Below are 56622 nucleotides of genomic sequence, written 5' to 3' on the forward strand. Positions count from 1 at the left end.
TTTTAGCACCTTCTTTATTTGCTTTAACACCAATTTTTCTTCCATCTACTGCTGCTAAAGTTACTGCTTTAACATCATCGATAGCTTGGATATATAAAGTTCTGTTTGATTTAAAAACAGAAACTCTTGGAAGAGCTTGTGTTCCTGAAATTTTTGCTCTAATTCTTTTTTTTCTTTTAATTCTTAAAGATATTTTTCTTTTTAATACATTTGCTCTCATATTCTATCCTTACTTCTTAGATGTCTTACCAGCTTTGCGGATAATACGCTCATCTGAATATTTAACACCTTTTCCTTTGTAAGGCTCAGGTGGTCTAAATTCACGAATTTGAGCAGCAACTTGACCTACCACTTGTTTATCGCTACCTTTGATAATAACATTGTTTTTATCAACGGTAATTTCTATGCCTTCTGGAATAGCATAGTTGATAGGATGAGAAAAACCTAAAGCAAGTTCAAGAACTTTACCTTTTAACGCAGCTTTATAACCAACACCGTTGATTTCTAAAGTTTTGCTAAAACCATCAGTTAAACCGATGATGATGTTTTGAGCTAAAGCTCTATAAGTTCCCCAATAAGCTCTACTTTGTCTATCTTCACCTTTAGGAGAGAAAAGAATTTGCCCTTCTTTAATCTCAACATTAACATTTGCTTTTGTATCAAGCTCTTTTGCTAAATTTCCTTTTTTGAATTTTAGCAAGTTACCTTCTAATTTTACTTCTACTCCACTTGGAATAGCAACTGGTTGTTTACCTATACGAGACATTCATTTTTCCTTTTTACTTGTCTACGATATGACTACTTTATAAGAATGGATACCGAATACCATAAAAAGTAGAAACTCTTACCAAATAGTACATAAAACTTCGCCGCCAACGCCTGCTTTGTAAGCTTCGTCGTTAGCTAAAACACCTTTTGAAGTGCTTACTACGATAGTACCATAACCGTTTTTAAATCTTTTGATCTCATCTTTGCCTTTATAAACACGACGACCAGGTTTAGAAATACGCTTAACTTCGTTAATTACGCTTTTACCTTTTTCATCATATTTTAAAACTACATTGATGAATTTCTTTTTATCCTCTTCAATAACATTAAAGCTTTCAATATAGCCTTTAGCTTGGAAAATTCCAAGTAAAGCTTCGATAACTTTAGAATGCAAAAGTTGAGTAGTCTCTAATCTTCTCATCCCTGCATTTCTAATTCTTGTTAGTGAATCTGAAATTAAATCATTTATCATGGTTCTTTCCTCTTACCAACTTGCTTTTTTAAGACCAGGAATTAAACCTTCATTTGCCATTTTTCTTAAGCAAACTCTGCAAATTCCAAAATCTCTATAAACTGAATGTGGTCTTCCACAAATTTGGCATCTAGTATACCCTCTAACGCTAAATTTAGGTTTGCGGGCAGCTTTTGCAATCATTGATTTTTTAGCCATATTACTTTCCTTTTGCAAATGGCACGCCAAATAATTCTAATAATTTTTGTGCCTCTTTATCTGATTTTGCTGTTGTAACGATAGAAATGTTCATACCATGAGTTCTTAAGATTTTATCATATTCAACTTCTGGGAACATTAACTGCTCATCTAAACCAAAGTTATAGTTTCCTCTTCCATCAAAACCATCTCTTGGAAGACCTCTAAAGTCTTTAACACGAGGAAGAGCTATAGTAATAAGCTTATCTAAGAAAGCATACATATTGTCTTTTCTTAATGTTACCATTACACCTACTGGGAAGCCTTCTCTTACTTTAAAACCAGCAACTGATTTTTTAGCTTTTGTGATAACTGCTTTTTGCCCAGCGATCAATGAAATAGTATCTGCAACATTTTGTAATACTTTTTGATCTTTTGCTAATTCCCCAGCACCTACACTGATTACAACTTTTTCAATAAAAGGAACAAGCATAGGATTTTTAATATCAAATTCTTTAACTAAAGCAGGTTTGATATTTTGAGTATATTTTTCTTTCAATCTCATCATCTTATTCTCCTGCCTTTGCTACATTTGAAATATCCATTGGCATTTCTTTATTGACAAAACCGCCGTTTGGATTTTTATCACTTGGCTTAACAGCTTTTTTAGCGATTTTACAACCCTCAACAATTACTTTATTTGTTTTAGGAAATACTGCTAAAACTTTACCTGTTTTGCCTTTGTCATCGCCTGCGATAACTTTTACCATATCATTCTTTTTAATTTTTAATTTCATTACAACACCTCCGGTGCTAGTGAAACAATTTTCATAAAGCCACCATATCTTACTTCACGACCTACTGGTCCAAAAATACGCGTTCCGATAGGCTCTCTTTTAGCATCAAGAATAACTGCCGCATTTTCATCAAAACGAATTAAAGAACCATTGTCTCTATGAATTTCTTTTTTAGTTCTAACGATAACTGCTTTTACTACTTGACCTTTTTTAACTTTACCATTTGGTAGAGCTTTTTTTACAGATGCAACGATTACATCACCAACAGTAGCGTATCTTCTTTTGCTACCACCTAAAACCTTAATGCACATTAATTCTTTTGCACCGCTATTATCAGCAACTGCAAGCCTAGTAAAACTTTGAATCATTACTCAACTCCTGCTGATACTATAGTTTTTAAGCGAAATGATTTTCTCTTAGAAAGTGGTCTACATTCAATAGCAACTACAGTATTTCCCACTTTAAGTTCATTTCTTTCATCATGAATTAAATATTTTTTAAAGCGTTTTACGATTTTTCTGTATTTTGGGTGAACCACTTTTCTTTCAACCAAAATTGTTGCTGTTTTATCTCCAGCAATTTGAACAACAACGCCTTGAATTTCTCTTTTAAATGCCATTTTCTATCCTTATTTTAAAGCGCTAATTGCAGTATTGATTCTAGCGATGTCTTTTTTAACTTCGCTAATCTCTTTAGGATTAGTTAGCTGCATTGTTTTTAGCTTTTGTCTTAAAGTAAATAAAAGCACCTTTTTTTCTTTTAGCATTGTTGCAAGCTCACCTGCTGTTTTATCTTTAATCTCAGTATATTTCATTTTGGCTCTCTCTTGTAACAAACTTAGTTTTAAATGGCAATTTATGCATCGCTAAAGTTAAAGCTTGTCTTGCCATTTCTTCATTAACCCCTGCCATTTCATAAATAATACGACCTGGTTTAATGTTCATTACCCATTCCTCAACTGCACCTTTACCTTTACCCATACGAGTTTCTAAAGGTTTTTTAGTTAGAGGTTTATCTGGGAAAACTCTAATCCAAGTTTTACCTTGTCTTTTTACAAAACGAGTTAAAGCAATACGAGCTGCTTCAATTTGGCGTGAATTGATACGGCCAGCTTCAGTTGCTTTTAGGGCAAAATCACCAAAAGTAAATTCAGTCCCTCTGTTGGCATAACCTCTGTTACGCCCTTTCATCATTTTACGATATTTTGTTCTTTTTGGCATTAACATGATTATTTACCTCTTCTTGCTCTTCTAGTTTTTTTAGCTGGAGCGTTTTCTTCGGTTTTTTCAGGTTGAACACCCTTTTGTAAAACTTCACCTTTGAAGATCCATACTTTAATACCTATATTTCCATAAGTAGTATGTGCTTCTGCGAAACCGTAATCGATTTTTGCTCTTAAAGTGTGAAGTGGAACACGACCTTCTAGGTACCATTCAGTTCTTGCCATTTCAGCACCACCTAAACGGCCTGAAACTGAAACTTTAATCCCTTTAGCACCTGCTTTTTGCGCTCCTTGAATTACTTTTTTCATTGCTCTTCTAAAAGCAATTCTTTTTTCAAGTTGAGTAGCAACACTTTCAGCTGCAAGCTGAGCTGAAGCACCTGCTTTTCTTTCTTCTTTGATATTGATATTAACTTCTTTTTTGATTAAATCTTGAAGTTCTTTTCTTAAAATATCAACATCACTACCTTTTTTACCAATAATAATCCCTGGTCTTGCAGCTACAACAGTTACTCTTAATTTTTTCGCTGTTCTTTCTACAAGAATTTGGCTAATTCCTGCATAATAAAGTTTTCTTTTTAAAAATGTTCTGATTTTATAATCTTCACCAATATTTTCTGCTAAATTAGCTTTTGTAGGAAACCATCTTGATTCCCAATTTCTATTAATTCCTAGTCTTAAACCAATCGGATTTACTTTTTGTCCCATATTAGCTTTCCTTTTTCACTGATGCTTTTTTAGCTTTTGTAGTTTTTTCAGCACTTGCTTCTACTTTACTAACTTCTACCAAAATGTGTGAAGTTGGCTTTCTAATACGACTAGCACTTCCTCTAGCTCTTGGTCTAAATCTTTTTAAAACCGCACCAGCATCAACACGACAACTTGAAACAACAACTTCATTTGCTTCAAATCCGCCATTTGCTACAGCACTTGAAATAGCATTTGCTATAAATTTAGCACCTTTATTTGGCATAAATTTCAAACTAGCTAATGCAAGCTCTGCATTCATACCTTGAACTTCTCTAGCAATCAATCTCGCTTTAGTTGGAGATAATCTTATGAATTTAATTAACGCTCTACTCATAAATCTCCCTTACTTACCTATTTTTTTCTGAACAGAGCCTTTATGACCCTTAAATGTTCTAGTAGGTGCAAATTCACCTAATTTGTAACCGATATGATTTTCAGTAATATATACTGGGATAAAGCTTTTTCCATTATGAACATTAAAAGTTAAACCTATCATATCAGGTATAATAGTGCTGCGTCTTGACCAAGTTTTAATTGGCTTACCATCGTTAGCTTTTTTAGCAGCGATGACTTTTTTCATTACATGGTCATCAACAAAAGGACCTTTTTTTAGTGACCTAGCCATCTTACTTTCCTTTTCTTCTTGAAATTATTAGCTTATCGCTAGCTTTTTTACGGCGAGTTTTAGCACCTTTAGTTGGTTTACCCCATGGAGTAACTGGATGACGGCCTGAATTTTTCTTACCTTCACCCCCACCGTGCGGGTGATCAACTGGGTTCATCGCAGAACCTCTTGTTTGAGGACGAATACCTCTATGGCGGTTTCTTCCTGCTTTACCGATAGTCACATTTGACCATTCTTCATTACCAACTTCACCGATACTTGCCATACATTCAGCTAAAACTTGTCTCATTTCACCACTTGCAAGTCTTAAGATAACATATTTTTCTTCTTTACCCATTAATTGAGCATAAGCACCCGCTGAACGGATCATTTGTCCACCTTTGCCCGGTTTTAACTCGATATTGTGTACAATAGTACCCACTGGGATGTTTCTTAATTTCATAGCATTACCTGGTTTAATGTCAAGTCCGCTTTCAGCAGCGCAAATAACATCACCAACGCTTAAACCTTTTGGTTGTAAGATGTATCTTTTTTCACCATCTCTATAAGAGATTAATGCAATACGACAATTTCTGTATGGATCATACTCGATTGCTTCAACTTTACCTTCAATACCAAATTTTCTTCTTTTAAAATCTATAATTCTGTAAAGTTTTTTAGCACCTGCTTCTTTATGACGGCTTGTGATTCTACCATTATTGTTACGACCTGCATGAGCTGGAAGTTTTACAAGTAATGAACGCACACTAGCTTTTGCTGTGATATCATCAGAGCTTACACCTGTAATGTATCTTCTACTTGGAGTATATGGTTTATAAGTTTTAATTGCCATTTTATGCCTCCGAACTTTCTAAGCTCACACCTTCTGGTAGCTTAACATAGAATTTTTTAAAGCTATTTCTTTGACCTTCACGACCTCTAAAACGCTTTACTTTTCCATCCATTTTTAAAGAATTAATTCTTACTGGAGTTACACCAAAATATTCTCTTAAAACTTCTTTTAGACCATTTTTAGTCATTTTTGGAGAAGTTTGAATAACTACAACACCTTGCTCTTGAAGGTTTAAGCTTTTTTCAGTGTAAAGTATTGTTTTTATATCAGTAATATCTGCCATTTTAACCCTCTTTTACGATAGATTCAAGCGCTGCTTTTTCAATGATAACAGCATTAAATACAGATACTAAATAAGCATTTACTTCGCTAATATCAACTACATAGCAATTTGCTAAGTTTCTAAAAGCAAGAAGTGTTTTTTCATCTAGTAAATCTTTTACAATTAAAGCATCTTTTAAACCAAGCTTTTTAATAACTGCATTTGCATCTTTTGTTTTACCGCTTTCAATGCTTAAACTATCTACTGAGAATAATGCATTGTTTTGTGCTTTATCAGCCAATGCTCTTTCAAGCGCTAAGCGTTTTTGTTTTTTATTAACTTTTTGGAAATAATTACGATTGTTTGTAGGGCCAAATGCTACAGCACCACCAACCCAAACATTCGTTCTTGTTGAACCTGCTCTTGCACCACCACGACCTTTTTGTCTCCATGGTTTTTTACCACCACCGCTTACATCGCTTCTACCTTTAGTATGAGCTGTGTTTGCTCTAAGGCTAGCAAGATAAGATTTTACATATAAATAAAGGTTGTGAGGATTAACTTCTGCATATTTTGCTGGAAGATCGAGTTCACTAGCTTTTTCAAATTTATCATTTAAAACAGTTACTTTACTCATTTTGCAATCCTTATTTTACCCATAGCACCATTAAATCCTGGTACTGCACCTTTTACTACTAAGATGCCATTTTCTTCATCAAATGAAACTACTTCATTTTTAACAGTAACTTTTACATTACCATAATGACCTGCCATTTTCATACCTGGTTGAACACGACCTGGCCATTCGCGGTTACCGATTGATCCGTGGCGTCTGTGGAATCTTGAACCGTGACTTGCAGGACCTCCGGCAAATCCGTGTCTTTTAACAACCCCACTATAACCTCTACCTTTAGAATTAAAGCTTACTTTTAAGATAGAAGCTTCTTTTAAAGGATTAAGATCAATATCACCTGCTTCTGTGTTTGCTACTTCTAAAGAAGCAAATCTATTATATTCAGCTGAAAGATTGTATTTTTTTTGCTGACCCGCAATGCATTTATTATTTGCTTTGCCTTTTACATAAGCAACCAAAGCTTTTCCATTTTCTACTTCACATACTTTAGTTTGAACAAGTTTAAGTAAGGTTACAGGAATGCTTGGTGTGCTGATTGTTCTACTCATACCAATTTTTTCTACAATGTATTCCATATTCTATCCTTATTTACCCATAGCTCTTACTTCAACATTGACCTCTGGAGCCAAGTCAAGCTTAGTGAGTGAATCTACTGTATCTGGAGTAGCTGCTACAATATCAAGCATACGAGCATGAATTCTCATCTCAAATTGTTCGCGTGAATCTTTATTGATGTGTGGAGATTTCAAAACTGTGTATCTTTTGATTTTTGTAGGCATTGGCACTGGACCTCTAATGTCAGCACCTGTTCTTTTAACAGCTTCTACAATTGCTGCAACTGTGCGATCTAGAACTCTGTGGTCATAAGCTTTTAGCTTAAGCCTGATTCTTTCCATATTTTTTCCTTTGTAAAGAACTCGTTAGACCCATAAGAATCTAACCACCATATAAAATGATGTTGAGATTATATAAAAAGAGCCTTTGCTATGTCAAGAAATTTATACATTTTTTTTAATTATTTTCCTTTTAAAAAGGATAAAAATTAAATTTTATAAAATTTACAAGATTTTTTATACATTAAGAAAATCTAAGAAAAAATATAGTATGATTTCAAAATCTAAAGGGGCATTAGCTCAGCTGGGAGAGCACAACGCTGGCAGCGTTGGGGTCAGCGGTTCGAACCCGCTATGCTCCACCATTAATTACAAAGAAATTTATGAAATCACTACAATTTTTTTACGATAATTACCCAAAATTTCAAAAATTTGATGAAAGAAAAATTCAAATTCAAACCCATAAAAACATCATTATAAAAGGTGGTTTTGCAAGTGGTAAGAAAAATTTAATTTTAAATTTTTTATCTTTGTACAAAAGTGAAAATATACTTTTTATCGATTGTGATGATTTGAAATTTCAAGCAAGTGCTTTGGTAAATTTAAATTCGTTTTTAACCTATAATCCACAGATTAAATTTTTAGCACTTTGCAACTTTGCTCATAATTTTGACTTTGCCAGTTTAAAACACCTTAATTTGCAAATCATAATAAGCGTTTGTGATAGCAATTTTCATTTAGATTATTTTGAAGAACTTCATTTAGATTATTTAGACTTTGAAGAATTTTTAAGCTTAAACAAAAAATACGCTGACACTAAAACCATGGTAAGTTATTTTTTACATACAGGACGCAATGTGATTTTAAATCACAACTTTAACACAAACTCATCATACTTAAGAAGTTTTTACACTCCATTAGAGCTTACCATACTCAAACAAATTGCCTTAGAACTCGGGAATGAATTTAGCGTTAATGAGCTATTAAAAACACTAAAAAATACTATAAAAATTTCCAAAGATACCTTATATAAAAGCATAGAAAAACTAGAATCAAACTACACTTTGTATTTTGTAAAAAATCTTGAAAAGAATTTAAAAAAAATATATTTTTGGGACTTTTCACTAAAAAATTCTCTAAGCATACAAAAAGACTTTAGTGCTTTGTTTGAAAATTTGATTTTAAGCGAGTTGTTTAAATTTGAACAAGAAATTTTTTATACCAAATATTTTGATTTTTACTTACCAAGTCTTAAAAATGCATTTTTATGCTCGCCCTTTAAAGATAAAGATTTACTTAGTTTAAAAGTCAAAAAAATACTTAGTAAAAATCAACTCGCACTTTCGACTATTTATATCATCACGCTTTCACAAAGAGATGAGTTTTTCATAGAAGGGGTGCATGTGATGATTTTACCTTTTGATGAGTGGGCTTTAGGAAATTAATCTAACTCATCAAGCTTATGTTGATTTATGATAGAAATAATAAGCTTAGTATAATTACTTTTAATCTCTGAATATTTTTCCAAATGACTTGCCGCTTCTTTACCATCAAGTTTTTCATTTTGATTTATAGCATCCCACCGCCAAGCTCTAAATTCCTTATAAGCATCATGACGATTTAAATTTAGCAAGTATGAATCCACACTTTCTTGTAAGCTATCAAATATACGAATTTTATGAGTTTTACCTTCACTTCTTTCTTTTGGAATCAAACCTTTCTCACCCCAAGTCCATTCTCCAAATAAATTATTTGCTTCTTTAGCAAAACGACTTGTACCAGTTGCGCTTTCAATAATTGCTTGGGCTATGGCTAAAGATTTTGGAACTTTTTGGATACGCAGTTGGTATTCCTTGTGATCGTATAAATTTTTAACGCGATATTTTTCTTTTAAAAACCATAGTTTTTGCACAGCATTAAAATTTAGTTTTCTAAAATTACTCTTTAAAGCTTCCTCAAAAAAAATATCTACAAATTCTTTTTCATTTTCAATTTCTTTGAAAGAAACATCTAACAAAGCATTGATTTTTTTGATAAAAACTTCACGCTTTTCTTTTATACTTAAAGCATAATAATGTTTATCAAAACCTGCTATAAATTCAGCTTTTAAAAATAAAAAACTACTAAGTAAAATTATAATCAGCTTCAAAACAGCACTTTACCTTTCCTCTGAAAAATATTTGATCATCCTCTAATCTAAAATATAAATTTTCTTTGCTTTTTGGCTTTACTAAAATATCATCTTTAACTTTTTGATTTAAATAAGCAAGATAAAAACAAGCTCCCATACCTGTACCACAAGCTAAAGTCTCATCTTCTACCCCGCGTTCATAGGTTCTAACTCTTATAAATTCTTCATTTTCTATTTTAGCAAAATTAACATTTGCATTATATTTTTTACGCACTTCTTTACATAAATTTACATCAAATTCATTTAAATCATCAACAAAAGTCACCATATGTGGCACACCTGTATTACATCCTTGCCAAATTCTATCTTTATGTTTAAAAGCTTCTTTAATATCCTTCACTCCACTTAATTTAATCTCTACCATGTCATCATCAACAAATGATTTTATAAGTCCTGCTCCAGTTAAAAAATTTAAATATTGTGATTTTTTTAGATAATGATGAGCAAAATGAGCTGCTGCACGCGATCCATTACCACACATATTTGCTTTACTACCATCGCAATTATAAAATTCCCATTCAAAATCATATCTATCATGAGGCACAACTACTATAAGTCCATCAGCACCTATGCCCTCATAACGATTACAAAGAATTCTAGCTAACTCGCTACGATCTTTTTTTTCACCATCTGCAAATACTACAAAATCATTTCCGCTTGCACAATATTTATAAAATTTCATTTTTAACCTTTAAAGTATGTTTTAAAAAATTTAGCACATTTTCTTCAAATTTTTCATAACTTGAAATATTTTTTATCACAAAATCTGCTTTTTTTAGTTTTTCTTCTATATCAAGTTGCAAATTAATTCTTTTTAAGGCTTCATTTTCATCTAAATTATCTCTTTGTATTAATCTTTTTAATAAAATTTCTTTTGGAGCATAAATCAATATACTTTTTCCTAGATCTTGATAATGATTATTTTCAAAAAATAAAGGCAATTCTATAAAAAAAGCCTTGTTTTTTTTATCTAAAATTAGTGCTTTTTGTAAAATTTCTTCTTTGATTTTAGGATGTAAAAAACCTTCTAACTTTTTTTTGGCGTTTAAATCATTAAATACAATAGCACCAAGCTTTTTTCTATCTATTTTTCCTGCTATAAGTAAATCATCATTATCAAAAAGCTTAGCTATAGAATTAGCATTTTCATTTAAAAGCTCATGAGCTATCACATCTGCACTTAAAGTATCAAAACCCAAATTTTGAACTATTTTTATAAAGCTTGACTTTCCACCTGCTATACTTGAAGTCACAAAATAAGCATTTTGCATAATTTAACCTTAAAATATTTTTAGTTAAAATACCTTTTAAATTCTTAAAGGAAGATAAATGAATATAAGCTATGAAGATGCGGGCGTAAGTATAGACAATGGTAATACTTTTGTAGAAGCAATTAAGCCTTTAGTAAAAGAAACTTTTAATGAAAATGTTTTAGGTAGCATAGGTTCTTTTTCGGGTGCTTTTGCCATGCCAAGTGGTTTTAAAAATCCTGTTATGCTAGCAGCAACAGATGGGGTAGGCACAAAGTTGCGTCTTGCTATTGATAGTCAAAAATTTGACACCATAGGCGAAGATTTAGTAGCAATGTGCGTGAATGATTTAATTTGCAATTTTGCTACGCCTTTGTTTTTTCTAGACTATTATGCAAGTGCAAAGTTAGATGTAGAAGTAGCTAAAAAGGTTGTAGCAGGGATTGCTAATGGTTGTAAAAAAGCAAATTGTGCCTTAATAGGCGGAGAAACTGCTGAAATGCCTGGAATGTATCATAACAATGACTTTGACTTAGCAGGTTTTTCAGTGGGCATGGCTGAAAAAGATGAAATAGATAGAAGAAATTTTGTAAAAAATGGAGATATTTTACTAGCTTTGCCTAGTAGTGGGCTTCATTCTAATGGATATTCTTTAGCTAGAAAAGTATTATTTGAAGCACAAAAGCTTAAATTTGATGATAAAATAGATGGTAAAAATTTAATCGATATTTTACTTGAACCTACAAGAATTTATGTAAAAGACTTTTTAAAATTAAAACCTTTCATCAATGCACTAGCTCATATAACAGGTGGTGGTTTAGTGGAAAATTTACCTAGAGTTTTTCCAAGAGGAATAGGTGCTATTATTAGAAAACATCATCTAAAAACTCCTGAAATTTTTTATCAAATAGGCCAAAGCGTAGAAGAAGCTGAAATGTATAGAAGCTTTAACATGGGTGTGGGCTTAGTTATGGTGGTAGATCCATCTAATGTAGGAAAAGTTTTAGAGAACTCAGATGCTTATGTAATAGGCGAAGTTGTGCTAAATGAAGGGGTTGTTTTAGAGTAAAATCTCTTAGACTTTCTAAGAGATTTTATTTTTTAGTTTAGCGGATGAAGTTCATTTGCATAAAAGCTTACTGAATTCATACCTTCTTTGATAGCCCATTCATAAGCTTTTACTACAAATTCCCAGTTAATGTGTGCGTAGAATTTGTCTAAATACGCAGGGCGCGCATTACGGTGATCTACATAGTAAGCATGCTCCCACACATCAACTACTAAAAGTGGAACCTTACCTTCAGTGATAGGTGTAGCAGCATTGCTTGTAGCTACTAATTCTAATTTTTGATTTTGAGTGTTATAAACTAGCCAAAACCAACCAGAACCAAATACTCCTGTAGCGCCTTTGATGAATTCTTCTTTTAAATTTTCCATAGAACCAAAGTCTTTTTCAACCGCTGCTTTAAACTCATCACTTAAAGAACAGCCACAACCACAGCATGTTTTTGGCTTAATGCAGTCAAAATAAAAGTCATGATTATACACTTGAGCAGCGTTGTTAAAAATTCCGCCATTTGAGTTTTGTATGATATAAACTAAATCTTTTCCTACAAATTCAGTATCTTTGATAAGATTGTTTAGGTTATTTACATAAGTTTGATGGTGTTTGCCATGATGAAATGCAAAAGTTTCTGCACTCAAAAAGTCTCCAAAAGCGTCTGCTTCATAAGGTAGTTTTCTTAATTCAAACATATTGTTCTCCTTTTTTAAATTTTATAGCATTCTAACATAGTTAAGTTAAAAAAGACTAAATGAGTCTTTATTTTTCAAAAAGTATTACTTTGCCTTGCTCTAAGCTTTTTGCTACATCAATAATGCTTTGGTTTTTACTACCTTTAAATTTTAAAGATAAGTCTTTTTGCTCTAAAATAAACTTCCCATCTATCAAAACATCAGCTAAGATAAGCAATTCTTTCATAGCTTGTTCTTGCAATAGCTCTTCATAAGTAAAACCTGTATATATAGTAAGATCAAGTCCTAAAGCCTTAATGTGTTTTGCTAGAATACTTAAATTTTTTGCTTGCATAAAAGGCTCCCCGCCACTAAAAGTAACACCTTGGAGTAAAGGATTTTTACAAATATCATCATACAAACTTGCTAAATCTTGCAAATATCCTTTGTTAAAATCATGTGTTTGTGGATTATGACAACCTTTGCAATGATGAGGGCAGCCTTGAGTAAAAATCACATAACGCAAACCATAGCCATCGACTATGGATTCTTTTATGACACCGGCTAATCTAAGAAAAATCGTGTTTAATTCTTGCATGAACTTCAGCTTTTTTAGCGTCATTAAAACGATCAAGCGTTCCTACTAAATAACCTGTGATTCTTCTTATGCGTTCAAATTTAATATCATCTTCTTTTCTATGGCACTTTGGACAAAACTCATCTATCACACCACTATAACCACATACCGGATCTCTATCTAGTGGGAAATTAATCGAGCCATAGCCTATATTGCTTTCTTTCATACATTTTATAATGCGTTCAAAACTTTCTAAATTCTTACTCACATCGCCGTTTAATTCTACATAAGTAATATGCCCGCCATTATTTAACTCATGATATGGGGCTTCGATTTGAATTTTTTCATATATACTAATAGGAAAATCCACAGGAATATGAAAAGAATTAGTATAAAAATCTTTATCAGTTATGCCTTTTAAAATGCCGTATTTTTTTTGATCTAGCTTTAAAAACCTTCCACTTAAACCCTCAGCTGGGGTAGCTATGAGTGAAAAATTAAGCTTATCTTTGAGTGCTTTTTCATCGACAAATTCACGCATAAAACGCACGATTTGCAAACCTAAATCCCTTGCTTCTTGACTTTGTCCATGATGAGAACCTACTAAAGCTATTAAACTCTCACAAAGTCCTATATAACCTATAGCTAAAGTCCCGTGTGCTATGATTTTTTCTACGCTATCATTTTCTTTTAAAGAATCTGAATCTATCCAAATTCCCTCGCCCATTAAAAATGGGAAATTTTTAACCTTTTTTAGACTTTGAATTTTATATCTATGAAGTAATTGCTCATACACAAGCTCCAATTTTTCTTTTAAAAGTGAGTAAAAAAACTCTAAATTTCCTTTGGCTTCTATGGCTAAACGCACAAGATTTATACTTGTAAAGCTTAAATTTCCCCTGCCGCTTGTGATTTCTTTGCTCTCATCATAAACATTTGCCATAACCCTAGTTCTACAACCCATATAAGCTACTTCGCTATTATAATCACCCTTTTTATAGTATTTTGCGTTAAAACTTGCATCTAAAAAGCTAAAATTTGGAAAAAGTCTTTTAGAAGCACATTCTATAGCGAGTTTAAAAAGCTTGTAGTTTGGATCTTTTTCATTATAATTAATACCTTCTTTTACTTTAAAAATTTGCACAGGAAAAATTGGTGTTTCACCATTTCCTAAGCCTTTCATCGTGGCTTTGAGTAAATTTTCTATTACCATTTGCCCTTCAAAAGAAGTATCGGTGCCATAATTTAGCGTGCTAAAAGGCACTTGAGCTCCTGCTCTTGAGTTCATAGTATTAAGATTATGCACCAAAGCTTCCATAGCTTGAAAAGTCGCATCTTGGGTTTGCTTTAATGCTCTTTTGTAAGCATAAGCATTTGCTTGTTTTAAAAAATTCTCATCACTATTTAAATCAAGCTTTAAAAGCTCTTTAAAGCATTCTTTTTCGCTTGAAACTTGAAAATTAGCATTTTTAAAGCATTGCTCATCTAAGTTTTGCTCTAATTTTATTTCAAAAAAAGCATTTATAGCCTTTTTATACTCTTTTTGAAAAGTCTTTGCCACACCCTTTGCCATAGCAAAATCAAAATTTGGTATAGATTGACCTCCATGCATTTCATTTTGATTAGCCTGTAAAGCAATGCAAGCTAAAGAAGCATAAGATCTGATATCATTTGGCTCACGCAAACTTCCATGTCCAGTGCTAAAACCATTTTCAAAAAGCTTTAACAAGTCTATTTGACAACAAGTTTGTGTTAGCATATAAAAGTCTTTATCGTGTATATGTATATCGCCATTTTTATGTGCATTTGCGATATGTTTTGGTAAAATACACTCATCTACATAGTATTTTGCTCCTTCTGAACCATATTTTAACATCATACCCATAGCACTATCTGAGTTGATATTGGCATTTTCTCTTTTTAAATCAGCTTCTTTGGAATCTTTGAAGGTTAAATCATCATACAAATTTAGCAAATCATAGCTACCATTGCGGATTTGTGTTCTTTTTTGGCGGTATAATATATAAGATTTTGCAGTATTGATTAAAGCATTTTTTATTAAAACCTCTTCAACTTTATCTTGAATTTGTTCTACCTGTGCATGATTTTCATCAAGCAAAGCTACAACCTCATCACAAAGCCTACCTAATTCATCATTTTCTAATTTTTTATCAGTAGAGTTTATATTGGCTCTAAAAATAGCATTTTTAATTTTAAAAATATCAAATGCAACTTGACTTTTATCTCTTTTTGTAATAAATTTTATTTTCATGTAAATTTTCCTAAAAAATAATCTCTAGAAGCTAAAAAATAACGCTTTATGAAGATAAGTTTAGTACAAAAACTTGATGAAAAACTTAAAAAGACAAAAGAAAAATTCACACAAAAATTGTGTGAATTTTGTTTATTCTAACTCTATACCTTTTACTGCATAAAGTTTATCAATACCACGATTTCCAAACATTTTTTCAGTATTACAATCCTTTTGGATATTCCACTCATCTAGCTCATGATGGAAATTTTTGCAATTGTGAAAAAGATATGCCATAGTAATTACATTTTGCACATCCCAATTCACAACACTATGCTCATACGCATGACAGTTTTCAAAACAATGTGCCATTCTGGTAGTATTTGAAGTTTTCCAATGCAATAAAGAATGATTGAAATTAACACAATTAAAAAACATATAAGACATATCTTTTAAATTTTGAGTATCCCATTTTGATAAATCTTGATTAAAATTTTTGCAGTTAAAAAACATACTTGCCATATTTTCAACTTTAGAAACATTCCAGCGTGACAAATTTGCATTAAAACTTTCGCAACAATAAAACATATAAGACATATCTTTAGCATTTGATACATCCCAATGTTCAATACCTAAAAAATCCAATCTTTTAGAATAATAAAATACATAAGAAAAATCATCAATCAAAGATACTTCAATATCCCTTAGAGAAATTCTTTCATTATGCACCAAATTCATTAACTCATTTTTGCTTTTAGGTCTATACATTTTGTCCTCCTTTTTGTATATTTTAAAAAACAAGTGTGAAGTCAATGTAAAAAATTTACAAATTATTAACAATAACTTTCAATATATTAATAATAAGTATTTTAAAATAAACTTAATTTAAATAAGATAAAACAAATAAAAAATATTTAAATCGAACAATGTAACTTTTTGTAAAATATGACAATGATTATCAAAAAAAGCGGATATAAAATAGTAAGTGGTGACCCATACGAGACTCGAACTCGTGTTACCGCCGTGAAAGGGCGATGTCCTAACCGCTAGACGAATGGGCCATTTTGCAGTTTTAAGATGAAATTATAACAATTTTTACTTAATAATTATTTAAGGCATTAAAAAATACCTTAAATATCGATTTCTATCCCTACAGGAGCATGATCTGAGCCAAAAATATCATCTCTTATAAAAGCATTTTTAAGTTTATCTTTTAAGCCATTAGAAATGAAAAAATAATCAATCCTCCAGCCTACATTTCTTTCTCTTGCTTTCATTCTATAACTCCACCACGAATACTTTTCTTTAACATCGCCATTTATATGTCTAAAAGTATCTATAAAACCTAATTTTAATAAATCATCTATCCAAGCACGCTCAATCGGTAGAAAACCTGAAGTTTTTTCATTAGCTTTTGGGTGGGTTAAGTCTATCTCACGATGTGCGGTATTAACATCTCCACAGATGATAATTTCTTTACCTTCTTTTAAAAGTTTATCTAAATACATTAAAAAGTCATTATAAAATTTCATTTTAAAATTCAAACGCTCTTCATCTTTTTGACCATTTGGAAAGTAAATATTAAACAAAACTACATTTTTAAAGCTATGCTCTAAAACTCTACCCTCATCATCATCAAAAAACTCACATTTTTTTACCTCACAATCAAAATTACACAAGCTCATTACACCTGAATACCCTGCTCTTTTAGCACTATTTGAATACATATGTTTAAAAGGATACTCATAAATTCTTTTTGGAAATTTATCCTCGTGTGCTTTGATTTCTTGAAAACCTATAAAATCAATTTCTTCTTTTTCAATCCAATCAAGTGCATTTTTATCACAAATTGCCCTTAGGCCATTTACATTCCATGATAATAATTTCATAATTTAATCCTTAAACTTACAAAAAGCAAAATCATACCATAAAGATATTAAGTTAACCATTTTTATTTATAATTAAATCTTTAATTTTGAAAGGATTTCATGAAATTTTTTAATATATCGTGGCTTAAATTTATTATTTTGAGTGCTTTTTATATAACTAGTATCAATCTGAAATTGTTTTCTTATATTCACGAAAATTTACATCCTCATAATAATGATATTTCCATTATTTTATATATAATTATATATTTTGCACTATTAGTTGGAATTTTCGCTTTATTATTTTTGCCTTATCTTAGCAAGATTTTAATGATTTTTTTAATAGGTGTGAGTTCAATTAGTAGTTATTTTATGATCAATTATGGTGTTATTATAGATCATGATATGATTAGAAATGCTATGCAAACTGATCAAAAAGAAGTACGCGATCTGATTAATTTTAATATTTTTGTTTATATATTTTTTACTTTTGTGATTCCAGCATTTTTAGTTATAAAAATTAAAATAGAATATCACAATATCAAAAAACATTTAATCATCAAATTTGGCACTTTATTTGTTGCTTTATTTGTTGCTTTTGGATTGCTTGGAATTTTTTCAAAAAGTATTGTACCATTTTTAAGAACTTATAATGAAGTAAGAGTTTATAACACTCCTTTTTATCAAATTTATTCAGCAATTAAATATATAAAATTAGAAGTTATTCCAGAAAAAGAACTTCAAAAGATAGCTTTAGATGCGAAAATGGAAAAAGACTTAAACAAAACTATGATTTTAGTCATAGGGGAAACCGCTAGAGCAAATAACTATTCTTTGGGTGGTTATACCAAAAATGATACTAATTTTTATACCAAAAACGAACCTAATTTAATATATTTTGACAATGTAAGCTCTTGTGGGACAGCAACTGCTAGAAGTTTACCTTGTATATTTTCAAGACACAAAAGAGCTACTTTTGACAATAGTCTTTATGAAGAAAATGCTTTAGATATTTTACAAAGAGTTGGAGTTCAAAGTGTTTGGCTTGGAAATAATTCTGGAGGTTGCAAAGGAAACTGCGATCGTATAGCACATAAATTGATTTCAAAAGATTATGATGAGAGCTTACTTGAGCTTGTAAAAGAACAATTACAAAATCCATCTTCAAGTAAAATCATAGTCGTTCATTTGCAAGGTTCTCATGGACCAGCTTATTTTAAGCGCTATCCAAATGAGTTTAAAAAATTTACGCCAACTTGCGATACAAATGAATTACAACAATGCTCGCAAGAAGAATTAACTAATACCTATGACAATACTTTACTTTATACAGATTTTATCATCAAAAGTCTTATTGACTTACTAAAGCAAAGTCCTTCACAAAATACTTCATTGTTATATGTATCAGACCATGGAGAAAGTTTGGGAGAAAATGGAATTTACCTTCATGGAATGCCCTATTTTATAGCACCAAAAGAACAAACTCATGTTCCTATGATTCTTTGGAGCAAAGATAATAATTTAATCCAAGAATTACAAAAAAAGAAAGATTATAAATTATCTCAAGATAATATTTTTTCAAGTTTATTAGGATATTTTAATGTCCAAACTAAAGAATATGAAGAAAACTATGACTTATATAGTAAAAATTTAAAGGAAAATCCTTAATGAAGCCAAAGTATTCTTTATTTAAAAATGCAAGTTATGCCTTTAGTGGCATTAAATTCTTGCTTAAAGATGAAATGGCTTTTAGAATAGAATTTGCCATTATCTTACCTTTGATTTTTGTAAGCTTATTTTTACCTGTGAGTTTTTTAGAACATTTTGTGCTTATTTTAGTATTAGTTTTGATTTTAATTATAGAGGCATTAAATTCTGCCATAGAAGCTTGCGTGGATCTTTGTACGAGCGAATTTCACATCTTAGCTAAAAAAGCAAAAGATTGTGCGAGCGCTGGGGTGTTTTTTAGCGTTGTTTTGGCTATAATTACTTGGAGTTTTATTCTTTTTAATATGGCTAGAGAATGGATGATAAAGTAAAAACACTATGCATAAAAATCTTTGGTAAAAAACGCTTTGAAATTTTAGAATTTTTAGCCCTTCATGCTAATGAAGATGGCTTTGTCTTTGCAAATATCGAAGAACTTTCTAAAAAGTTAAACATCAGCAAACCAACCATCATTTCTACTTTTAAATTTTTAGAAGAAAAAGCTTTGCTTGAAAAGCTCAAAAACGGCTTATATAAACTCAAATAGGAGATAAAATGACGCTTAAAAACCCTTTGGATATGCATTTACATTTACGCGATGAAAGCATGCTTGAACTTGTAGCTCCATTTAGCGCAAAAGACTTTAAAGCGGGAGTTATCATGCCAAATTTAATCACTCCGCTTACTGAAATAAACGCATTAAAAGCTTATAAAGAACGCATTTTAAAAGCATGTAAAAATGAAGATTTTACGCCTTTGATGACTTTATTTTTTAAAGACTATGATGAGCAATTTTTAGAAAAAGCCAAAGATGAGCTTTTTGCTATCAAGCTTTATCCTGCAGGTATCACTACCAACTCAGATAATGGAATTTCAAGCTTTGATATAGAAAAGTTAAAACCTACACTAAATGCTATGAGTGAGCTTGGACTGCCTTTACTTGTACATGGAGAAACAAATGATTTTGTAATGGATAGAGAAGCAAATTTTGCTAAAATTTATGAAAAATTAGCTAAAAACTTTCCAAAATTAAAAATCGTAATGGAGCATATCACCACTAAAGTTTTGTGTGATTTATTAAAAGATTATGAAAATTTATACGCAACTATCACTTTACATCATTTAATGATAACGCTTGATGATGTAGTGGGTGGTAAGATGGATCCACATTTATTTTGCAAACCTATTGCAAAACGCTATGAAGACAAAGACGCTTTATGTGAGCTTGCTTTTAGCGGCTATGAAAAGGCTATGTTGGGAAGTGATAGCGCACCTCATCCATTACACACTAAAGAATGTTGTGGGTGTGCAGCTGGCGTATTTAGTGCGCCTGTGATTTTACCTGTGTTGGCTGAACTTTTTGAAAAATACTCAAATGAAACAAATTTACAAAAATTTATTTCAGATAATGCTTGTAAAATCCATAATCTTAAATTTGAAAAAGATAAAATCATCACTTTAGAAAAACAAGAATGGCAAGTAGCGCAAAAATACGGCGATGTAGTGCCATTTATGGTGGGAAAAACTTTAAATTTCAAGGTTATTTAGCCTTGAAATTTAATCAATAATCAAAAGTTTTATCTTAGCTTCTATAATCTCTTCTACCTCATCTTTTACAAAGCTTTCTAACTCTTGTTTGTTTGCATTAATGCCATTCATACTCAAATGCCATAAGGCATTTTCTATCGCACTATCCTTATCTCTTTTTACTACTCTAGTTTCATTAAAAATTTCATACTCATAAGGGATACTTTGTACATTTAAAAAACTTTGCAAATCCTCTTCATAAAAACCTTTAAAATGCGTGCTAAAATGCTCAAATATAGGATCTAAAAAGCTACTTTTGCGCCTACTCGCCCAGCCTAAATACACTTTTTTAGAAGCTAAGTTTAAAAAAGCTTTATAGTCTTTTTCATTTTGCAAAGCAGGAGACATACTCAAAAAGGCTAAACCAAAATTTGTGTTATTGTTTTTATAAAAATTTTCAAAGTCTAAATTTAAAGTTTTTATATTTGATATAGCATGAGTTTTTGCATCTTCTTGTAAAATTTCAAGCATAGCACTAGAGCTGTCTATACCTAAAACACTTTTTGCTTTTTGTGCTAAATGCAAAGTCCAAACACCGCTCCCACAGCCTATATCCACCACTATTTTGCCTTGTAAAGATCCAAGTTTTGCAAAAGTGGCTTTTTGAATTTCGTTTAAGTTAGAACTATATCTTGCATAGCTTTTTGCTTTTTTATTCCATAAATTCATCTTCACTCCTTATTTTTTCTAATATAGTATAATATTTTTTTGTTTTTAGAAAGGAAAATTATGCGAGTATTGTTTTTGTGTTTGATTTCATTTTTAAGTATATATGCCAAAGATTTGGTAAGTGTTAGTATAGCCCCACAAGCTTATTTTGTAAAGCAAATTGCTAAAGACACTTTGGACATCAATATAGTCATACCGCCTAATGCAAATGAGCATACTTTCGAATTTAAGCCAAGTGGTATTTTAAAGCTTGAAAAAAGTGATATTTACTTTACTGCAAATTTAGAATTTGAAAAAATTTGGATTTTAAAACTTAAAGATAATCTCAAAAATACCAAAATCATCTCTACTCAAAATAGCATTGATTTTATACCTTTGCAAGAGCATGCACACGAAGGACATCATCATCATGGAGATGACCCTCACACATGGCTTGACCCACTTTTAGCAAAAACCCATGCTAAAAATATCACCTTAGCACTTATAGAACAATACCCACAAAATAAAGCATTTTATGAACAAAATTTAGAAAATTTCTTAAAAGAAATGGATACATTAAATTTACAAATACAAGCTTTATTTAAAAACACAAACAATAAGCATTTTTTAGTTTATCATCCATCTTGGGGGTATTTTGCAAAAAGATATCATCTAAGCCAAATTCCTGTAGAAATAGAAGGGAAAGAACCTAAGCCAAAAGACTTAGCCAAACTTGCAAAACTCATACAAAAAGAGCAAATCAAAGCTATTTTCGTGCCAAAAGGAGCTGATAACAACACCATTAAAGCTATAGCGAGTAATTATAATCTTAAAATCATAGAACTTGATCATTTGCCAAATGATTATAAAAATGAGCTTTTAAAAGATGCAAAAAATATAGCAAGTGTTTTACAATGATAAAAATCAATATTAAAAATTTAAACTTTTCATATAACCAAGATGAGGTTTTAAAAAATATTAACCTAAACTATGAAAGTAAAGACTTTTTAGCCATAGTAGGACCAAATGGTGGAGGCAAATCTACACTTTTAAAACTCATACTAGGCTTGATAAATAGTCATAAAAATATAAACTTTGAAAACTTAAGTTTAAAGGATATAGGTTATGTCCCACAAAATACTTTAGCTAATCCAAACTTTCCAGTACGCGTGCTAGAAGTGGTGATGATGGGAAGGGTGGATAAAAAATTCTTTGGTTTTTATACCAAAAAAGATCAAGAACAAGCCTTACTAGCCTTAGAAAAAGTAGGTATGAGAAATTTTTGGGATAAAAAAATCAACGAATTAAGCGGAGGCCAAAGACAAAGAGTTTATATAGCAAGAGCCCTAGCAAGTGAATGCAAGCTTTTAATCCTTGATGAGCCTACTGCAAGCATAGATACTAAAGGCTCGGTACAGATTTTTGAGCTTTTGAAAAAATTACACGAAAGTGGGGTTGGTGTGATAGTAATATGCCATGATTTAAATGTAAGCTTAGCTTATGCAAATAAAATCGCGTATTTAAACAAAGAGTTATTCTTGCATGAAAATACGCCTGAAAAAAAGGCACATTTACTAGCACATTTAAGCCAAAATCACACGCATTTTTGTGATGTGGAGCTTAGCTTGGAGCGGTGTTGTTGCAAAGGAGAAAATCATGCTTGAGCTTTTATCTAGCTCTTTTATACAAAATGCTTTTTTAGCTGCATTTTTAACTAGCATTGCTTGTGGAATTATGGGGACTTTGATCATGATCAACCGCTTAAGCTCTATGGCAGGAGGCATTACGCATGGGGCTTTTGGGGGTATAGGCATAGCATTTTATTTTGGCTTGCCGGTATTAGTTAGTACGAGTTTATTTACTCTTTTTTTGGCTTTACTTGTAGCATTTTTAGTACAAAAATATCCTTTTAGAAGTGACAATATAGTCGGGGTTATATGGGCTTTTGGAATGGCTGTTGGTATCATACTCATAGACTTAACTCCTGGTTATAATAGTGATTTAATGGGGTATTTATTTGGTAGTATTTTGTCTGTACCTACACAAGATATAGTTTTATTTGCAGTGATTGATGTGATTTTTATCATTTTAGTGTTGCTTTTTTATCGTCAATTTGAAATTCTAAGCTTTGATAAAGAATTTGCAAGCTTAAGAGGGGTTAAAACTAATCTTTTTCACTATCTTTTAATCGCGATGATGGCTTTTTGTATTGTTATAAGTATCAAAGTAGTAGGACTTATACTTGTGATAGCTTTACTTAGCATACCTGCATTTATCGCTGAGAGCTTTTCTAAAAAGCTTGGTCAAATGATGATCATCTCTACGCTTTTGAGCATAAGTTTTTGCGTAATAGGGCTTTTTGTGAGTTTTTATTATAACCTTGCAAGTGGAGCTTGTATCATAGCTAGCGCTTGTATAGCTTTTGTGCTTTATCTTTGTTTTAGTGCTTTTTTAAAGAAAAGTTGAAATTTACTTTTACTTTAAAACACTATTTTCATGCACTCTTAAAAAACTAGCAAATTTTGGTTTGCCATTTTTGGTTAAACCATTGTATTTAAAAGTAATTATAGCACCAATTGGCGGAGGATTTAAGCGATCGCTTTCTTTAAAACCTGAACCTATTTTAAAACTCACTTTTTTACCCTCAATCACTGCTTCACAAAGTAAAGATCCCATTTTACCTTCAAATTTTCCCTTACCTTCAAAATGCTTTTTTACAACACATTCTGTATCATCAAAAGGTTTTAGTTTAAAAGCATTATTTGATCTTTTCTTTTCATAAGGTGCATTGTTTAATCTTATGATTATACCCTCGCCCTTATGCAAAATGATATCTTGATAAAATTGTTCTAAATGATTTTTATCTTTAATGGAAACTTGTGGAATAATTTTTATAAAATCATTTGGATTTTTAGCCAAACACTTTTTCAAAACTTCTAATCTTGCTTCTAAGGTACAAGGATCAAGCTTAAATTCCTCACAAGCATTTGGCACATCAAAGACATTATAACTTACTTTTTGCCAAAGTTTTTCATCAGGATTTTCTTGGCGTATTAAAGATGAAATTTCTTCAAAAGAAGCTCTTTTTATCCAAAGTTCTCCATCTAATTCAAATTTAGGAAAATTTTTTGTGAAAAATGAAGGAAGTTTTATAGTATTTCCTGCTCTTGTTTGCATAGACTTACCATTCCAAAGACCTCTTACGCCATCGAGTTTTTCGCTCATGAGATAATGACTTAAATCTACATCTTTAAATGCTTTTTCATCATAAACTTTAAAAAGCAAAATATCTTTAGCAAAAAGAGAATTTAAGAAGAAAGCAAAGAGAAAAACAAGGCTTATAAATAGCCTTGCAATAAGATTAAAGTGCTTTTTTAGCAGCATCTGCAATTTTTGCAAAAGCAGCTGCATCATTCATTGCTAAATCAGCTAAGATTTTTCTATCAAGCTCAATGCCTGCTTTTTTAAGACCATTTATAAATCTTGAATAACTAATATCATTTAGTCTGCAAGCTGCATTGATACGCACTATCCAAAGACGACGAAAATCGCGTTTTTTGCGGCGTCTATCACGATACGCATAAACCAAACTTCTTTCTAATTGTTCTTTAGCTTTTCTAAAGTGTTTGCGGCGACCACTATAAAAACCACGCGCAAGTTTTAAAACTTTTTTATGTCTGCGGCGTCTTACAACACCTGTTTTTACTCTTGCCATATTTATCCTTTCACAAATTGGCGTTCGTTAAACGAATCTTGCCCTTTAAAACAAGGGGAGTTTGAATGACTTTCGTCAAAAACTAAATTTAAGCGGGCTTAAATTCCTAACATTTTTTCAACCGCTTTAACATTGGTTGAGTGAACATACTTAGAAGTGCGGAGATCACGCATTCTTTTAGCAGGTTTTTTAGTCAAAATGTGGCTTCTATAAGCAGCACCTCTTTTGATTTTATTTTTACCTACTTTGAAGCGTTTAACAGCACTTTTAACGCTTTTCATTTTTGGCATGTGTATCCTTTGGATAAATTTTTTCATAAAAGAAAGCTATCATTTTACTATAACTATGCTTTAGAAAAATTAAATTCATTTCTTAAGAATTTTTCTTTAAAATTAAGTAAAATACCAAAATCAAACATTTTCAAGGAAAACTATGAACAATCTTTTAATCCTTTATAATCCTTACTATCAAGATAATGTCATCAAAGAGCATTTGCAAATTCTGCTTGATAAAGGCAAAGTTGCTTTTGCCAAAGTAAAATCAAAAATCAACGATCAAAACAATTCTTTTGAAAAAGACTTAGATGAAATTTATACTAGCACTAGTAAAGATAGTCCTTTGCAACTTTTTTTAAGTGATTATGCGAATTTATTTGTAGCAAAGGTCACAAAGGTAAGCAAAAGTTTAGATGATGAGAGTTTATTACCAAGTTATTATAAAGAAAAGAATTTTAACATCGAGTGTTATTTCATCATAGAAGATTTAAGAGAATTAGTTCGTGAAGATTTTACAACTGTTAAAAATCATTATCTATCAAATTTTACCACGCCAAATTATAAAAACAACTCTTATGCTATCTATGGAAATTCTTATGTATATCCTTTAATCATCAAGCAAAAAAACGAGATTGATTATTTTTTAGATGAAACAAAGTGTTATTTAAACGTTTATAAAAGTCAAGAGTATCTAAAAATTCAAGATATTTATAAAAAATACATCTTTGGAAATGAGCTTTTTCATCTTTTACACCCTGATAGCATTAGCAATATAATATATGCTGAAATGGAATTTGATGAAAACAAACAAGATCCTTTGTATGATTTTACCTCTATCATCGTTAAATACTCTAAAACCTTAGAATATGAAATTTATGATTTTTGTAAAAAAGTATTTTTGCAACTTTGCCAAAAAGATGAAAGCATAAAAAATATAAGCTATAGCGTACAACAAAATGCTTATACATTAAGTGATTTTTTTAAACATAAACCAAACATAGGCACGATGAAATTTTTACTTATAAACAAACAAATTCAAGACTTACTTGAAATAAAATGTAAAAATTTTATCATTTATGAGCTTTGCAAGCACATGAATACCTTGCAAGACATAAGAAACACAGCTGTACATGAAAAAGCCTCATCGCTAGAGCAAACTAAAAAGTTAAGAAATCTCATCTTGGGCATGGATACTTTTAGCATTTTAAAAGGAATTTTAATACAAAAGCAAAGATTAGACAATAAACAAGTATTGTAACATCACAATACTTGTTTGCTACACCAATAAACTAATAAAATATTATCAACATATCTTTTATATTTTGAAATTTAACTCTTATATGACACAACCTGTCGTAAATATAAAATATAATTTTTCACTAAATTAAATTTCTTGACAATCAAAAGATTATATTTGTATAATTATTTACAAACAGAAAGGAAGCTTATGTCAAACAATGATACATTAGATCAACTTGATATAAAAAACGAATATGAAAGTTTTTTAACCATATTAGAAACTATTAACAAAAAATCAAGCATCTGCGTCATAGGTTTATATAATAGCGGAAAAAGCTCACTGCTCAATGCCTTAACAAATTCTTTTGATAAAAATAATTTTTCAGTAGCTGATATAGTTGAAACAAAAGAAATTAAATCTTTAGAATATGAAGATGTAATTTTTATCGATACACCTGGATTAAATATTGATGAAAACGATGATGCAAATGCTTCTAAAGGATTTTTGCAATCTGACATATATCTTTTTGTACATAGTGTTTTAACGGGGGAATTACACAAACAAGAATTTGAGTATTTGAAAAAATTAGTTGAAAATAATGATGATAATTTTGTTAAAAATTTAATCATTATTTTGTCAAAATCTGATGGAGTAGATAGAGATAAAATTAAACAAGTCAAAGAAAGTATGGAAAATCAATTATTAAATTTTATCGACCAAAAAACCATTGATAAAATAAAAATAATTCCTATTTCATCTGAAAGCTATATTAAGGGTTATAATGAAAATAAAAAACTACTCATAGAAAATAGCAATATAGAGTTATTAAATCAAACACTTAATGATTTAAAATCCAATTTAAAAGTAGATGAAAATAGAAAAAATAAACTACGAAATCATGAAATTTTTACAAAAATAAATGATTTAATTTCTCAAAAAAATAAAGAATTAAAAGACAAGACTACAAAAAGAGAACAACTCAAAACAACGATTGACAATGAAATCAAAAAAGCTAATAAAAACTTAGCAAAAATTTTAAATTAAGGAGATATCATGTTGCCATTATTTTGGGTAGGAGCCGCAGTAGCATCTGCTTTTGTTGGTAAAAAAATATATGATAGTGTTACAGAAAAAGATAATGATGATTATAATTTTGAAGAAAAAGAACAATCTGATTCTGAAATACAATACAATAATTTACTTAATGCATACAAAGAAGATTTTAAATATAAAAAAATAGAGCTAGTAACTTCTAGTTATACAGACGCTTGTAAAAATTCCACAAAACCCTTTATTGTATTTGCAAAAAGTCAAGAGCTTGATGATATTGACGAGCAAATATACTCGCTCGAAAACGACATTGAGCAATTAAAAGAAATTCAAAATCAGCTAAAAACAAAAATAGAGGAAATTTCATGAAAGAACAACTAAATCAATTCTATCATGACTTAGAAAAATTAAGCATAATAGGAACTAATTTACTTAAAAAAAGAGAGCAAGTAGAAAATTATGTAAAAGAATTTAAAGAAAATTGTGTAAAAATCAATATAGCTCAACTTGAAACTAAAAATCAAGAAATTGGTGAATTTTTAAAGCAAAAGTTAGATTCAATACACCTAGCTATATCCAACTGGGAAAATGAAATTTTAAAACTTTCTAATGAAGACAAATTTAGAGATGAATTAGAAAATAATTTCATTGTTATTATTTATGGAAAAGTAAAGGCCGGTAAAAGTACTTTAGGAAATTTTGTAGCTAGCAATTGCTTAGAAAGCCAAAAACCTTATTTTAAAGTCTACGATAAAACCGGAAAAGAAAGAGAAAGTGAAAAACTAGAAGAAATTCAAGAATTTAAAACAGATATTACAGAATGCACTAGTTCTATACAATTATTCAAACTAGGCGGAAAAGATGAAAATGGTGGTATAGCATGGGTAGACACTCCAGGATTATTATCTACAACGGAAGAAAATGGAAATTTAGCTAAACAATATATCGAAGCTGCTGATTATATCATCTTTCCAACTAGCTCTGATGCACCTTTACAAAATGATGAAATAGAACAAATCAATGAATTAGTAAATTCTGGTAAAGGCTCTGCTTTAAGATTAATCATCACAAAATCAGACAAAACAATACAAGATGAAGTAGATGGAAAAATAGTTGCTATATTAGAAAATAAAAAAGAAGAAGATAGAAAAAAACAGGAAGAATATGTTTTAAATACAACCAAAGAAAAAATCCCAAATTTAGAACAAAATGAAAAAATTATGTCAATTTCAGTTTTTACAGCACAAGAAGGGATTAAAACAAACAATATAGAATTATTTAAAAACAGTAATATAGAAGAATTTTACAATTCTATGTCTTTAGTGCTAACAAAAAAAGCTCAAAAACTCAAAGAAGAAGTGCCACAAAAAAGATTAAATTCTTTAATTAATTCTATTTTAGAAAAATCAAACGCCAAAGATGACTATCAAGCTTTAAAGAATCTAATCGAAGAAAAAAAGAGAGAAGGACAAGCTATACAATCTAACTTGAATAATGAAATTTCTTTATTATTGCACGAAGAATTAAACATTATAGTAAATGAAATTAATGAATTTAATGCAGAGGAAAAATTTAAAAACACAGCAAAAACTATAGCAGAAAAAGTAAATAACCAAATATGCTCTGAAGTTAATAAACTAGTAAATGATTTTGTTATGCGATTTAACATCATAGCTCCTGCTTTAGATTCAAAAATAGAAACAAAATATAAAACATACAAATATACCATACCGAGAGGCTTTTTTGAAAAATTTATAAATACCATCAGTTTTGACTATTTCTACAAAGAAGAAACAACAAATAAAAAAATCAAAGCAGGTGACAATAGGTCTGAACTGATAGAAAAAAATATCCAATTGCTAAAAAAACACTATGAGGAGGTAGCAAATGAGAGTATTAAAACATTTTATAATGATGTTTTAGTTCCTTGTGAAAAAATAGCAGAAGGATTAAAAATAAACATTATAAGCCTAGAAAACAAATTATTAAAACTAAAGGAAAATAAATGAAAAATATAATTGAACAATACAAAAACAAAATTGCCATTTTGCAAAATGTAGAATCAGAGCTGGTTGGTCATCAAATTTGCGATCAAGAAAAAATAACTCATCTTAAAAATACTTTGCAAGATAAAATAGAAAATTTTAAACCAAAAATGATGGTTTATGGGGTATATAATTCTGGAAAAAGCACCTTGATAAATGCCTTAGTAGGTAAAGAAGTAGCAAAAACAGGTGATGCTCCTGAAACAAAACAAGTACAATCTTACAAATATAATGATTTTGAAATTTTTGATACTCCAGGAGTAAATGCACCCGAAGAAGATCAAAAAATAGCAGATGATTATTATAAGCAATGTGAATTGATTTTATTTGTAATGAGCAATGAAAATGTTGAGCAAACCTTTTTATATGAAAAAATAAAAAAAATTATAGATGATAATAAATCAGCCATTATTATCTTAAATAAAAAACAAAATGTAAGTGATGAGGATGATATTAAGCAACGCGAAGTAATTTACTTAAATCTTGAAAAATTTGGTTTTGATAAAGAAGATGCTAAAGAAAAAATATCCGTTTATTCAGTTAATGCATTAAGTGCTTTTAAAGGTAAATCTGAAAATAAAAATCTTTTATATGAAAATAGTGGATTTTATGAACTTGAAAACAAGATCAAAGATTTATTCTATAGCAGTGGCGAAAAAGAAATAATACAATTATGTAATAAAAATATTAATGATTTTATAGATGATGTTAATATATCTATAGATAAAAAGTTAGATGATAAATCTATAGAAATTATAGAAAATTTCATCAGCAACACTCAACGCGAAAAAGAGGTAGTAAAACATGAATTACTAGGCATTGTCAATGAAAAATGTTCTAAATTAGAAAATGAGTTATATGATAAAAGTGAAGGCAATATATCTTTGCTTGAAGATGTGATAAAACAAAGCATAGATGAAATAAAACAAAAATTAGAAAATACCATGAAAGAAAAAGTTGAAAATCTCAAAAAAAATATTGAAAATATCAACTATACTTTTGATAAATTAAGTAAATGCGGTGAAATTAAATTTAATACCTCCAACTCTGATGAAGATGCTGGTATAACAGATTTCTTAAAAAATGATGCAAAAAAATGGTTAAGTGGATTGGAGCTTGCACTTATAGCGATTCCACATCCTTATGCAAAATTAGCTCTAAAATGTGTTGCAGTTTTAAATACTATACTATCAACTGTTTTTTCAGACAATGAAACAGAATCTCAAAATGAAGAAAATAAAGCAAAACAAATGCATATTATCAATGAAATAAAAAATATAATTCTTCATATTAAAGATAATTTTACAAAAGCAATAACTGAACAAGTTAATGATATTTATAATCCGATTATCAATAGTAAATTATCTGAAAAATTAAACACAGAGGAGCTTAACGCTAAGTTGCTAGATATGAAAAATCGCATTGGGGAATTAAATCAAGAGTTACCAACTGCTTAATTTTAAAAAACGACACAACCTGTCATAAAGCTAAAATATAATTCCTTTTGTAAATCAAAACAAAAGGAGTTATTTATGGGAAAATTAGGTTTTATTTTAGGTGGAGTTGCTTTAGCTGCAACTGGATATGGATTAAAAAAATGGTATGACAAAACCAAAGAAGAAAATGCATACTGGACTGATGATCCAAAAGACATAGCATGTGAAATGCTTGGGCAAGCTACTGAAAAAGTTTATAATGTAGTTGATGTGGTGGATGATAAATTTTTCAACGAGCCTTTGGTTGTTTCAGATTTATTTGGCGGAAAAGAAGCCATAGAAAACAACCCAGAACTCAAAGAAAAATACGAACAAACATGTGCTAGCATAAAAGAGATTTTTGAAAACGCAAATCCGAGTGAAATAAAAGAGCAAAAAATGGATAATTTTTAACAGCTTACAAAACAAAAAAGGAAATTAATGATACGTCCTATGCCATTTAAAAAAGTATGTAAAAAATGCGGGTATTCTAAAGTAATAGTTCCAAAATCTGATGTTATGTCTTTTAGTGGTGAAATTTTTTCTTGTCCAAAATGTAAAGAACCTCTCCAAAGAAAAAATGCAAACGCCTTAGAAATGGCATTTAGCACCATACTAAGTGCTTTTAAAAAATAATAATTTATAATATAATCTGACAAAAATACTAGATATAATTACGGAGGTATAATGGATTACGAACTTTTTAAACATGTTAGCACATTACATGAAGGAAATACAATCTACTTTTACAATTGGATGAATAATATAGGTTTATCAATAGAAAAAGAAAATATTCTTAAAATTGATTCAAACATAGTAAATTTCTCAAAACACTTCGAGCAAACAAATATTGATTATTTAATAAAAAACATGTTTATTAGCAAAAATATCATTTTAGATGGATTGGAACTACAAAAAGAAGAATTCAAGAAACAACTTCAAAGAGAAAATGATAGCTTACATCTTATCTTACTACCAGCTGGTTATGCTTGTAATTTTAGATGTGTATATTGTTACGAAAACCATCAAAATACTTCAAAATTTTCCACATTTCATAATGATAAAATTTTACAATTAATCAATAAACATCTTGATAAAAACATTCACATAGAATATTTTGGTGGAGAACCTTTGCTAAACTACAAATGGATTAAAATATTTCAAGAAAAAATTAAAAATATTCAACATAATGCTTCTATGACAACAAATGGATATTTACTATCAAGTAATAAATTTCAAGATTTACTACAAAGAAACATAACAAATTATCAAATTACAATAGACGGAATTCAAGAAACACATGATAAACTTCGAATCAAATGTAATGGAAGCGGAAGCTATAAAACTATAATGAAAAATTTACAAGATATTAGTAAACTTAATAGCAACTATAGTATTATATTAAGATGTAATTTTAATCAAGAAAGTTCAAAAAAATTGAACAGGAAATTATTTTTTGAAAATTTGAATTTCTTAAAACATGACTATAGGTTTAGATTGATATTTCGCCCTATTGGTCTATATTCAGATGCCAACGGAACAACCACAAATAAAACTTTTAATGCATATTACAAAGATAAGTATAATGTGCAAAATTTATGGGAGCAAGAAGCTCTCGAAAGAGGTTTTTTACTTGGTGATATATCTCTTTATAGTCAAATTGGTGGTTCCATTTGTTACGCCTCTAAAAAAAACACAATGACAATAACACCTGATATGAATATTCTAAAATGTACAATTGCTGTAGATCAAACATATAATAATTTTGGAAAAATAAAAGATAATATAGTTTTGAATGCGAATAAAATACAACAATGGGAAAAATATATAAACTTTGATTCCAACTGTGGCGAATGTTTTTTCTTTTTTCAATGCATGGGAAGATCTTGCGCATTAAAAAACTTTATAAAAAAAGATAAAGCATGTCCTATTCAACCAACAGATCGAGACCAAATCATCGACAAAATTCGAAAACAAAAACTAATTTTAAAAGAAAGGTTAATAGATAATGAGAAAAAAAATTATTTTAAACAAGACAACATTAAATATTAATTTTAAACTAAATATGAATATAGAAATACTAAGTTCAAACTGTCAAGAAAATTATGTAGAATTTGACTCCATACAAGAGGATGTAATAATAGAAAATGGCGATGATTTTTTAAATATTACAACACCAAGAAATCATAAAAAATTTAAAAATATACATGATATTTTTTGCTTTTTTTCAAAAGAACTTATAAAAAACACATCTTACGAGGGTTCTGCAAAAATCTACCTTACAAACCAATGCACCTTAGAACTCCAATCAAATAAAGCAGAATGTTTCATATACACCCCTATAAAACAACTAAACATAAAACTGAACGATGGTGTGATATTTATATATGATATAGTAGATACTTTAGGGATTAAAATAAATACCGGAAACATTACGCTATCTAACGCTATTAACAATTGCAAAATTAAAGGCAATACGCTAATTTTTCAAAATACATCCGATATACAAAATCTTGATCTAAAAGCTAATAATGGTACTCTAAAGTTATTTTCAAGCAATAAAGTAAAAAAATGGGATATAAAAAGCCACAAGGCATCTATAGTTATAGATAAAAATGACTTTATTGGCTCTATTAATGGTAAGAAATCAAGTGGAAACGATTCTGATAATGGTCAAATTTCAATAAAATCTAATAGTGGACATGTTACAATATTATGATGTCTTAAGGAGAAAAAATGCAGGTAGATGAAAGTATTGCTCAGTTAGAGTCACAAATAAAAATTCAAGGCGATACCATTTGCACAGGCGATATTGCATGCGGATCGAATTGGACATACTGTGGATAGGAGAAAAAATGCAGGTAGATGAAAGTATTGCTCAGTTAGAGTCACAAATAAAAATTCAAGGCGATACCATTTGCACAGGCGATATTGCATGCGGATCGAATATAAGAAAATGCTAATATATAATGATACAATTGTATCATTATATTTACTGACCATAAATTTGTTTTTATTCTTTGATACTTATATCTATTGGAATTTAATAAAATAAAAAATAAATTTTTATTAATTAATTTTTATATTCTCAAATAAAACTATTTTATGTTTAATAAATTATATCAAAAGATTTTATTGTATTTTAACTACCTACGAAAATGATCCAAAAACAATCAAACAAAACATCAAAGATTTGCTAAAATAAACAAAAAAAGGTTGTATATGGAAAAAGACAAGCTTTCTACGCGTTTAGTTTCTATACTGCAGTGTTTAAACAATGGCGAGCGTTTTAGCTTAAAAGAGCTTGCACAAGAATTTAATGTCAGCATTCGCACCATACAAAGAGACTTGCATGAGCGCCTTGCTTTTATCCCTATAAAAAAAGAAAATGGAAAGTATTTTTTAGAAGGCTATGTTTTAGGAAAATTAAGCTTTAAAGATATACAAAATTTTGCTATTTTAAGCGGTATAGGTAGACTTTATCCTAGTTTAGATAAAGAGTTTTTAAACGACTTGCTTAATGAAAAAATCAATAAAGCCTTTTTAGTCAAAACCCAAAGCTATGAAACACTTGATAGAGAAGTTTTTGAGGAACTAAGTGCAGCTATCATAGCAAAATACCCCATTAGTTTTTACTACAAAGAAAAACACAGAAAAGCAAATCCATACAAACTCATCAATATTGATCACATATGGTATCTTTTAGCAGATGAAAACGATACTTTAAAAACCTTTACTTTTTCTAAAATCACACAACTAAAAGTAGAAAAAAAAGAAATTTTTACCCCAAAAGAAGAGTTTTTAAAACAAATTCAAAAAGATCAAAGCAACTGGATTAGTAAAGAAAACAAAGAAGCTATTTTAAAGCTTGATAAAAAAGCCAAAGAATATTTCTTAAGAAAAAATGCCCTTACTAAATACGAATTTATAGATGAGGATGAGAATTTTATTTACATCAAGGCATTTTATACCTATGATGATGAGCTTTTAAATTTAATAAGATATTGGATACCATATATTAAAATAAACAAGCCTATTGCTTTAAAAGAAAAGCTTTTTAAGCAGTTAAATACATACATGCAAGATTAGCGTTTTTTTAATACATAGAGTTGTTCTTGTATATGCATAGAGCGTTTAGAAAGGTTTCTACTAGCTCTAAAGGCATTATACTTTTGCTCAAGCACAAAACATTCTCCAAGACTTTGAAGTCTTTTTGTGAAATTTTCTTTTTTTACAAAACCCTCACAATTATAAGAAAGTAATACAATCTTAGCTTTTAAATCATTTATCAAATCAAACAAAGCATCTTCGGCTTTTTTTTCTTTGTTAAAAGCACTGCGGTTCCAGTCTTTTGGTATGCCAGAAACCTTTGAAATTTCATTTGGCTTTTTATAATTAGCGATTAAATTTAACATAAAATAATTTGATCCATAAGGGTGTTGATTATAAGGTGGGTCTAAATACGCCACATCAAAGCTATCAAGCTCCTTAGCTAAAATATTTGCGTCTTTTTGAAAAACCTCATACTCACAAGTAAAATTTGAAAAAATAGGCATTTTTAAAGCTATATCACCCTTTATACGACTAAGCGCATTTGCTCCATTTCCTCCAAATTTTCCCACTCCATTTTTATCTTTATAAAAGCCTTTAAAAACCCCGCTTGTATTTGCATGCACGCTTGCTTCATAGATAAGTGGTGCGATGAAGTATTTTTGAATTTCTTTCGGCAGGCTTGAAATTTTTTCTCGCATAGAGTCTAAATACATAGCGTTTTTAAGTGTGTAGAAAACTCTTTCATTCTTTTGGATATACTCATCATCATTTGGCGCATAAAGCTTGCTTATAAAGCCTTTTTTGAGTTTTAAATCAGAAGTTAAAAAAGCATAATGTTTTTGTAATTCTTGTAAAAATTTCGCGTTTTGATTGCTTAAATAACACTCATTGATGATTTTAGAATAATCTTCCAAATCATTTGCCATGATAAAACTCGCATAAGGCTTCACAAAACGCGAAACTACCCCAGAGCCACTAAATACATCACAAAAACTAAATTTGTCTTTTTTAAGCTCATTTTGTGCGAATTTAAAGCCTTGATTTAAAAACTCGAGCAAAGATCTTTTATTACCAAGATAAGTTACGATTTGTTCTTTTAAAAATTGCGGATTTTCTTCTAGCATAAGTTTAAAATACAAGCCTTAAAAAGGCTTGTGATTATTTTTTCTTTTTAGGAGTTACTAGCATATTTACATAGCGTCCTTCGAGTAAAGGCTCTTTGTCTCTATCTGCTATATCTTCAACCATTTGCCAAATTTTTTCAAGCAAAGCTACCCCTGCTTCAGGAGAGCCCATCTCACGACCTTTTAAAAACACTCTAAATTTCACATGCTTGCCTTGCTCTAAAAACTCGCTTGCATGTTTGACTTTATAATTAATGTCATTTTGAGCAATTTTCACAGAAAGTTTGATTTCTTTTATATCAATAACTTTTTGTTTTTTCTTTGCTTCTTTTTGTTTCTTTTCTTGTTGATAACGGAATTTTCCATAATCCATTATCTTACATACAGGTGGTTTGGCTTCAGGGGCTATCATCACCAAATCAAGCCCTAGTCTATTTGCTATATCTAGTGCTTCATCACTACTAATAATGCCATAAACCTTGCCATCATCACCTATACATCTGATCTCATCTGCTTGAATTTCTTCATTTAGCAATACTTCTTTTTCTTTACTCAAAAGCGTACCTCACTTAATTTCTCCTTTGTTAGGGTTATAAATTCATCTAAAGTCATTGTTTTTTGTTCTTTTGCTCTTCTATCTCTTAAAGCCACACTTTTATTTGCTACTTCTTCATCACCTAAAACAAGTATCATAGGTACATGTGCTTTTTCAGCGGTGCGGATTTTTTTATTTAAGCTTTCATTTTTATTATACACTTCACTATCAATGCCAAGTTCTAAAAGTTTTCTTGCTATTTCTTTTGCATACTCATGATGATTTTGCGAAATAGGCACTATAGCTACTTGAGTTGGTGCTATGAAAAATGGCAACTCACCCGCACAATGCTCTACTAAAATTCCTATAAATCTTTCAAAAGAACCTAAAATAGCACGGTGAAGCATTACAGGTTGTTTTTTCTCATTATCTGCGTCTGTGTATTCGAGTTTAAAACGGCTTGGTAAGTTAAAATCCACTTGTATAGTTCCGCACTGCCATTTTCTTTTTAGCGCATCAGTGATTTTAATATCGATTTTTGGACCATAGAAAGCTCCACCACCCTCATCAATGCCATATTTTAAACCTTGCTCATCTAAAGCTTCTTTTAAAGCCTTTGTAGCTATATCCCAAATTTCATCATCGCCTATTGCTTTTGCTGGGCGCGTTGAAATTTCCATTTCATAATCAAACTCAAAAGCCTTCATCAAAGTATCAACAAAACTTAAAATTTCTAAAACTTGTTCTTTTATCTGACTTGGCATACAAAAAATATGCGCATCATCTTGAGTGAATTCTCTTACCCTAAAAAGCCCGTGCAAAACTCCACTTTTTTCATGGCGGTGTACCACGCCATATTCAAAAAATTTCAAAGGTAAATCACGATAGCTTCTAACATCACTTTGATAAATTTTAATATGTCCTACACAATTCATCGGCTTAATGCCATATTCTTGCTCATCAATTTGCGTAAAATACATATTTTCTTTATAGTTTGCATAATGCCCACTAATTTTCCATGCATCAGCTTTTAAAAGCTCAGGCCCACGCACAGGCTCATAGCCTCTTAATCTATGTGCTTTATATAGCAAATGCTCTAATTTACTTCTTAATTTTGCACCATTGCTAAGCCATATAGGAAGCCCACCGCCTATTTCATCATCAAAGGCAAAAAGCTTCATTTCATTACCAAGTTTTCTATGATCTCTTTTTTTAGCTTCTTCAATGATTTTTAAGTATTCATTTAAACTTTCTTTATCTGCAAAAGCAGTACCATAAATTCTTGTGAGCATTTCTCTTTTTTCATCACCACCCAAATACGCTCCCGCTACACGAGTAAGCTTGAAAAATCTTAAATATCTAGTGTTTGGTACATGAGGTCCACGGCATAAATCTTCAAATTCGCCTTGCTTATAAATACTTATTTTTCCGTCAGGAATTCTTAGTAAAACTTCTTGTTTTAAATCATCATTAGCAAATTTTTCTTTAACCTCAATCTTTGAGAGTTCGTATTTTGTGATGTCTAGCTTTGCTTCAGCTAGTTCTTTCATTTTCTTTTCGATTTTGCTTAAGTCTTCTTCTGAAATCTTACTATCAACTCTAAAATCATAATAAAACCCATCTTCTATCACAGGCCCTACGAAAAATTTAGCCTCTGGATATAAACTTTTAATCGCTTGAGCCATTAAATGCGCACAAGAGTGGCGGATAACTTCTAAACTTTCTTTAGAGTTATCAAAATAAATCGGAGTTAAATTTGTGTCATTGTTAAAACTTTGAGTATCTACCAAAGTTTCATTATTTACATATGCAATTATATCTTTTGTCATTTCTACCCTTAACACTCACTAACCTTGTGAGCTTAAATTAAAATATAAGACTAATTTTAGCTATGAAAAACTTAAACTTTTTTTAAATAAAGGATATTTTTATATTTCAAACACCCGTTCTTGATATATCTAAAGCACCACTCATAAAAAGGTATAAAAATACAAAACCTAAAATTATCCTATAAATTCCAAAAGGTATAAAGTTTATCTTGCTGATTAATTTTAAAAATATTTTTATTACTATAAAAGCCACTACAAAAGCTGTTATAAAACCTATGGCTAAAGGAATGAAATTATTCATATTGCTTAGAACCTGTGGTTCTTTATAAATGCTATAAGCTGTTGCTATAATCATGGTAGGAATTGCAAGTAAAAATGAAAATTCAGAAGCCACTTTGCGATCAAGCCCAAGCAATAAGCCACCTATGATACTTGCTCCACTTCTTGAAGTACCTGGTATGATAGCAAGAGCTTGAGTTAAACCTATCAAAAAAGCTTGTTTATAACTTACCTCATCTAAAGAGTGGATTGTGTAATCTTTTTTTCTATGTTTAAGTTCTATAATGATAAAAATAATCCCACCAATGATTAACATAGTAGCCACGGTATAGCCATTAAATATCTCTTTTAAAAACTTATATGCTATAAAACCAACCCCACCTGCAGGCAAAAAGCCCACAGCAAGTTTTAACCAAATATCAAGTTTTTGAGTTAGTTTTTCTTTGAAAATAAAAATCACCGCTAGTATAGAACCAAGCTGAATGATGATGAAAAAACTTCTCCAAAAATCATCTATATTTAAACCCAAAATTTCGGCACCTAAAATCATATGTCCTGTAGATGAAACAGGTAAAAATTCTGTCAAACCCTCGATAATTCCTAAAATCAAAGCATAATAATAATCTAAATTCATTTTTTAAGTACTCTTCTTGCAAAAATTAGCATGATCGCTACAAACACTACAAAACCTATAATCCCATCGTCTTTAAATGAAGTTGCAATAGCAAGTGGATCTTCAGCTCCACCTCTACTAATAGAAAGCACAGTTAAGCCAGCTATTAATACTCCAAATATACTCTCACCCACTATCAAACCGGAGGCAAATAAGGTTCCTTTTTGCTCATGCTCTTGAATAAGTTCTTTTTTATGAGCATTTTTAGCATATCTTTGATCCAAACGCTTTTTAATTAAATATGCCAATAATCCACCTATAAACAAAGGCATATTAACAGCAGGTGGTAAATATATACCTATACCCACAGCTAAAGGTGGTAAAGACATATTTTTCTTTCTTAATAAACGATCGACAATGATTATACCAACACCCACAAAAGCTCCTGCTATAATATAACTCCAATCGATATTAGCATTAAAAATGCCTTGTGCTATAGTACTCATCAAATTTGCTTGTGGTGCAGCAAGTGCATTTGCCTCATCCATTCCTTCTCTTGGCATTGCACCCACAAAACCATAAGCTTGGTATAATAAATTTAAAACAGGAGCAATAGCTAAAGCTCCAAATACACAACCTATAATCAAAGAAATTTGTTGTTTCCAAGGAGTTGCACCCACTAAATAGCCAGTTTTTAAATCTTGTAAATTATCATTAGAAATAGCAGCAGTTGCCAAAATAACACTAGTAGTAAATATAGCAAAAGCAATAGCAAATTTAGACATTAAAGGATCGCTAAATAAATCTACTTGATAACCCAAAAGTAAAATAATCAAAGAAGAAATCATAATCCCAATAAGTCCTATACCAGAAATAGGAGAAGATGATGAACCCACCAAACCTGCCATATATCCACAAGCAGAAGCTACAAAAAAGCCTATAAAAATAGCTACTAAAGTTCCCATTAAAGCAAAAAGAATTTGATAACCACTTGCTAAATTTGAATCAGCCACAAAAGCATAAAATGAAATAAACAAACCTATACACATAAGTACAAATAAACCTAGCATAGCTTTTAAAGATAAATCCATATCTTTAGGATCTTGTGAGAGGTTTAATGAGGTTTTTTTAAGCATATTTTTCATACCATCATATACAGGCTTTGCAAGTTCTATTAAAGTCCATAATGCTGCTATGGCAATAGCTCCTGTACCTATTAAGCGTACTTTTTGAGCCCAAATTTGATTAGCTATATCAAGCGCACTTAAGCTTACATCAAAACTTTCTTTAGCAGAAAAATATGGCACAAAAACCATCCAAGCAAGCACCATACCCACAAGCAATGCAACACCTCCGGCTATACCTACTAAGTATCCAGCACCCAAAAGTGCCACTGAATAGCCCATAGAAAATCCAAAAGTCATTTTTTGCCAAATAAATGCAAAACTACTTCCACTTGAAAGTAGTTTAAAGCCGCTTGAAAAAAGGCTTACAATAGAAGCTAATACTACACCAAGTGTGATTTCTTTTAAGCCCACCTTTCCTTTTTTATCAGCTTGATCTTTATTGGCCACTTTTAAAATTTCAGCAGCAGCCCTTCCTTCAGGATAAGCCAATTTACTCTCTACTACCATAGCTCTACGCAAAGGTATAGTAAAAAGCACGCCTAATCCACCTCCGCAAAGACAGAGCATAAAGGTAAGCCAAAGTGGAAATTCAAACCAATACCCACATATAAAAAGACCTGGTATAACAAAAATCACAGCCGAGAGCGTACCTGCAGCTGAAACTTGAGTTTGAACCATATTATTTTCTAAAATATTAGAATCTTTAAAGATTTTTAAAACAGCCATTGCAATTACAACAGCAGGAATAGAAGTAGAAAAAGTAAGACCAACTTTAAGCCCCAAATATACATTTGAGGCAGTAAAAATAATCGTTAAAATACTTCCTAGTATTATACCCCTAAGCGTAAGCTCCGGTAGTGAGTTTTTTACATGCATTTTGTTTCTCCATTTTTATTGACAACCTTCACATTCTATAGTTCTATCAACCACATCATCATTTACTTTTTGACTATCAGGACTTTCGCTTCTTAGATAGTAAGTTGATTTAACACCTAATTCCCAAGCAAGTTGATAAATTTCATTTAAATATCCACCGCTTGCTTTATCTAAAGAAACAAAGATATTTAATGATTGACCTTGATCAATCCATTTACCACGAATCGCTGCTGCTTTTACTAAGATTTTTTGATCAAGCTCATAAGCAGGAGTATAATACTGCCAAGTATTAGCGCTTAAATTTGGCACCACAGTTGGTATCATACCACTTAAGTTTTGCTCAAACCATTTTCTTTTATACACAGGCTCAATTGTTTGAGTAGTACCCACTAAAATCGAGATAGAAGAAGTTGGCGCTATAGCCATTAAATAACCATTTCTTATGCCATCTCTTTTTAGTTTTTCTCTTAATTTTTCCCAATCACACTCGCTTTGATCAAACAAACCTTCACTTGCGGTAAGTTTTTTAGCATTTTCATTTGCCACATCAATTGGTACTATACCTTTACTCCAATTTGATCCTTCAAAGTCAGGATAGTTTCCTTTTTCTAAAGCTAAATTTGAGCTAGCTAAAATCGCCTCATAGCTAATCATCTCCATAATACGATCAATTTTTTCAAAATGCTCATTAGAGCCCCAATAAATTTGAGCTTCAGCCAACATTTGCGCTTCACCCATTACACCAAGTCCTATAGCGCGTGATTTTAAGTTGGTATTTTTAACCTTTACATGGGGATAAAAATTCAAATCAATCACATTATCAAGCATTCTTATCGCTGTTGGTACTATTCTTTGGATATCTTCTTTAGTGTTGATTTTACTTAAGTTTATACTTGCTAGATTGCAAACTGCTGTTTTTCCTTCGTTTTTATATTTTTCTACTATATAAACTTTTTTACCATTGATACTATCTAAAGTAGAAACTTTCTTAGCAAGTTTTTTATACCCTCCATCTATTGCAAGCTCTTCATCCTCATCCAAATGAAGCTCTGTTTTATCATCAAATACGATTTTAATTTGATAATAGTTTGGATCTGTATTTTGAAAAATTTCTGTACATAAATTTGAACTTCTTATAATTCCTGCGTGGGAATTTGGATTTGTTTTGTTTGCACTATCTTTAAAACATAAAAATGGCATACCTGTTTCAAAATAAGATAAAAGTATTTTTTTCCAAAGCTCTTTTGCATCTATAATTTCTTTAGCTATGCTTTCATCTTTTTCAAATTCTTCGTATTTTTTCTCAAATTCTTCACCATATAAATCACATAAACTTGCAGTATCAGCAGGATCAAAAAGCGTCCATTTACCATTTGTCCTTACTCTTTTCATAAATAAATCATTAATCCACAAAGCAGGGAAAAGTTCATGCGCTCTTCTTCTTTCTTCGCCAGAATTTTTACGCAAATCTAAAAAGTCATTAATATCCATATGCCAAGGTTCAATATATACAGCAATCGCCCCTTTTCTAGTACCAAGTTGATCAACAGCAACGGCTATGTCATTAGTGATTTTTAAAAATGGTATGATCCCGCCTGCTGCGTTTTTATGCCCATCTATACTTCCACCCATAGCACGCACCTTAGACCAATCCCAGCCTATACCACCGCCAAATTTAGATAAGAGTGCCATTTCTTGATAGGAATCAAAAATCCCTTCTATATTATCAGGTGTGCTTCCTATATAACATGAGCTTAATTGGTGTCTTGTAGTTCTTGCATTTGAAAGGGTTGGAGTTGCAAGCATTACTTCAAAAGTTGAGATCAAATCATAAAATTTTTTAGCCCAAGTTTGAGAATCTAATTCATTTTGTGCTAAAAACATCGCAATAGCCATAAACATTTGTTGTGGTAATTCTATAGGCATACCTTTAGAATCTTTAATCAAATACCTATCATACAAAGTTTTTATACCAAGATAAGTAAATTGCAAATCACGCTCTGGCTTGATATAAGCATTAAGATCATCTAAATCATATTTTTCTTTTAAGCCGATTAAAATTCTACCTTCTTTTTCGCCTTTTTCAAGGTATTCTTTTAAATGCTTATACCCATTATAACCACTTACTTTTTTATATAAATCATACAAAAACAATCTTGCAGCAACAAAGGTCCAATTAGGTCTATCAATATCTATTTTATCTACTGCTGTTTTTATAAGAGTTTGTTGGATTTCTTCTGTTGTTATACCATCACGAAATTGAATTTTTGCATCTACTTCAAGCTCACTTTGACTTACATTTTCTAAATTTGCCACCGCGTCGGTAGTATATTTTTTAATCTTAGAAACATCTAACTCTTCAGTTCTTCCATTTCTTTTTAATACTTTCACTCACAACCCCTAGTTTATTATTTAAAAGTTCTTTCAAAAATTTTATCTACATTTTTAATATAGTAGTTATAATCAAAGCAATTTCTAATATCTGCTTCACTTAAAGATTTTTTCAAATCCTCATCAGCTAATAAAGCTAGCAAAAATAAACTCTCACCTTTTTCATTTAACGCAGGCTTACCATTTTGCAAATCAGCCCAAACTTTCATAGCATTTCTTTGAACAATCTTGTAAGCTTCTTCTCTGCTTATACCTTTAAATGGAAGTTCAAGCAACACTCTTTGAGAGAACACAAGCCCCCCAGTTAAATTTAAATTTTTCATCATATTTTCTGGATACACCAAAAGCTTTTCTATCACACCGCATAATCTTGAAAGCATAAAATCAGTCGTGATAAAAGCATCAGGTAATACAAATCTTTCAACACTAGAATGTGATATATCTCTTTCATGCCATAGGGCTACATTTTCTAAAGCAGGTGTTACATAAGCTCTTATCATCCTGCAAAGACCGGTGATATTTTCACTCAAAACAGGATTTCTTTTATGAGGCATAGCTGAGCTTCCTTTTTGTCCTTGAGAAAAATATTCTTCAGCTTCATATACTTCTGTTCTTTGAAAATGGCGGATAGCAACAGCTATTTGCTCACAACTTGAAGCTAAAATAGCTAAAGCCGAGATAACCTGTGCGTAGCGATCTCTTTGTATAACTTGGTTTGAAACTGGTGCTGGTTTAAGATCTAAATTTTTACAAACTTCTTCTTCAAATTCAAGTGGAGCATGAGCAAAATTTCCCATAGCACCACTGATTTTTCCATAGCTAATCACTTCTTTTGCATGAATAATTAAATCTTTTGCATGAACTAGCGAATCATACCAAATAGCCAAAACTAAACCAAAAGTTATAGGCTCTCCATGAATTCCATGACTTCTTCCCACCATTAAGGTATTTTTATGCTCATATGCTCTTGTTTTAATCGCTGCTAAAACTTGATCTAAATCTTGCAAGATTAGTTCCAAACTATCTTTAATCTGCAAAGCAACTGCAGTATCAATACAATCTGAACTTGTCATCGCATAATGCACAAAACGACTTTCCTCACCCAAACTTTCACTTACACTAGTTAAAAAAGCGATAACATCATGTTTGGTAGTTTTTTCTATCTCATCTATTCTTGCTATATCAAATTTTGCATTTTTTATAATTTTTTCACAATCATCGTCTTTAATAAGACCAAGTTTATTCCACGCTTTCACAGCAGCTAATTCCACTTTTAACCACGCCTCATATTTTGCTTGCATGTCCCATTTTTTAGCCATGATTTCTCTGCTATATCTTTCAACCATTTTCAAGACCTTTTTTTATATAATTTTTTATGAAAAAATAGCTTGAATTTTATTATAAATTACCTAAGAAAGTTATTAAATGGCATATATAAAAAAGAAACTAGCAAATAATGGAAAAAAGGCATTTAGACTACTTATGGATGAGTTAAAAATTTCTATGCGTGAAGCACAAAAACTCATTGATAAAAAAAGACTATTTTGTGATGGAAATTTGGTAGAAGAAAAAAACAAATTTTTAGATGGTCTAGTAGAATTAATCATATATGAAAATAATCCCAAAGGATTAGAAATAGTTTATGAAAATGAAGATTTTGCTGTAGTAGAAAAACCAAGCGGGGTGCTAACTCATCCTAATGGACGCAATTGTACTTATAGTCTTTGTGATGAAATTTGGCATTTATGGGGTGAAAAAGCTTGCGTGGCTCATAGATTAGATAAAGAAACAAGCGGGCTTTTGCTCATAGCTAAACATAAAAATGCACAAATTGAGTTAAAAACCATGTTTGAAAAAAGATTAGTGCAAAAAAGCTATCTTGTTCTAGTAAAAGGAAAAACTAAAAAAGAATTTATAGTAGATAAAAGCATGGATTTAGCTAAAGACTACGATGCAGTAAAAACTAGAATGCATATTTGTGAAAATGGTAAAGAAGCTTTAACGCAATTTTATACTTTAGAATATTTTGAAAATTTAGATACCAGTTTAGTTTTAGCTAAACCTCTAACAGGCAGACAACACCAAATAAGACTACATTTGTTTCATGTGAAACATAAAATTTTAGGTGAACCTTTATATGGTTTAGAAAAAACACAAATAGAGCAAATACTTGATGGAAAAATGAGTAATATAAAAAGAGCTCAAATTACAGGTGCTAAAAGACTGCTTTTACACTCTTTTAGCTTAGAATTTACATATAAAAATCAAAAATTTTTGATACAATCTCAAAAAGATATAAAAGGTGAATTTTTGAAAAATCTACCTTAATCTTTTTCTAATTTTAAAACCTTATCAGTTTGGATTGCAATTGGAATTTTTTTGATAGGCTGACTAAAATCTCTACAATAATCACAAGATTTATAAAAATCTTGAGAATAAAATTCAAAAAATCTTTCTTTAGAATCCTCTAAATTTAAAAAATCGCCATTAAATTCTTCAAGTCCTTTTAAACGCGATAAAGAACTTGATATAGGACAAACAAAAACAGCTCCTTTAGGTGCTAATTGTTTATTTTCTAAGCCCTCAGATGTCATCAAACTTACACATGACATTTGACAATTATAATAATTTTTAATTATATCTTCTTTGCTTCTACCGCGCTTGTAAATTTTATCTATATCATACCAATAATCTATTGTATTATAAGAAAACGCTATATTATTTTTCTTAAGCTTACTCAAAATACTCTCTTGTTTTAAAGGTATTTTTAAATTTGGTGATTTTCTATAATCTGAAATACTTATTTTTCTTGCTTTTTTTGATTTTTTAAATCTCAAAATCAAATCTTCTTTAAAGTCTATTGTTGCATTAGTTAAAATATCAAAAGTTAGTATTTTCTTTTGAGTATCTAAATAATCAATCAATTGTGGTAAATCTTTAAACAACAAAGGCTCTCCACCTATAATTCTAACCCTTGCGATAGAATCTACTTTAGATAAAAGTAGATCTAATGATTCTATAATACCCTCTAAAGTACAGGTATATTGATTTGATGGTGAAAAATACTGCATTAAATTGTTACATGATTCACAACGCAAAGTACATCTTGTAGTTAAAACTAATTCTAAATAAGGAATATCCACCTTACCTTCTAAAACCCTCTTTTCGAAGTATTTTTTCAAATAAAATTTTTTCATCAAAGCAGCATAAGGAACTTTAAAAATTCTAGCAATTCCTCTTTTACCATTTAAATGAGAAAAATACCAAGAAATATTTGGCTTTATATATCTATTTTGAAATAATTGATTTTCTAACAATTGTTTTTTATCTATCATTATTTTTCCCTTCATTTTTTAATACATAAATAATCCCACCAAGTCCTATGATCACTACTATGCTTATAAAAATAAGTTGGACTATATCTAAAAAAGTCATTGTTTACTCTGCCTTTCTTTAAGCTGTCCGCATGCAGCTGAAATATCAAGTCCCTTGCTTTCCCTTATCGTACAAGTAACACCTTTTGCGCTTAAATAATCTTGAATTTTAACCGCATTTTCAACACTTGGTCTTTTATATAAACTTCCTTCGTGTGGATTAAAAAGTATTAAATTTACTTTGGCTTTTATACCATTTAAGAGCTTGATTAGTTCTTTTGCATGTTCTATTTTATCATTTATCCCATCAATTAAAAGGTATTCAAACATCACTCTTTTACGCTGATCTATAGGAAAATTTCTCACCGCTTCCATAATGCTTGCTATATTATAAGCTTTATTAATGGGCATTAATTCACTTCTAAGTTCATCATTTACAGCATGGAGTGAAATAGCCAAAAGCACACCTAAATTCATTTCTCCAAGCTCTTTAATTTGCTTTGCTAAACCACTTGTGCTTATAGTTTGTCTTCTAGGGCTTATCGCTAAAGCATCATTATCAGCTAAAATTTTAACTGCCTTAGAAACATTTTTAAGATTATCCAAAGGCTCTCCCATACCCATATAGACTATATTAACCCTTCTTTCATAAGGAATATGATTATGTTTTTTGATCCATAAAATTTGTCCTACTATTTCTCCTGCAGTCAAATTTCTTTTCAAACCGCCTTTAGCAGTCAGACAAAAACTGCACCCACTTTTACACCCCACTTGAGAGGAAACACAAATAGTATATCTTGCATGTTTGATGATTTTTCCATTTTCATCTACAAGCTCTTCTTTCATAGGTAGCAAAACAGCTTCTATTTTTTTACCATCTAAAAGCTCAAAAAGATATTTAATACTCCCATCCTTGCTTTTTTCATCTTTCACACATTTTAAAGGTGAAAAATGAAAATTTTCTTGCAAAAACACCCTAAAGTCTTTTGGTAAAGATGACATTTGTAAAAAATCATCTGCATATTTTTTATATACCCATTCAAAAATTTGCTTTGCTCTAAATTTTGGCTGGACTAAATTTTCTAATTCTTCTTTAGTAAAATCTAATATATTTTTTAATTCACTCAATTTTTTTCCTATATAAGTTTCTTATCTAACAAAAAATCTTTTAATAATTCTTTTGCTTCTTGATGATTTTTTAAAAAATCTTCATGTGCAAATTCATTACAAAAATTTGTAGCACATAAATAACAAATTCCTTCTATTCCTTGCATTTTTGCACAAGAAAGCACAGCGTATGCCTCCATATTTTCTATATGTACGCCTTTTTTAAAAAATTCTTGAGCAATATTTTCATCTTTGCAAATATAATTTGAAGAATTAATCATAGTTTCATGTGAAACATTTAATCTAATCTCATTTGCTATAGGTGTATAAAAACTATCAAATAAATCTGCGTATTCTAAATTTGCAGCATTAGAACTTTCATAAATGTCTAAAATTTTTCCTTCTTGGTAAATTCCACATGTACCTATAAAAATCACTCTATCTACTTTTACTTGACTTAAAATTTTACCTAGAGAAAAAGCAGAATTAACTAAGCCTACACCTATACTTTGTGCAAATTTAAAATCCTCATTTCCTCCTGCACACACTATAAGATTTTTCAAAAATTAACCTTTATAAAAAATAATTCAAATTTTATCTAATTAGCGCTTAAAATAATGCTATAATTAATATTTTTTAGATAAAATAAATTTATGATAAAAGCAAAAAAACATTTTGGGCAAAATTTTTTATGTGATAAAAGCGTGGTAGATAAAATCATCCAAGCCATACCCAAAGATACTAAAAATATAGTTGAGATTGGGCCTGGCTTAGGTGATTTAACGCAAGAACTTTTGAAAATTCCACAAGCTCATATTAGAGCTTATGAGATTGATAAAGATTTGATTCCTATTTTAAATAAAAAATTTCAAAATGAGATTGAAGGTGGAAATTTTGAGCTTATTCATCAAAATGCAAGTGATGCTTTTGATCAAGGAAGTTTAAGTGATAAAGAGTACTTTTTAGTAGCAAATTTACCATATTATATTGCTACAAATTTGATTTTAAAAGCCCTAGAAGATCAAAATTGCCTTGGGCTTATAGTAATGGTGCAAAAAGAAGTGGCACAGAAATTTTGTGCGAATGAAAAAGAAAGTAATTTTTCGGCCTTAGGGGTGCTTTGTGCATTAATATGCCAAAGACAAATGCTTTTTGATATACAACCACAAAGCTTTAATCCTCCACCAAAAGTTACTTCAGCTGTAATGAAGTTAATAAAAACTACTCATTATCAGCAAAAATGTGAAAATATAGAAGCTTTTAAAGAATTTCTTAGAGCTTGTTTTCAAAATCCTAGAAAACAACTCTTATCTAATTTTAAAAATAAAAAAGAAAAAATTCTAAAAGCATTTGAAGCACTAGACATCTCTTCTACCTCAAGAGCTCATGAAATTAGCGTTGATTCATACCTTAAAATTTATGACTATTTAAAGGATGACTATGAGCGAAGAAAACAAAACTCAAGAACAAAATAAAACTAAAAGATTTAATAAATTTAGAAACAAAAGAAAAAAAGATTCACAAAATCAAGAGCAAAATAGTGAAATTAAAAATGAAACAAAAGTAGAAAATGCTCAAACTGAAGCTAGCGAAGAAAAAAAGAAAAAGAAAAAAAATAGAAATTTACCATCTAAATTAAGCGGTAATGAAGAATGGCAAATAGAACTTGCCAAAAGTATAGAAGCTAATAAAATCATGCACGAGCTAAGACTTCACCCTTTAAAACACAACAACTCAAGCGAACATAAAATTCGTATTACACCTTTGGGCGGGCTTGGGGAAATCGGTGGAAATATCACTGTTTTTGAAACTAATAATGATGCGATTATCATTGATATAGGTATGAGTTTTCCAGATGGAACTATGCATGGAGTAGATATTATCATACCTGATTTTGACTATGTAAGAAAGATTAAAAACAAAATTCGTGCTATCATCATCACTCATGCTCATGAAGATCACATCGGTGCTGTGCCATATTTTTTCAAAGAATTTCAATTTCCTATCTACGCAACACCTTTAGCACTAGGTATGATTTCAAATAAATTTGAAGAGCATGGTTTAAAGGCTGAGCGTAAATGGTTTAGACCTATAACAAAAAGACAAATTTATGAAATAGGTGAATTTAATTTAGAATGGATTCACATAACCCACTCTATCATCGATGCTTGTGCTTTGGCTATTAAAACTAAAGCAGGAACCATCATACACACTGGCGATTTTAAAATAGATCAAACACCAATTGATGGCTATCCAACGGATTTAAGTCGTTTAGCTCAATATGGCGAAGAAGGCGTACTTTGTCTTTTAAGTGATAGTACAAACTCATATAAAGAAGGTTATACAAAAAGTGAAAGCTCCGTAGGACCTACTTTTGATCAAATTTTTGCCAAAACTAAAGGCAGGGTAATCATGAGCACCTTTAGCTCTAATATCCACCGCGTATATCAAGCTATTAGTTATGGTTTAAAATACGGCAGAAAAGTGTGTGTTATAGGGCGTTCTATGGAAAGAAATCTCTATACTACTATGGAACTTGGCTATATCAAACTTGATAGGAAAATTTTCATTGACGCTGATGAAGTAAGCAAATACAAAGACAACGAAGTACTAATTGTCACTACAGGAAGTCAAGGCGAGACCATGAGTGCTTTATATAGAATGGCAACTGATGAGCATAAATTTATCAAAATCAAACCTAGCGATCAAGTTATCATTTCAGCTAAAGCAATACCAGGTAATGAAGCAAATGTTTCTGCTGTGCTTGATTTTCTTTTAAAAGCAGGAGCTAAAGTAGCTTATCAAGAATTTAGTGAAATTCATGTAAGCGGACATGCTAGTATAGAAGAACAAAAACTCATGCTAACTTTAGTAAAACCTAAATTTTTCTTACCAGTGCATGGAGAGTATAATCATATCAATAAACACAAAGAAACTGCTCTAAAATGTGGTATACCTGAAAGAAACATCTACTTAATGAGTGATGGGGATCAAGTAGAGCTTTGTCAAAAATACATCAAACGCGTAAAAACAGTTAAAACAGGAAAAGTCTTTGTGGATAATCAAATCAACAAACAAATCGCAGATGATGTGGTAATTGATAGACAAAAACTAGCAGATAGCGGTATAGTTGTCATCATCGCCCAGCTTGATAAAGCAAGTAAAACACTAATTAATAAACCAAGAGTATTTAGTTATGGCTTGGTAGCTGATAAACAAGATGGAGCATTCTCAAAAGAAATGAGTGATGTTTTAAGTCAATTTTTCCCAAATGTAAAAGATGAAATTTTAGATAATCCAAAAGTTTTAGAAGCTCAAATTAGACAAGTACTAAGAAAGCATATTTTTAGAAAAATCAAAAAATATCCAACCATAGTACCAACTATTTTTGTGATGTAAAGTAAAATTATGAGAATTAATAAATTCATCTCACACAATAGCAAATATTCTCGCCGTGAGGCTGATGAGCTAATCAAGCAAGGCTTAGTAAAAATCAATAAAAAAACAGCCTTACTAAGTGATAGTGTAAATGCTGAAGATAAAGTTTTTATCAATGGTAAAAAGCTTCATAAAAAAACACAATTTTCAGTCATCATTTATCATAAACAAAAAGGTGAAATAGTTAGTAAAAAAGATGATAGAGGCAGAAAAACCATCTATCATACTTTACCAAAACAATTTAGCACTTGGCTTAGCGTAGGAAGACTTGACTTTGCAAGCGAGGGATTGCTTTTATTAACTGACTCACCTGTGATAGCAGATGCGCTTATGCATAGTGATTTAGAAAGAGAGTATTACTTAAAAGTAAAAGGTAGTATAGATAAAAATGTCATCGAAGCTATGCAAAATGGCTTAGAAATTCAAAATGAAAAAAAAGGGGCTCATGCTAAAACTAAAATAACTTCAATGAGTTTTGCTCCATTTTTAGGCTTTGAAATTTTTGGTTCAAGCGGAGGCTATACGAAGTTAAAAGTAATCATTAATGAAGGTAAAAACAGAGAACTAAGACGCTTTTTTGGACATTTTGATTTAGAAGTAATGGATCTTAAAAGAGTGGCATTTGGAGCATTAGATCTTGGTATATTAAAAGCTGGTAAATATCGTTATTTGGAAAATGGCGAGTATGAAAAACTACGCGATTTTTTAAAAATAAATGATATTAGATATTAATACTTTAAAAATACTTAAATTAATTAAAATTTAATTTTATTTTTGTATAATTAGCAATTTAATTTATATAAAAAAGGAAAATTATGGCAAACCATAAATCTGCTGAAAAAAGAGCAAGACAAACTATCAAAAGAACTGAAAGAAATAGATTTTATAGAACAAGATTAAAAAACATTACAAAAGCGGTTCGTGAAGCAGCGGCAAATAACGATAAAGAAGCTGCACAAAATGCATTAAAAGTAGCTAATAAAAGCATTCACGCTATGGTAAGTCGCGGATTTTTGAAAAAACAAACTGCATCACGTCGTGTTAGCAGATTAGCATTATTGGTAAACAAATTAGCATAATTAATGTTAGCTGATAAACTCAAACCTTTTTTAGCACGCTTTGATGAGTTAAATACTCTTCTTAGTGATGTTAATATCTCTAATGATATTTCTAAAATGACAGCTCTATCTAAAGAGCAAAAAAATTTAGAACCCATAGTAGAAAAAGCAAAAGAATATCTCAAAACCTTAGATGATATAGAAGAAAATAAACTTCTTTTATCTGATCCTGAACTAGGTGAACTTGCAAAAGAAGAACTTAAAAATCTCGAAGTTTTAAAGCCACAACTTGAAGAAAAATTAAAAATTCTCTTATTACCTAAAGATCCAAACGATGATAAGAATATCTTTTTAGAAATTCGTGCAGGTACAGGTGGCGATGAAGCTTCTTTATTTGTTGGGGATTTAGTAAAAGCTTATATACGCTATGCTGAAAATCGTGATTATAAATACGAAATAGTCAGCTCAAGTGAAGGTAGCGTAGGTGGATTTAAAGAAATCATCATTCTTATCAAAGGAAATGGAGCTTATTCAAGGCTAAAATACGAAGGTGGCACGCATAGGGTTCAAAGAGTACCTGAAACAGAATCTCAAGGTAGAGTTCATACTTCAGCTATTACAGTGGCTATTATGCCTGAAGTTGATGATGTTGAAATTCAAATCAATCCAAATGATTTAAAAATCGATGTAATGCGTAGTAGCGGTCATGGTGGTCAAAGCGTAAATACCACAGATAGTGCTGTAAGAATCACTCACATTCCAACAGGTATAGTTGTAGTAAATCAAGATGGTAAAAGCCAACATAAAAACAAAGAAAGTGCCATGAAAGTCTTAAAGGCAAGACTTTTTGAAATGCAAGAACAAGAACGCTTAGCTAAAGAAAGCCAAGCAAGAAAATCACAAGTTGGAAGTGGCGATAGAAGCGAACGCATACGCACTTATAATTTCCCTCAAAATAGAATTAGTGATCATAGAATAAATCTTACTTTATATAGACTTGATGCGATTTTAGAAGGTGGACTTTTTGATGAAATCATCGAGCCATTAATCGCTTATTATCAAGCAGAGGCTTTAAAACAAGAAAATTTATAATTCTTGTTTTAATTATTGCTTGCTAATAAAATTCTATATTGTTCTTTATCAACATTTATCAAAAGCGAAACTAATTTAAAAGCTCTAAATTTTTCCATTACAAAAAGATCTTTACTATCTTTTAAAACTATAGCAACTAAATTTTTCATTACTTTATCAAGCCAAATATTTTTATATTTATCATTTGCTGAATGATATCTTCCAATAGCATTCCAATTAAACCCGTATCGTTGTATAATTTCATAAAGTAATCTTGCTGCTATGTCTATATTTGCACTAACTTTTACAATCTCTTTTTCGCTAACACCATAACGCTTTAAATGAATGCTATTAATTTGCATTAAACCATAATCTCTTGTTTGATTTTTATTTCTACCAATGATATTATGTTCATAAGCTGCATTCTCTGTCAAAGCTATGGCTTTAAGTAATGCCATGGGTATATTATACTTTCTAGCCGCGATTTTAAAATCTTTATCATATTTATAAAAATTTTCAGGTATATAAATATCACCTATAAAAATTTTTGTATCAAAAGCAAAAGTAAAATTAAAAAATATTGCTAATAATAAAATCCTTTTTAACATTTTACTCCTTTATAGTACTTATGCTATAGCAAATTTATAAATAAAAATTATGCAAATAAGTTAATAAATTATCTAAGAATTTCTTTTATAGTAAGTTGAGGGGTGATTAATCCTCTAAAATTATTTTTAGAAATACTAGCTATAAAATCAATATTTTCACCAATTTCTGGCTCATAGTCAAAATTAAAAAATAAAGCTTCTAAAGTCTTATTTCCTTGTGTTAAAATAAGTTTTATATGATTTTCATCTTTACCAAGTCTTTTTTTGTTTTTTACAAAAAGCTTATCAAATTTAAAATATGGCCTTGGGTTTTTATGCCCAAAAGGTTCAAAAAATTCCAATATCTCTAAAAGTTCAAAATCAACTTCATTTGGATCAATACTACCTAAAATCTCATCAGTATTGTAAAAATCATCTTTAGGGATATTTTGACAAATTTCATAAAGCTTATTTTTAAAAATACCAAATTTTTCAAGCTCGACTAAAACTCCAGCTGCACCTTTATGTCCACCATAGCTTAAAACAAATTCTTTAGCTTGTTCTATAACATTTAAAATATCTATCCTACCCACGCTTCTAACGCTAGCTTTAGCCTTTTGCTCACATTCTGAAAAAACAAAGGCAGGCTTGTTAAAATGCTTTGCTAAACGACTTGCAACTATACCCAAAACACCCTCATGCCAATTTTGGCCATTGACAATAATCACAGGATCATTTTCATCAACTTGTTCTAAACATTGTTTAAAAAGCTCGCGCTCTTCATCTTTACGGCTATTATTATAAGTAATGATTTGTTCTAAATAACCCATAACCTCATTAATATTTTTAGAATGCAAAAATTTATAAGAAATAATCGCATCATCCATTCTACCTGCACTATTAATCAAAGGTGCAATTAAAAAACTAATATTATCAAGCTCAAATTTATCCTTACCAAAATACTGTTTGATAGCTTTAAATGCAACTCGTTTTGAATCATTAATACACTCTATGCCTTTTCTAACTAAGGCTCTATTTAAATCTCTAAGCTCCATCATATCTGCGATAATTGCGATAGATAAAAGCTCTATAAATTTACACATATTATAATTAATCTTACATACTTCTTTTATAGCAGCAACTAAATACCAAGCCACTTGAGCACCACAAATTTCAATATCAGGAAATTCACAATCTTGTTGTTTAGGATTAATGATCGCATAAGCTTTTGGTAAAGTAGCTGGAGGCATATGATGATCGGTAATGATTAAATCAATTCCTTTTTGTAAACAAAGCTCTGCTGCATCAAAAGCTGCTATACCATTATCTACAGTGATGATTAAATCTACCCCATTAAGTTCATTGATGATTTCTTCATTTAGACCATATCCATCTTTAAAACGATTTGGAATTTTTACCACATAGTCATATCCGATATCATCAAAAAATTCAGATAAAATCACACAAGAAATCACCCCATCTACATCATAATCTCCAACAATAGCAAGCTTTTGATTTTTTTCAATCGCTTCTTTAATACGTAAAGCACCCTTATAGACATCTTTTAAACAAGATGGCATAGGTAAATCACAAAGCTTTACATGTGTATCATTGATAAAACGCTGGTGTAAAATTTCTTTTATTTTGGCTTTATTTAGCATGATTTGTTAAAGATGCCTTGATAAAAGAAAAAATAGCCGGATTAACCCTAACTAAGCGTGAAGTAAATTCAGGGTGAAACTGCACTGCTAAGAAAAATGGATGATCTTTAAGCTCTACAGCCTCAACTAAACCTTCATTTTCCCCGCTTATAATAAGCCCATTTTTTTCAAACATTTCTTTGTATTTTGGATTAGCTTCATAGCGGTGGCGGTGGCGTTCTTTTACGCTTTTTTGATTATCATAAACCTTACTTAAAAGTGTATTTGGCTTGATATGACACTCATAAGCTCCAAGACGCATAGTTCCACCAAGTGGAGTTTTACTTGTTCTAATTTGCTTTTCTCCACTTGCGTCAATAAATTCATCAATCAAAAAGATGATAGGATTTTTACAATTTGGATTGAATTCATGAGAATTTGCATCTTCTAGTTTTAAAACATTGCGTGCAAATTCCACTAAAGAAAGCTGCATACCCAAACAAATTCCTAAAAATGGAATTTTATTTTCTCTTGC

At 30.4% G+C, this 56622-nt stretch carries 69 protein-coding genes and 2 tRNA genes (2 of these 71 only partly in view); 26 read left to right on the forward strand and 45 right to left on the reverse strand.

Going from position 1 to position 56622, the window contains the following annotated elements; translation table 11 throughout:
- The 18 genes from rplR to rpsJ form a co-directional block, all read right to left on the reverse strand.
- On the reverse strand, window positions 1–220 hold the 5' portion of the coding sequence (rplR, locus tag L8W57_RS01380) for a 50S ribosomal protein L18 (protein ID WP_039617157.1). It extends 137 nt beyond the left edge of the window; 220 of the gene's 357 nt are visible here — the first part of the coding sequence; the start codon lies at window positions 218–220; the stop codon falls past the left edge of the window.
- A gap of 9 nt (window positions 221–229) precedes the next feature.
- The gene (gene rplF, locus L8W57_RS01385) at window positions 230–766 is read right to left on the reverse strand and encodes a 50S ribosomal protein L6 (protein ID WP_039617154.1); all 537 of its coding nucleotides are present in this window, start codon (window positions 764–766) and stop codon (window positions 230–232) included.
- A 78-nt stretch (window positions 767–844) separates the two neighbouring features.
- Window positions 845–1240, reverse strand: a complete 396-nt coding sequence (rpsH, locus tag L8W57_RS01390; protein ID WP_039617152.1) for a 30S ribosomal protein S8 — start codon at window positions 1238–1240, stop codon at window positions 845–847.
- A gap of 12 nt (window positions 1241–1252) precedes the next feature.
- Window positions 1253–1438: a type Z 30S ribosomal protein S14 gene (locus L8W57_RS01395; RefSeq protein ID WP_012660824.1), complete on the reverse strand. Its 186-nt coding sequence runs from the start codon at window positions 1436–1438 to the stop codon at window positions 1253–1255.
- Window position 1439: 1 nt separating this feature from the next.
- Window positions 1440–1985, reverse strand: coding sequence for a 50S ribosomal protein L5 (gene rplE, locus L8W57_RS01400; RefSeq protein WP_133319134.1), 546 nt, complete (start codon window positions 1983–1985; stop codon window positions 1440–1442).
- Between the two features lies 1 nt (window position 1986).
- Window positions 1987–2214, reverse strand: coding sequence for a 50S ribosomal protein L24 (gene rplX / locus L8W57_RS01405; protein WP_039664935.1), 228 nt, complete (start codon window positions 2212–2214; stop codon window positions 1987–1989).
- Window positions 2214–2582, reverse strand: coding sequence for a 50S ribosomal protein L14 (rplN, locus tag L8W57_RS01410; protein WP_012660821.1), 369 nt, complete (start codon window positions 2580–2582; stop codon window positions 2214–2216). The genes rplX and rplN overlap by 1 nt, the downstream gene beginning before the upstream one ends.
- Window positions 2582–2833: a 30S ribosomal protein S17 gene (gene rpsQ, locus L8W57_RS01415; protein WP_039617148.1), complete on the reverse strand. Its 252-nt coding sequence runs from the start codon at window positions 2831–2833 to the stop codon at window positions 2582–2584. The genes rplN and rpsQ overlap by 1 nt, the downstream gene beginning before the upstream one ends.
- 9 nt (window positions 2834–2842) lie before the next feature.
- Complete coding sequence (gene rpmC / locus L8W57_RS01420) at window positions 2843–3028, reverse strand: 50S ribosomal protein L29 (RefSeq protein ID WP_012660819.1); 186 nt, start codon at window positions 3026–3028, stop codon at window positions 2843–2845.
- The gene (gene rplP / locus L8W57_RS01425; protein WP_012660818.1) at window positions 3015–3440 is read right to left on the reverse strand and encodes a 50S ribosomal protein L16; all 426 of its coding nucleotides are present in this window, start codon (window positions 3438–3440) and stop codon (window positions 3015–3017) included. Before rplP ends, rpmC begins: the two co-directional genes overlap by 14 nt.
- 2 nt (window positions 3441–3442) lie before the next feature.
- Window positions 3443–4144 carry a 30S ribosomal protein S3 gene (rpsC, locus tag L8W57_RS01430; protein WP_039617145.1) on the reverse strand — a complete coding sequence of 234 codons (702 nt, stop codon included), beginning with the start codon at window positions 4142–4144 and terminating at the stop codon, window positions 3443–3445.
- Between the two features lies 1 nt (window position 4145).
- Window positions 4146–4520 carry a 50S ribosomal protein L22 gene (gene rplV, locus L8W57_RS01435; RefSeq protein WP_039617143.1) on the reverse strand — a complete coding sequence of 125 codons (375 nt, stop codon included), beginning with the start codon at window positions 4518–4520 and terminating at the stop codon, window positions 4146–4148.
- A gap of 9 nt (window positions 4521–4529) precedes the next feature.
- Window positions 4530–4811 (reverse strand): 30S ribosomal protein S19, encoded by a 282-nt coding sequence (gene rpsS, locus L8W57_RS01440; protein ID WP_039664929.1) that lies wholly within the window; start codon window positions 4809–4811, stop codon window positions 4530–4532.
- A gap of 1 nt (window position 4812) precedes the next feature.
- The gene (gene rplB, locus L8W57_RS01445) at window positions 4813–5643 is read right to left on the reverse strand and encodes a 50S ribosomal protein L2 (protein WP_039625087.1); all 831 of its coding nucleotides are present in this window, start codon (window positions 5641–5643) and stop codon (window positions 4813–4815) included.
- Between the two features lies 1 nt (window position 5644).
- Window positions 5645–5926, reverse strand: coding sequence for a 50S ribosomal protein L23 (locus L8W57_RS01450; RefSeq protein WP_039617139.1), 282 nt, complete (start codon window positions 5924–5926; stop codon window positions 5645–5647).
- 1 nt (window position 5927) lies between these two features.
- Complete coding sequence (rplD, locus tag L8W57_RS01455; RefSeq protein ID WP_039617137.1) at window positions 5928–6542, reverse strand: 50S ribosomal protein L4; 615 nt, start codon at window positions 6540–6542, stop codon at window positions 5928–5930.
- On the reverse strand, window positions 6539–7114 hold the full coding sequence (rplC, locus tag L8W57_RS01460; RefSeq protein WP_012660811.1) for a 50S ribosomal protein L3: 576 nt from the start codon (window positions 7112–7114) through the stop codon (window positions 6539–6541). The genes rplD and rplC overlap by 4 nt, the downstream gene beginning before the upstream one ends.
- 9 nt (window positions 7115–7123) lie before the next feature.
- Complete coding sequence (gene rpsJ, locus L8W57_RS01465; protein ID WP_012660810.1) at window positions 7124–7435, reverse strand: 30S ribosomal protein S10; 312 nt, start codon at window positions 7433–7435, stop codon at window positions 7124–7126.
- Window positions 7436–7661: 226 nt separating this feature from the next.
- On the opposite strand from rpsJ, the gene L8W57_RS01470 reads away from it, so the two are divergent.
- Window positions 7662–7737, forward strand: a tRNA-Ala gene (locus L8W57_RS01470).
- Window positions 7738–7755: 18 nt separating this feature from the next.
- A complete protein-coding gene (locus L8W57_RS01475; RefSeq protein ID WP_263661859.1) occupies window positions 7756–8817 on the forward strand; it encodes an ATP-binding protein in 1062 nt (353 codons plus the stop codon).
- Here the strand turns inward: L8W57_RS01475 and L8W57_RS01480 are convergent.
- The 3 genes from L8W57_RS01480 to coaE are packed head-to-tail and all read right to left on the reverse strand — an operon-like array spanning window position 8814 to window position 10834.
- A complete protein-coding gene (locus L8W57_RS01480) occupies window positions 8814–9521 on the reverse strand; it encodes a glucosaminidase domain-containing protein (RefSeq protein ID WP_263661860.1) in 708 nt (235 codons plus the stop codon). The two genes, L8W57_RS01475 and L8W57_RS01480, sit on opposite strands and share 4 nt — an antisense overlap.
- Window positions 9496–10245 (reverse strand): diaminopimelate epimerase, encoded by a 750-nt coding sequence (gene dapF, locus L8W57_RS01485; RefSeq protein ID WP_133319131.1) that lies wholly within the window; start codon window positions 10243–10245, stop codon window positions 9496–9498. Before dapF ends, L8W57_RS01480 begins: the two co-directional genes overlap by 26 nt.
- A complete protein-coding gene (gene coaE, locus L8W57_RS01490; protein WP_133319130.1) occupies window positions 10232–10834 on the reverse strand; it encodes a dephospho-CoA kinase in 603 nt (200 codons plus the stop codon). The genes dapF and coaE overlap by 14 nt, the downstream gene beginning before the upstream one ends.
- Window positions 10835–10892: 58 nt before the next feature.
- Here coaE and purM point away from each other — a divergent pair, with 58 nt between their 5' ends.
- Window positions 10893–11882: a phosphoribosylformylglycinamidine cyclo-ligase gene (gene purM, locus L8W57_RS01495; protein WP_263661861.1), complete on the forward strand. Its 990-nt coding sequence runs from the start codon at window positions 10893–10895 to the stop codon at window positions 11880–11882.
- 32 nt (window positions 11883–11914) lie between these two features.
- Here the strand turns inward: purM and sodB are convergent, their stop codons facing one another.
- From sodB to L8W57_RS01525, 6 genes are all read right to left on the reverse strand, one after another.
- On the reverse strand, window positions 11915–12568 hold the full coding sequence (gene sodB, locus L8W57_RS01500; RefSeq protein ID WP_263661862.1) for a superoxide dismutase [Fe]: 654 nt from the start codon (window positions 12566–12568) through the stop codon (window positions 11915–11917).
- A gap of 67 nt (window positions 12569–12635) precedes the next feature.
- Complete coding sequence (nrdG, locus tag L8W57_RS01505) at window positions 12636–13145, reverse strand: anaerobic ribonucleoside-triphosphate reductase activating protein (RefSeq protein ID WP_263661863.1); 510 nt, start codon at window positions 13143–13145, stop codon at window positions 12636–12638.
- Window positions 13117–15396 (reverse strand): anaerobic ribonucleoside triphosphate reductase, encoded by a 2280-nt coding sequence (locus L8W57_RS01510; RefSeq protein WP_263661864.1) that lies wholly within the window; start codon window positions 15394–15396, stop codon window positions 13117–13119. The genes nrdG and L8W57_RS01510 overlap by 29 nt, the downstream gene beginning before the upstream one ends.
- Before the next feature lie 132 nt (window positions 15397–15528).
- Complete coding sequence (locus L8W57_RS01515; protein WP_133319126.1) at window positions 15529–16143, reverse strand: BspA family leucine-rich repeat surface protein; 615 nt, start codon at window positions 16141–16143, stop codon at window positions 15529–15531.
- A gap of 218 nt (window positions 16144–16361) precedes the next feature.
- Window positions 16362–16436: transfer RNA gene (locus tag L8W57_RS01520), tRNA-Glu, on the reverse strand.
- A gap of 69 nt (window positions 16437–16505) precedes the next feature.
- On the reverse strand, window positions 16506–17264 hold the full coding sequence (locus tag L8W57_RS01525; protein WP_133319125.1) for an exodeoxyribonuclease III: 759 nt from the start codon (window positions 17262–17264) through the stop codon (window positions 16506–16508).
- A gap of 99 nt (window positions 17265–17363) precedes the next feature.
- Between L8W57_RS01525 and L8W57_RS01530 the strand changes: the two genes are divergently transcribed.
- Genes L8W57_RS01530 through pyrC form a run of 4 tightly spaced genes read left to right on the forward strand, consistent with a single transcriptional unit; the run spans window position 17364 to window position 20498 of the window.
- On the forward strand, window positions 17364–18911 hold the full coding sequence (locus L8W57_RS01530; protein ID WP_263661865.1) for a phosphoethanolamine transferase: 1548 nt from the start codon (window positions 17364–17366) through the stop codon (window positions 18909–18911).
- Complete coding sequence (locus tag L8W57_RS01535; RefSeq protein WP_133319123.1) at window positions 18911–19282, forward strand: diacylglycerol kinase; 372 nt, start codon at window positions 18911–18913, stop codon at window positions 19280–19282. Before L8W57_RS01530 ends, L8W57_RS01535 begins: the two co-directional genes overlap by 1 nt.
- Window positions 19267–19497, forward strand: coding sequence for a helix-turn-helix domain-containing protein (locus L8W57_RS01540; protein ID WP_012660796.1), 231 nt, complete (start codon window positions 19267–19269; stop codon window positions 19495–19497). Before L8W57_RS01535 ends, L8W57_RS01540 begins: the two co-directional genes overlap by 16 nt.
- A gap of 8 nt (window positions 19498–19505) precedes the next feature.
- Window positions 19506–20498: a dihydroorotase gene (gene pyrC / locus L8W57_RS01545; protein WP_133319122.1), complete on the forward strand. Its 993-nt coding sequence runs from the start codon at window positions 19506–19508 to the stop codon at window positions 20496–20498.
- 9 nt (window positions 20499–20507) lie between these two features.
- Here pyrC and L8W57_RS01550 read toward each other — a convergent pair whose 3' ends face one another.
- Complete coding sequence (locus L8W57_RS01550; RefSeq protein ID WP_133319121.1) at window positions 20508–21206, reverse strand: class I SAM-dependent methyltransferase; 699 nt, start codon at window positions 21204–21206, stop codon at window positions 20508–20510.
- A 60-nt stretch (window positions 21207–21266) separates the two neighbouring features.
- On the opposite strand from L8W57_RS01550, the gene L8W57_RS01555 reads away from it, so the two are divergent.
- The 3 genes from L8W57_RS01555 to L8W57_RS01565 are packed head-to-tail and all read left to right on the forward strand — an operon-like array spanning window position 21267 to window position 23651.
- Window positions 21267–22103, forward strand: coding sequence for a metal ABC transporter solute-binding protein, Zn/Mn family (locus tag L8W57_RS01555; RefSeq protein ID WP_133319120.1), 837 nt, complete (start codon window positions 21267–21269; stop codon window positions 22101–22103).
- Window positions 22100–22849 carry a metal ABC transporter ATP-binding protein gene (locus L8W57_RS01560; RefSeq protein WP_133319119.1) on the forward strand — a complete coding sequence of 250 codons (750 nt, stop codon included), beginning with the start codon at window positions 22100–22102 and terminating at the stop codon, window positions 22847–22849. The genes L8W57_RS01555 and L8W57_RS01560 overlap by 4 nt, the downstream gene beginning before the upstream one ends.
- Entirely contained in the window at window positions 22842–23651 is an 810-nt protein-coding gene (locus tag L8W57_RS01565) for a metal ABC transporter permease (protein ID WP_133319118.1), read from the forward strand. Before L8W57_RS01560 ends, L8W57_RS01565 begins: the two co-directional genes overlap by 8 nt.
- Window positions 23652–23660: 9 nt before the next feature.
- Here L8W57_RS01565 and L8W57_RS01570 read toward each other — a convergent pair whose 3' ends face one another.
- The 3 genes from L8W57_RS01570 to rpmI form a co-directional block, all read right to left on the reverse strand.
- Window positions 23661–24569, reverse strand: a complete 909-nt coding sequence (locus tag L8W57_RS01570) for a DNA ligase (protein WP_243705632.1) — start codon at window positions 24567–24569, stop codon at window positions 23661–23663.
- A complete protein-coding gene (gene rplT / locus L8W57_RS01575; RefSeq protein WP_039617097.1) occupies window positions 24547–24900 on the reverse strand; it encodes a 50S ribosomal protein L20 in 354 nt (117 codons plus the stop codon). Before rplT ends, L8W57_RS01570 begins: the two co-directional genes overlap by 23 nt.
- 98 nt (window positions 24901–24998) lie before the next feature.
- Window positions 24999–25190 carry a 50S ribosomal protein L35 gene (gene rpmI, locus L8W57_RS01580; protein ID WP_039617094.1) on the reverse strand — a complete coding sequence of 64 codons (192 nt, stop codon included), beginning with the start codon at window positions 25188–25190 and terminating at the stop codon, window positions 24999–25001.
- A gap of 142 nt (window positions 25191–25332) precedes the next feature.
- Here rpmI and L8W57_RS01585 point away from each other — a divergent pair, with 142 nt between their 5' ends.
- The 10 genes from L8W57_RS01585 (at window position 25333) to L8W57_RS01630 (ending at window position 35074) form a co-directional block, all read left to right on the forward strand.
- The gene (locus L8W57_RS01585; protein ID WP_263661866.1) at window positions 25333–26433 is read left to right on the forward strand and encodes an HP0729 family protein; all 1101 of its coding nucleotides are present in this window, start codon (window positions 25333–25335) and stop codon (window positions 26431–26433) included.
- Window positions 26434–26622: 189 nt separating this feature from the next.
- Complete coding sequence (locus L8W57_RS01590; protein WP_263661867.1) at window positions 26623–27459, forward strand: GTPase; 837 nt, start codon at window positions 26623–26625, stop codon at window positions 27457–27459.
- Between the two features lie 9 nt (window positions 27460–27468).
- Window positions 27469–27834 (forward strand): hypothetical protein, encoded by a 366-nt coding sequence (locus L8W57_RS01595; protein WP_263661868.1) that lies wholly within the window; start codon window positions 27469–27471, stop codon window positions 27832–27834.
- Entirely contained in the window at window positions 27831–29474 is a 1644-nt protein-coding gene (locus L8W57_RS01600; protein ID WP_263661869.1) for a dynamin family protein, read from the forward strand. The genes L8W57_RS01595 and L8W57_RS01600 overlap by 4 nt, the downstream gene beginning before the upstream one ends.
- On the forward strand, window positions 29471–30967 hold the full coding sequence (locus L8W57_RS01605) for a GTPase (protein ID WP_263661870.1): 1497 nt from the start codon (window positions 29471–29473) through the stop codon (window positions 30965–30967). Before L8W57_RS01600 ends, L8W57_RS01605 begins: the two co-directional genes overlap by 4 nt.
- A 75-nt stretch (window positions 30968–31042) precedes the next feature.
- The gene (locus L8W57_RS01610) at window positions 31043–31399 is read left to right on the forward strand and encodes a hypothetical protein (RefSeq protein ID WP_263661871.1); all 357 of its coding nucleotides are present in this window, start codon (window positions 31043–31045) and stop codon (window positions 31397–31399) included.
- A 27-nt stretch (window positions 31400–31426) separates the two neighbouring features.
- Window positions 31427–31621 carry a hypothetical protein gene (locus L8W57_RS01615; RefSeq protein ID WP_263661872.1) on the forward strand — a complete coding sequence of 65 codons (195 nt, stop codon included), beginning with the start codon at window positions 31427–31429 and terminating at the stop codon, window positions 31619–31621.
- A 51-nt stretch (window positions 31622–31672) separates the two neighbouring features.
- Window positions 31673–33037, forward strand: coding sequence for a radical SAM/SPASM domain-containing protein (locus tag L8W57_RS01620; RefSeq protein ID WP_133319110.1), 1365 nt, complete (start codon window positions 31673–31675; stop codon window positions 33035–33037).
- A complete protein-coding gene (locus tag L8W57_RS01625) occupies window positions 32994–33704 on the forward strand; it encodes a hypothetical protein (RefSeq protein WP_133319109.1) in 711 nt (236 codons plus the stop codon). Before L8W57_RS01620 ends, L8W57_RS01625 begins: the two co-directional genes overlap by 44 nt.
- 503 nt (window positions 33705–34207) lie before the next feature.
- Window positions 34208–35074 carry a helix-turn-helix transcriptional regulator gene (locus L8W57_RS01630; protein WP_263661873.1) on the forward strand — a complete coding sequence of 289 codons (867 nt, stop codon included), beginning with the start codon at window positions 34208–34210 and terminating at the stop codon, window positions 35072–35074.
- Here L8W57_RS01630 and L8W57_RS01635 read toward each other — a convergent pair.
- From L8W57_RS01635 to purB, 7 genes are all read right to left on the reverse strand, one after another.
- Entirely contained in the window at window positions 35071–36162 is a 1092-nt protein-coding gene (locus tag L8W57_RS01635) for a DNA adenine methylase (protein ID WP_263661874.1), read from the reverse strand. The two genes, L8W57_RS01630 and L8W57_RS01635, sit on opposite strands and share 4 nt — an antisense overlap.
- A gap of 34 nt (window positions 36163–36196) precedes the next feature.
- A complete protein-coding gene (infC, locus tag L8W57_RS01640; RefSeq protein ID WP_039617082.1) occupies window positions 36197–36718 on the reverse strand; it encodes a translation initiation factor IF-3 in 522 nt (173 codons plus the stop codon).
- Complete coding sequence (gene thrS / locus L8W57_RS01645; protein ID WP_263661875.1) at window positions 36715–38526, reverse strand: threonine--tRNA ligase; 1812 nt, start codon at window positions 38524–38526, stop codon at window positions 36715–36717. Before thrS ends, infC begins: the two co-directional genes overlap by 4 nt.
- A gap of 106 nt (window positions 38527–38632) precedes the next feature.
- A complete protein-coding gene (locus L8W57_RS01650) occupies window positions 38633–39439 on the reverse strand; it encodes an undecaprenyl-diphosphate phosphatase (protein ID WP_133319104.1) in 807 nt (268 codons plus the stop codon).
- Window positions 39436–41421 (reverse strand): OPT family oligopeptide transporter, encoded by a 1986-nt coding sequence (locus tag L8W57_RS01655; RefSeq protein ID WP_263661877.1) that lies wholly within the window; start codon window positions 41419–41421, stop codon window positions 39436–39438. The genes L8W57_RS01650 and L8W57_RS01655 overlap by 4 nt, the downstream gene beginning before the upstream one ends.
- 15 nt (window positions 41422–41436) lie before the next feature.
- Complete coding sequence (locus L8W57_RS01660) at window positions 41437–43812, reverse strand: ribonucleoside-diphosphate reductase subunit alpha (protein WP_263661878.1); 2376 nt, start codon at window positions 43810–43812, stop codon at window positions 41437–41439.
- Between the two features lie 17 nt (window positions 43813–43829).
- Window positions 43830–45158, reverse strand: coding sequence for an adenylosuccinate lyase (gene purB / locus L8W57_RS01665; RefSeq protein ID WP_263661879.1), 1329 nt, complete (start codon window positions 45156–45158; stop codon window positions 43830–43832).
- Between the two features lie 79 nt (window positions 45159–45237).
- On the opposite strand from purB, the gene L8W57_RS01670 reads away from it, so the two are divergent.
- On the forward strand, window positions 45238–46140 hold the full coding sequence (locus L8W57_RS01670; protein ID WP_133319100.1) for an RluA family pseudouridine synthase: 903 nt from the start codon (window positions 45238–45240) through the stop codon (window positions 46138–46140).
- Here the strand turns inward: L8W57_RS01670 and L8W57_RS01675 are convergent.
- Genes L8W57_RS01675 through L8W57_RS01690 form a run of 4 tightly spaced genes read right to left on the reverse strand, consistent with a single transcriptional unit; the run spans window position 46137 to window position 48856 of the window.
- A complete protein-coding gene (locus L8W57_RS01675) occupies window positions 46137–47147 on the reverse strand; it encodes a radical SAM protein (RefSeq protein WP_263661880.1) in 1011 nt (336 codons plus the stop codon). The genes L8W57_RS01670 and L8W57_RS01675 overlap by 4 nt on opposite strands.
- Window positions 47137–47247 (reverse strand): hypothetical protein, encoded by a 111-nt coding sequence (locus L8W57_RS01680; RefSeq protein ID WP_263659213.1) that lies wholly within the window; start codon window positions 47245–47247, stop codon window positions 47137–47139. Before L8W57_RS01680 ends, L8W57_RS01675 begins: the two co-directional genes overlap by 11 nt.
- Window positions 47244–48314, reverse strand: a complete 1071-nt coding sequence (gene rlmN, locus L8W57_RS01685; RefSeq protein WP_263661881.1) for a 23S rRNA (adenine(2503)-C(2))-methyltransferase RlmN — start codon at window positions 48312–48314, stop codon at window positions 47244–47246. Before rlmN ends, L8W57_RS01680 begins: the two co-directional genes overlap by 4 nt.
- A gap of 8 nt (window positions 48315–48322) precedes the next feature.
- Entirely contained in the window at window positions 48323–48856 is a 534-nt protein-coding gene (locus L8W57_RS01690) for a purine-nucleoside phosphorylase (protein ID WP_133319097.1), read from the reverse strand.
- 90 nt (window positions 48857–48946) lie between these two features.
- Here L8W57_RS01690 and rsmA point away from each other — a divergent pair, with 90 nt between their 5' ends.
- From rsmA to prfA, 5 genes are all read left to right on the forward strand, one after another.
- Window positions 48947–49768 (forward strand): 16S rRNA (adenine(1518)-N(6)/adenine(1519)-N(6))-dimethyltransferase RsmA, encoded by an 822-nt coding sequence (rsmA, locus tag L8W57_RS01695; protein WP_012660773.1) that lies wholly within the window; start codon window positions 48947–48949, stop codon window positions 49766–49768.
- A complete protein-coding gene (locus tag L8W57_RS01700) occupies window positions 49734–51692 on the forward strand; it encodes a ribonuclease J (protein WP_263661398.1) in 1959 nt (652 codons plus the stop codon). Before rsmA ends, L8W57_RS01700 begins: the two co-directional genes overlap by 35 nt.
- A gap of 9 nt (window positions 51693–51701) precedes the next feature.
- Window positions 51702–52463, forward strand: a complete 762-nt coding sequence (locus L8W57_RS01705) for a pseudouridine synthase (protein WP_263661883.1) — start codon at window positions 51702–51704, stop codon at window positions 52461–52463.
- A gap of 83 nt (window positions 52464–52546) precedes the next feature.
- Window positions 52547–52810, forward strand: coding sequence for a 30S ribosomal protein S20 (gene rpsT, locus L8W57_RS01710; protein WP_039617063.1), 264 nt, complete (start codon window positions 52547–52549; stop codon window positions 52808–52810).
- Window positions 52811–52813: 3 nt separating this feature from the next.
- Window positions 52814–53881, forward strand: coding sequence for a peptide chain release factor 1 (gene prfA, locus L8W57_RS01715; protein ID WP_133319093.1), 1068 nt, complete (start codon window positions 52814–52816; stop codon window positions 53879–53881).
- A gap of 8 nt (window positions 53882–53889) precedes the next feature.
- On the opposite strand, the gene L8W57_RS01720 is transcribed toward prfA, so the two are convergent.
- From L8W57_RS01720 to L8W57_RS01730, 3 genes are all read right to left on the reverse strand, one after another.
- Window positions 53890–54468, reverse strand: coding sequence for a lytic transglycosylase domain-containing protein (locus L8W57_RS01720; protein WP_133319092.1), 579 nt, complete (start codon window positions 54466–54468; stop codon window positions 53890–53892).
- Between the two features lie 68 nt (window positions 54469–54536).
- Window positions 54537–56108 carry a single-stranded-DNA-specific exonuclease RecJ gene (gene recJ, locus L8W57_RS01725; protein ID WP_263661884.1) on the reverse strand — a complete coding sequence of 524 codons (1572 nt, stop codon included), beginning with the start codon at window positions 56106–56108 and terminating at the stop codon, window positions 54537–54539.
- A protein-coding gene (locus L8W57_RS01730) for a CTP synthase (protein WP_263661885.1) crosses the window boundary here: on the reverse strand, window positions 56098–56622 show its 3' portion. The gene runs 1113 nt beyond the window's last position; the window shows 525 of its 1638 coding nt (coding positions 1114–1638); the start codon falls outside the window, past its right edge; its stop codon occupies window positions 56098–56100. The genes recJ and L8W57_RS01730 overlap by 11 nt, the downstream gene beginning before the upstream one ends.

The sequence above is a fragment of the Campylobacter sp. IFREMER_LSEM_CL1890 genome (assembly GCF_025772045.1).
GTDB lineage: Bacteria > Campylobacterota > Campylobacteria > Campylobacterales > Campylobacteraceae > Campylobacter_D > Campylobacter_D lari_D.

Coding starts and splice junctions, on each gene's coding strand:
- rplF (WP_039617154.1), bottom strand. CDS start 766: ATGTCTCGTATAGGTAAACAACCAGTTGCTATTCCAAGTGGAGTAGAA.
- rpsH (WP_039617152.1), bottom strand. CDS start 1,240: ATGATAAATGATTTAATTTCAGATTCACTAACAAGAATTAGAAATGCA.
- L8W57_RS01395 (WP_012660824.1), bottom strand. CDS start 1,438: ATGGCTAAAAAATCAATGATTGCAAAAGCTGCCCGCAAACCTAAATTT.
- rplE (WP_133319134.1), bottom strand. CDS start 1,985: ATGATGAGATTGAAAGAAAAATATACTCAAAATATCAAACCTGCTTTA.
- rplX (WP_039664935.1), bottom strand. CDS start 2,214: ATGAAATTAAAAATTAAAAAGAATGATATGGTAAAAGTTATCGCAGGC.
- rplN (WP_012660821.1), bottom strand. CDS start 2,582: ATGATTCAAAGTTTTACTAGGCTTGCAGTTGCTGATAATAGCGGTGCA.
- rpsQ (WP_039617148.1), bottom strand. CDS start 2,833: ATGGCATTTAAAAGAGAAATTCAAGGCGTTGTTGTTCAAATTGCTGGA.
- rpmC (WP_012660819.1), bottom strand. CDS start 3,028: ATGAAATATACTGAGATTAAAGATAAAACAGCAGGTGAGCTTGCAACA.
- rplP (WP_012660818.1), bottom strand. CDS start 3,440: ATGTTAATGCCAAAAAGAACAAAATATCGTAAAATGATGAAAGGGCGT.
- rpsC (WP_039617145.1), bottom strand. CDS start 4,144: ATGGGACAAAAAGTAAATCCGATTGGTTTAAGACTAGGAATTAATAGA.
- rplV (WP_039617143.1), bottom strand. CDS start 4,520: ATGAGTAGAGCGTTAATTAAATTCATAAGATTATCTCCAACTAAAGCG.
- rpsS (WP_039664929.1), bottom strand. CDS start 4,811: ATGGCTAGGTCACTAAAAAAAGGTCCTTTTGTTGATGACCATGTAATG.
- rplB (WP_039625087.1), bottom strand. CDS start 5,643: ATGGCAATTAAAACTTATAAACCATATACTCCAAGTAGAAGATACATT.
- L8W57_RS01450 (WP_039617139.1), bottom strand. CDS start 5,926: ATGGCAGATATTACTGATATAAAAACAATACTTTACACTGAAAAAAGC.
- rplD (WP_039617137.1), bottom strand. CDS start 6,542: ATGAGTAAAGTAACTGTTTTAAATGATAAATTTGAAAAAGCTAGTGAA.
- rplC (WP_012660811.1), bottom strand. CDS start 7,114: ATGGAATACATTGTAGAAAAAATTGGTATGAGTAGAACAATCAGCACA.
- rpsJ (WP_012660810.1), bottom strand. CDS start 7,435: ATGGAAAGAATCAGGCTTAAGCTAAAAGCTTATGACCACAGAGTTCTA.
- L8W57_RS01475 (WP_263661859.1), top strand. CDS start 7,756: ATGAAATCACTACAATTTTTTTACGATAATTACCCAAAATTTCAAAAA.
- dapF (WP_133319131.1), bottom strand. CDS start 10,245: ATGAAATTTTATAAATATTGTGCAAGCGGAAATGATTTTGTAGTATTT.
- coaE (WP_133319130.1), bottom strand. CDS start 10,834: ATGCAAAATGCTTATTTTGTGACTTCAAGTATAGCAGGTGGAAAGTCA.
- purM (WP_263661861.1), top strand. CDS start 10,893: ATGAATATAAGCTATGAAGATGCGGGCGTAAGTATAGACAATGGTAAT.
- sodB (WP_263661862.1), bottom strand. CDS start 12,568: ATGTTTGAATTAAGAAAACTACCTTATGAAGCAGACGCTTTTGGAGAC.
- nrdG (WP_263661863.1), bottom strand. CDS start 13,145: ATGCAAGAATTAAACACGATTTTTCTTAGATTAGCCGGTGTCATAAAA.
- L8W57_RS01510 (WP_263661864.1), bottom strand. CDS start 15,396: ATGAAAATAAAATTTATTACAAAAAGAGATAAAAGTCAAGTTGCATTT.
- L8W57_RS01515 (WP_133319126.1), bottom strand. CDS start 16,143: ATGTATAGACCTAAAAGCAAAAATGAGTTAATGAATTTGGTGCATAAT.
- L8W57_RS01525 (WP_133319125.1), bottom strand. CDS start 17,264: ATGAAATTATTATCATGGAATGTAAATGGCCTAAGGGCAATTTGTGAT.
- L8W57_RS01530 (WP_263661865.1), top strand. CDS start 17,364: ATGAAATTTTTTAATATATCGTGGCTTAAATTTATTATTTTGAGTGCT.
- L8W57_RS01535 (WP_133319123.1), top strand. CDS start 18,911: ATGAAGCCAAAGTATTCTTTATTTAAAAATGCAAGTTATGCCTTTAGT.
- L8W57_RS01540 (WP_012660796.1), top strand. CDS start 19,267: ATGGATGATAAAGTAAAAACACTATGCATAAAAATCTTTGGTAAAAAA.
- pyrC (WP_133319122.1), top strand. CDS start 19,506: ATGACGCTTAAAAACCCTTTGGATATGCATTTACATTTACGCGATGAA.
- L8W57_RS01550 (WP_133319121.1), bottom strand. CDS start 21,206: ATGAATTTATGGAATAAAAAAGCAAAAAGCTATGCAAGATATAGTTCT.
- L8W57_RS01555 (WP_133319120.1), top strand. CDS start 21,267: ATGCGAGTATTGTTTTTGTGTTTGATTTCATTTTTAAGTATATATGCC.
- L8W57_RS01560 (WP_133319119.1), top strand. CDS start 22,100: ATGATAAAAATCAATATTAAAAATTTAAACTTTTCATATAACCAAGAT.
- L8W57_RS01565 (WP_133319118.1), top strand. CDS start 22,842: ATGCTTGAGCTTTTATCTAGCTCTTTTATACAAAATGCTTTTTTAGCT.
- L8W57_RS01570 (WP_243705632.1), bottom strand. CDS start 24,569: ATGCTGCTAAAAAAGCACTTTAATCTTATTGCAAGGCTATTTATAAGC.
- rplT (WP_039617097.1), bottom strand. CDS start 24,900: ATGGCAAGAGTAAAAACAGGTGTTGTAAGACGCCGCAGACATAAAAAA.
- rpmI (WP_039617094.1), bottom strand. CDS start 25,190: ATGCCAAAAATGAAAAGCGTTAAAAGTGCTGTTAAACGCTTCAAAGTA.
- L8W57_RS01585 (WP_263661866.1), top strand. CDS start 25,333: ATGAACAATCTTTTAATCCTTTATAATCCTTACTATCAAGATAATGTC.
- L8W57_RS01590 (WP_263661867.1), top strand. CDS start 26,623: ATGTCAAACAATGATACATTAGATCAACTTGATATAAAAAACGAATAT.
- L8W57_RS01595 (WP_263661868.1), top strand. CDS start 27,469: ATGTTGCCATTATTTTGGGTAGGAGCCGCAGTAGCATCTGCTTTTGTT.
- L8W57_RS01600 (WP_263661869.1), top strand. CDS start 27,831: ATGAAAGAACAACTAAATCAATTCTATCATGACTTAGAAAAATTAAGC.
- L8W57_RS01605 (WP_263661870.1), top strand. CDS start 29,471: ATGAAAAATATAATTGAACAATACAAAAACAAAATTGCCATTTTGCAA.
- L8W57_RS01610 (WP_263661871.1), top strand. CDS start 31,043: ATGGGAAAATTAGGTTTTATTTTAGGTGGAGTTGCTTTAGCTGCAACT.
- L8W57_RS01615 (WP_263661872.1), top strand. CDS start 31,427: ATGATACGTCCTATGCCATTTAAAAAAGTATGTAAAAAATGCGGGTAT.
- L8W57_RS01620 (WP_133319110.1), top strand. CDS start 31,673: ATGGATTACGAACTTTTTAAACATGTTAGCACATTACATGAAGGAAAT.
- L8W57_RS01625 (WP_133319109.1), top strand. CDS start 32,994: ATGAGAAAAAAAATTATTTTAAACAAGACAACATTAAATATTAATTTT.
- L8W57_RS01630 (WP_263661873.1), top strand. CDS start 34,208: ATGGAAAAAGACAAGCTTTCTACGCGTTTAGTTTCTATACTGCAGTGT.
- L8W57_RS01635 (WP_263661874.1), bottom strand. CDS start 36,162: ATGCTAGAAGAAAATCCGCAATTTTTAAAAGAACAAATCGTAACTTAT.
- thrS (WP_263661875.1), bottom strand. CDS start 38,526: ATGACAAAAGATATAATTGCATATGTAAATAATGAAACTTTGGTAGAT.
- L8W57_RS01650 (WP_133319104.1), bottom strand. CDS start 39,439: ATGAATTTAGATTATTATTATGCTTTGATTTTAGGAATTATCGAGGGT.
- L8W57_RS01655 (WP_263661877.1), bottom strand. CDS start 41,421: ATGCATGTAAAAAACTCACTACCGGAGCTTACGCTTAGGGGTATAATA.
- purB (WP_263661879.1), bottom strand. CDS start 45,158: ATGGTTGAAAGATATAGCAGAGAAATCATGGCTAAAAAATGGGACATG.
- L8W57_RS01670 (WP_133319100.1), top strand. CDS start 45,238: ATGGCATATATAAAAAAGAAACTAGCAAATAATGGAAAAAAGGCATTT.
- L8W57_RS01675 (WP_263661880.1), bottom strand. CDS start 47,147: ATGATAGATAAAAAACAATTGTTAGAAAATCAATTATTTCAAAATAGA.
- L8W57_RS01680 (WP_263659213.1), bottom strand. CDS start 47,247: ATGACTTTTTTAGATATAGTCCAACTTATTTTTATAAGCATAGTAGTG.
- rsmA (WP_012660773.1), top strand. CDS start 48,947: ATGATAAAAGCAAAAAAACATTTTGGGCAAAATTTTTTATGTGATAAA.
- L8W57_RS01700 (WP_263661398.1), top strand. CDS start 49,734: ATGAGCGAAGAAAACAAAACTCAAGAACAAAATAAAACTAAAAGATTT.
- L8W57_RS01705 (WP_263661883.1), top strand. CDS start 51,702: ATGAGAATTAATAAATTCATCTCACACAATAGCAAATATTCTCGCCGT.
- rpsT (WP_039617063.1), top strand. CDS start 52,547: ATGGCAAACCATAAATCTGCTGAAAAAAGAGCAAGACAAACTATCAAA.
- prfA (WP_133319093.1), top strand. CDS start 52,814: ATGTTAGCTGATAAACTCAAACCTTTTTTAGCACGCTTTGATGAGTTA.
- L8W57_RS01720 (WP_133319092.1), bottom strand. CDS start 54,468: ATGTTAAAAAGGATTTTATTATTAGCAATATTTTTTAATTTTACTTTT.
- recJ (WP_263661884.1), bottom strand. CDS start 56,108: ATGCTAAATAAAGCCAAAATAAAAGAAATTTTACACCAGCGTTTTATC.